The 55,446-nt window shown below is 63.4% G+C and carries 49 protein-coding genes, 1 tRNA gene and 1 pseudogene; 46 read left to right on the top strand and 5 right to left on the bottom strand.

Translation table 11 applies throughout. From position 1 onward, the window contains the following. The 6 genes and pseudogenes from QZ307_RS02340 to QZ307_RS02315 all read left to right on the top strand — a co-directional run. Nucleotides 1-323 (top strand): annotated as a pseudogene (locus tag QZ307_RS02340) (methionine--tRNA ligase); the annotation flags it as partial. An 8-nt stretch (nt 324-331) separates the two neighbouring features. Continuing rightward, nucleotides 332-1,318: a TatD family hydrolase gene (locus QZ307_RS02335; RefSeq protein WP_295995247.1), complete on the top strand. Its 987-nt coding sequence runs from the start codon at nt 332-334 to the stop codon at nt 1,316-1,318. Then, nucleotides 1,311-2,390 carry a flavodoxin family protein gene (locus tag QZ307_RS02330; protein ID WP_295995244.1) on the top strand — a complete coding sequence of 360 codons (1,080 nt, stop codon included), beginning with the start codon at nt 1,311-1,313 and terminating at the stop codon, nt 2,388-2,390. The genes QZ307_RS02335 and QZ307_RS02330 overlap by 8 nt, the downstream gene beginning before the upstream one ends. Beyond that, nucleotides 2,374-3,375: a 16S rRNA (adenine(1518)-N(6)/adenine(1519)-N(6))-dimethyltransferase RsmA gene (gene rsmA / locus QZ307_RS02325; protein ID WP_295995241.1), complete on the top strand. Its 1,002-nt coding sequence runs from the start codon at nt 2,374-2,376 to the stop codon at nt 3,373-3,375. Before QZ307_RS02330 ends, rsmA begins: the two co-directional genes overlap by 17 nt. 1 nt (nt 3,376) lies before the next feature. Further along, nucleotides 3,377-4,930 (top strand): cellulase family glycosylhydrolase, encoded by a 1,554-nt coding sequence (locus QZ307_RS02320; protein ID WP_295995238.1) that lies wholly within the window; start codon nt 3,377-3,379, stop codon nt 4,928-4,930. Nucleotides 4,931-5,047: 117 nt separating this feature from the next. Beyond that, on the top strand, nt 5,048-6,247 hold the full coding sequence (locus QZ307_RS02315; protein ID WP_295995235.1) for an NADP-dependent isocitrate dehydrogenase: 1,200 nt from the start codon (nt 5,048-5,050) through the stop codon (nt 6,245-6,247). 271 nt (nt 6,248-6,518) lie between these two features. Here QZ307_RS02315 and QZ307_RS02310 read toward each other — a convergent pair whose 3' ends face one another. Next, the gene (locus QZ307_RS02310; RefSeq protein WP_295995233.1) at nt 6,519-7,508 is read right to left on the bottom strand and encodes a C-terminal binding protein; all 990 of its coding nucleotides are present in this window, start codon (nt 7,506-7,508) and stop codon (nt 6,519-6,521) included. A gap of 287 nt (nt 7,509-7,795) precedes the next feature. Here QZ307_RS02310 and QZ307_RS02305 point away from each other — a divergent pair, with 287 nt between their 5' ends. Then, a complete protein-coding gene (locus QZ307_RS02305; RefSeq protein WP_295995231.1) occupies nt 7,796-8,122 on the top strand; it encodes a Veg family protein in 327 nt (108 codons plus the stop codon). Nucleotides 8,123-8,190: 68 nt separating this feature from the next. Beyond that, nucleotides 8,191-8,266, top strand: a tRNA-Ala gene (locus QZ307_RS02300). Nucleotides 8,267-8,336: 70 nt separating this feature from the next. Here QZ307_RS02300 and QZ307_RS02295 read toward each other — a convergent pair. Continuing rightward, entirely contained in the window at nt 8,337-9,725 is a 1,389-nt protein-coding gene (locus QZ307_RS02295; protein WP_295995228.1) for a PLP-dependent aminotransferase family protein, read from the bottom strand. 285 nt (nt 9,726-10,010) lie between these two features. Between QZ307_RS02295 and QZ307_RS02290 the strand changes: the two genes are divergently transcribed. From QZ307_RS02290 to QZ307_RS02225, 14 genes are all read left to right on the top strand, one after another. Continuing rightward, nucleotides 10,011-10,667 carry a 4Fe-4S dicluster domain-containing protein gene (locus QZ307_RS02290; protein WP_295995225.1) on the top strand — a complete coding sequence of 219 codons (657 nt, stop codon included), beginning with the start codon at nt 10,011-10,013 and terminating at the stop codon, nt 10,665-10,667. 61 nt (nt 10,668-10,728) lie between these two features. Further along, complete coding sequence (locus QZ307_RS02285) at nt 10,729-13,272, top strand: molybdopterin-dependent oxidoreductase (RefSeq protein WP_295995222.1); 2,544 nt, start codon at nt 10,729-10,731, stop codon at nt 13,270-13,272. Between the two features lie 10 nt (nt 13,273-13,282). Beyond that, nucleotides 13,283-13,615, top strand: coding sequence for a nitrate reductase cytochrome c-type subunit (locus QZ307_RS02280; protein ID WP_295995219.1), 333 nt, complete (start codon nt 13,283-13,285; stop codon nt 13,613-13,615). A 109-nt stretch (nt 13,616-13,724) separates the two neighbouring features. Continuing rightward, nucleotides 13,725-13,997 carry a chaperone NapD gene (locus tag QZ307_RS02275; RefSeq protein ID WP_295995217.1) on the top strand — a complete coding sequence of 91 codons (273 nt, stop codon included), beginning with the start codon at nt 13,725-13,727 and terminating at the stop codon, nt 13,995-13,997. Nucleotides 13,998-14,246: 249 nt separating this feature from the next. Then, nucleotides 14,247-15,089, top strand: a complete 843-nt coding sequence (locus QZ307_RS02270; protein WP_295995215.1) for a NapH/MauN family ferredoxin-type protein — start codon at nt 14,247-14,249, stop codon at nt 15,087-15,089. 563 nt (nt 15,090-15,652) lie between these two features. Continuing rightward, nucleotides 15,653-16,921: an ammonia-forming cytochrome c nitrite reductase subunit c552 gene (locus tag QZ307_RS02265; RefSeq protein ID WP_295995211.1), complete on the top strand. Its 1,269-nt coding sequence runs from the start codon at nt 15,653-15,655 to the stop codon at nt 16,919-16,921. Nucleotides 16,922-17,168: 247 nt separating this feature from the next. Next, complete coding sequence (locus QZ307_RS02260; protein WP_295995208.1) at nt 17,169-18,182, top strand: CapA family protein; 1,014 nt, start codon at nt 17,169-17,171, stop codon at nt 18,180-18,182. Nucleotides 18,183-18,636: 454 nt separating this feature from the next. Next, nucleotides 18,637-19,302 carry a cytochrome c maturation protein CcmE gene (locus tag QZ307_RS02255; RefSeq protein ID WP_295995205.1) on the top strand — a complete coding sequence of 222 codons (666 nt, stop codon included), beginning with the start codon at nt 18,637-18,639 and terminating at the stop codon, nt 19,300-19,302. 15 nt (nt 19,303-19,317) lie between these two features. Next, nucleotides 19,318-21,609 carry a cytochrome c biogenesis protein CcsA gene (ccsA, locus tag QZ307_RS02250; RefSeq protein WP_295995201.1) on the top strand — a complete coding sequence of 764 codons (2,292 nt, stop codon included), beginning with the start codon at nt 19,318-19,320 and terminating at the stop codon, nt 21,607-21,609. Then, complete coding sequence (locus tag QZ307_RS02245) at nt 21,606-22,319, top strand: ABC transporter ATP-binding protein (RefSeq protein WP_295995197.1); 714 nt, start codon at nt 21,606-21,608, stop codon at nt 22,317-22,319. The genes ccsA and QZ307_RS02245 overlap by 4 nt, the downstream gene beginning before the upstream one ends. Next, a complete protein-coding gene (locus QZ307_RS02240) occupies nt 22,320-23,027 on the top strand; it encodes a heme exporter protein CcmB (RefSeq protein WP_295995196.1) in 708 nt (235 codons plus the stop codon). 85 nt (nt 23,028-23,112) lie between these two features. Then, complete coding sequence (locus QZ307_RS02235; RefSeq protein ID WP_295995195.1) at nt 23,113-23,877, top strand: cytochrome c biogenesis protein; 765 nt, start codon at nt 23,113-23,115, stop codon at nt 23,875-23,877. Nucleotides 23,878-23,936: 59 nt separating this feature from the next. Next, entirely contained in the window at nt 23,937-24,128 is a 192-nt protein-coding gene (locus QZ307_RS02230; protein ID WP_295995193.1) for a hypothetical protein, read from the top strand. A gap of 274 nt (nt 24,129-24,402) precedes the next feature. Next, nucleotides 24,403-24,819: a DUF454 family protein gene (locus tag QZ307_RS02225; RefSeq protein WP_295995190.1), complete on the top strand. Its 417-nt coding sequence runs from the start codon at nt 24,403-24,405 to the stop codon at nt 24,817-24,819. A gap of 275 nt (nt 24,820-25,094) precedes the next feature. Here QZ307_RS02225 and QZ307_RS02220 read toward each other — a convergent pair whose 3' ends face one another. Beyond that, nucleotides 25,095-26,234 (bottom strand): DUF5692 family protein, encoded by a 1,140-nt coding sequence (locus QZ307_RS02220; RefSeq protein ID WP_275207186.1) that lies wholly within the window; start codon nt 26,232-26,234, stop codon nt 25,095-25,097. A 333-nt stretch (nt 26,235-26,567) separates the two neighbouring features. Here QZ307_RS02220 and QZ307_RS02215 point away from each other — a divergent pair, with 333 nt between their 5' ends. The 4 genes from QZ307_RS02215 to QZ307_RS02200 are packed head-to-tail and all read left to right on the top strand — an operon-like array spanning nt 26,568 to nt 30,399. Continuing rightward, entirely contained in the window at nt 26,568-27,257 is a 690-nt protein-coding gene (locus QZ307_RS02215; RefSeq protein WP_295995184.1) for a cytochrome c3 family protein, read from the top strand. 13 nt (nt 27,258-27,270) lie between these two features. Next, entirely contained in the window at nt 27,271-27,786 is a 516-nt protein-coding gene (locus tag QZ307_RS02210) for an FMN-binding protein (protein WP_295995181.1), read from the top strand. A 4-nt stretch (nt 27,787-27,790) separates the two neighbouring features. Then, entirely contained in the window at nt 27,791-29,641 is a 1,851-nt protein-coding gene (locus QZ307_RS02205) for an FAD-dependent oxidoreductase (RefSeq protein WP_295995178.1), read from the top strand. Next, complete coding sequence (locus QZ307_RS02200) at nt 29,638-30,399, top strand: hypothetical protein (protein ID WP_295995172.1); 762 nt, start codon at nt 29,638-29,640, stop codon at nt 30,397-30,399. Before QZ307_RS02205 ends, QZ307_RS02200 begins: the two co-directional genes overlap by 4 nt. On the opposite strand, the gene QZ307_RS02195 is transcribed toward QZ307_RS02200, so the two are convergent. Further along, nucleotides 30,396-31,355, bottom strand: a complete 960-nt coding sequence (locus QZ307_RS02195) for a MarR family transcriptional regulator (RefSeq protein WP_295995169.1) — start codon at nt 31,353-31,355, stop codon at nt 30,396-30,398. The two genes, QZ307_RS02200 and QZ307_RS02195, sit on opposite strands and share 4 nt — an antisense overlap. A gap of 130 nt (nt 31,356-31,485) precedes the next feature. Next, nucleotides 31,486-32,559: an FAD:protein FMN transferase gene (locus QZ307_RS02190; RefSeq protein WP_295995166.1), complete on the bottom strand. Its 1,074-nt coding sequence runs from the start codon at nt 32,557-32,559 to the stop codon at nt 31,486-31,488. Between the two features lie 67 nt (nt 32,560-32,626). Here QZ307_RS02190 and QZ307_RS02185 point away from each other — a divergent pair, with 67 nt between their 5' ends. The 20 genes from QZ307_RS02185 (at nt 32,627) to QZ307_RS02090 (ending at nt 55,198) form a co-directional block, all read left to right on the top strand. Further along, the gene (locus tag QZ307_RS02185; protein ID WP_295995163.1) at nt 32,627-33,439 is read left to right on the top strand and encodes a UTP--glucose-1-phosphate uridylyltransferase; all 813 of its coding nucleotides are present in this window, start codon (nt 32,627-32,629) and stop codon (nt 33,437-33,439) included. 353 nt (nt 33,440-33,792) lie between these two features. After that, a complete protein-coding gene (locus QZ307_RS02180) occupies nt 33,793-35,109 on the top strand; it encodes a replication-associated recombination protein A (protein ID WP_295995159.1) in 1,317 nt (438 codons plus the stop codon). A gap of 202 nt (nt 35,110-35,311) precedes the next feature. After that, entirely contained in the window at nt 35,312-36,181 is an 870-nt protein-coding gene (locus tag QZ307_RS02175; RefSeq protein ID WP_295995157.1) for a DUF948 domain-containing protein, read from the top strand. A 42-nt stretch (nt 36,182-36,223) separates the two neighbouring features. Further along, the gene (locus QZ307_RS02170; RefSeq protein WP_295995154.1) at nt 36,224-37,618 is read left to right on the top strand and encodes an AI-2E family transporter; all 1,395 of its coding nucleotides are present in this window, start codon (nt 36,224-36,226) and stop codon (nt 37,616-37,618) included. Nucleotides 37,619-37,740: 122 nt separating this feature from the next. Continuing rightward, nucleotides 37,741-40,377, top strand: coding sequence for an alanine--tRNA ligase (gene alaS, locus QZ307_RS02165; RefSeq protein ID WP_295995152.1), 2,637 nt, complete (start codon nt 37,741-37,743; stop codon nt 40,375-40,377). 204 nt (nt 40,378-40,581) lie between these two features. Then, on the top strand, nt 40,582-42,198 hold the full coding sequence (locus QZ307_RS02160; protein WP_295995150.1) for a 5-bromo-4-chloroindolyl phosphate hydrolysis family protein: 1,617 nt from the start codon (nt 40,582-40,584) through the stop codon (nt 42,196-42,198). 49 nt (nt 42,199-42,247) lie between these two features. Continuing rightward, a complete protein-coding gene (locus QZ307_RS02155) occupies nt 42,248-43,396 on the top strand; it encodes a toxic anion resistance protein (RefSeq protein WP_295995147.1) in 1,149 nt (382 codons plus the stop codon). Nucleotides 43,397-43,399: 3 nt separating this feature from the next. After that, nucleotides 43,400-43,816: a Holliday junction resolvase RuvX gene (ruvX, locus tag QZ307_RS02150; RefSeq protein WP_295995143.1), complete on the top strand. Its 417-nt coding sequence runs from the start codon at nt 43,400-43,402 to the stop codon at nt 43,814-43,816. A gap of 70 nt (nt 43,817-43,886) precedes the next feature. Then, nucleotides 43,887-45,065 (top strand): endolytic transglycosylase MltG, encoded by a 1,179-nt coding sequence (mltG, locus tag QZ307_RS02145; protein ID WP_295995142.1) that lies wholly within the window; start codon nt 43,887-43,889, stop codon nt 45,063-45,065. A gap of 18 nt (nt 45,066-45,083) precedes the next feature. Beyond that, nucleotides 45,084-45,686: an HAD hydrolase-like protein gene (locus QZ307_RS02140; RefSeq protein WP_295995139.1), complete on the top strand. Its 603-nt coding sequence runs from the start codon at nt 45,084-45,086 to the stop codon at nt 45,684-45,686. A gap of 30 nt (nt 45,687-45,716) precedes the next feature. Then, on the top strand, nt 45,717-46,643 hold the full coding sequence (locus QZ307_RS02135) for a shikimate dehydrogenase (RefSeq protein WP_295995136.1): 927 nt from the start codon (nt 45,717-45,719) through the stop codon (nt 46,641-46,643). A gap of 197 nt (nt 46,644-46,840) precedes the next feature. Next, nucleotides 46,841-48,007 (top strand): chorismate synthase, encoded by a 1,167-nt coding sequence (aroC, locus tag QZ307_RS02130; protein WP_295995133.1) that lies wholly within the window; start codon nt 46,841-46,843, stop codon nt 48,005-48,007. Between the two features lie 74 nt (nt 48,008-48,081). Next, a complete protein-coding gene (locus QZ307_RS02125) occupies nt 48,082-48,618 on the top strand; it encodes a shikimate kinase (protein WP_275207234.1) in 537 nt (178 codons plus the stop codon). Beyond that, nucleotides 48,600-49,715 carry a 3-dehydroquinate synthase gene (gene aroB, locus QZ307_RS02120; RefSeq protein WP_295995123.1) on the top strand — a complete coding sequence of 372 codons (1,116 nt, stop codon included), beginning with the start codon at nt 48,600-48,602 and terminating at the stop codon, nt 49,713-49,715. Before QZ307_RS02125 ends, aroB begins: the two co-directional genes overlap by 19 nt. A 227-nt stretch (nt 49,716-49,942) precedes the next feature. Continuing rightward, a complete protein-coding gene (aroQ, locus tag QZ307_RS02115; protein ID WP_275207237.1) occupies nt 49,943-50,371 on the top strand; it encodes a type II 3-dehydroquinate dehydratase in 429 nt (142 codons plus the stop codon). Nucleotides 50,372-50,462: 91 nt separating this feature from the next. Next, nucleotides 50,463-51,611 (top strand): Xaa-Pro peptidase family protein, encoded by a 1,149-nt coding sequence (locus QZ307_RS02110; RefSeq protein ID WP_366778704.1) that lies wholly within the window; start codon nt 50,463-50,465, stop codon nt 51,609-51,611. Nucleotides 51,612-51,614: 3 nt separating this feature from the next. Beyond that, nucleotides 51,615-52,322, top strand: a complete 708-nt coding sequence (locus QZ307_RS02105; protein ID WP_295995114.1) for a response regulator transcription factor — start codon at nt 51,615-51,617, stop codon at nt 52,320-52,322. A gap of 146 nt (nt 52,323-52,468) precedes the next feature. Next, on the top strand, nt 52,469-53,521 hold the full coding sequence (locus QZ307_RS02100; protein WP_295995111.1) for an ABC transporter ATP-binding protein: 1,053 nt from the start codon (nt 52,469-52,471) through the stop codon (nt 53,519-53,521). Then, a complete protein-coding gene (locus tag QZ307_RS02095) occupies nt 53,514-54,305 on the top strand; it encodes a hypothetical protein (RefSeq protein ID WP_295995109.1) in 792 nt (263 codons plus the stop codon). The genes QZ307_RS02100 and QZ307_RS02095 overlap by 8 nt, the downstream gene beginning before the upstream one ends. A gap of 2 nt (nt 54,306-54,307) precedes the next feature. Continuing rightward, complete coding sequence (locus QZ307_RS02090; RefSeq protein WP_295995106.1) at nt 54,308-55,198, top strand: HAMP domain-containing sensor histidine kinase; 891 nt, start codon at nt 54,308-54,310, stop codon at nt 55,196-55,198. The last annotated feature ends 248 nt before the right edge of the window (nt 55,199-55,446 follow it).

The raw sequence follows: 55,446 nt of genomic DNA, 5'->3' as shown, positions 1-55,446 counted from the left end.
TGCAGAAGCTGGCCAGCCGCGTGAACCTGTATGTGGAGGAGAGCGCGCCGTGGGCGCTGGCGAAAGATCCGGAGAAGGCCGACGAGCTGGCCGCGGTGCTGTACAACTGCCTGGAGGCCATCCGCATCATCGCGCTGTATATGGCGCCGTTCATGCCGAACACCTCGGCCGATGTGTTCGGACGCTTGGGGCTGGGTTCCATCGCGGAGGTAACCGATATCGAGGCCGCCACTACCTGGGGCCAGCTGCCCGCCGGCAATGCTGTGGAAATTGGCGAGCCCCTGTTCCCGCGCCTGGACGTCGACAATCTTCCGGAACTTTAGGGAGTGACATGCTAGAAGAAGAACCGATTTTCGAGGACGCGCTGTTCCGCCAGCGGCGCAAGCACGGGGTGTGGCGCGAGATTGAGGCGCCGGTTATGGAAGGCCCCATTGCCGACACCCATGCCCATGTGCAGATGTTGCGCGACCCGGCTTTGGCCCTGGCCCGTGCCGGCGCCCATAACGTCGGATTTGTGGAGTGCATCGTCGATCCCTCGGAAGACGGCTTCGGCCCCTTCCAGGCGCTGCCCGGGTGGCTTATGGAGGCCACGGGTGCGCTACGCCGCATTACCGGCCACTGCGAGTGCGGCGTGCACGAGGTGGTAGTGGCCGTGCCGCGGGTGCGCATTGCCTGCGGCGTGCACCCCCACAACGCCAAGCTCTACACGCCGGAGCTGGAGGCTGCTCTGCGCGCGCATTTGGCTGATCGTCGCGTGAGCGCCCTGGGCGAGATCGGCCTGGACTACCATTACGATCTGTCGCCGCGCGAAGTGCAGCAGGAAGTCTTCCGCGCTCAAATTCGCCTGGCGAAGGAGACGGGCCTTCCCATTTGCCTGCATATGCGCGAGGCCCACGACGACGGCTTTGCCATTCTCAAGGAGGAGGGCTTCCCCGAGGCGGGCACGCTGCTGCACTGCTACAACCTGGATGAGGCCGAGCTGCGCCGCTGGGTGGATGCCGGCTGCTATATTGCCTTCGGCGGCCCGCTTACCTTCAAGAAGGCCGACGAAGTGCGCGAGGCGGCCAAGATCGTGCCCCTCGACCGCCTGCTCACCGAAACCGACGCCCCCTATATGACGCCGGAGCCGTTGCGCGGCATTGCCTGCGAGCCGGCTCATACCGTCTGGACGGCCGACCTTATGGCCACGGTGCGCGGCGCCGAAACGCCCGAGGAGCGTGCGGCGTTCTTCGAGCAGCTGTACGCCAATGCCGTGGGGCTGCTCGATCGCGAGCCGACGGCTTGGCAGCGCAGCCACGAGGACGGCGCCCATGCATAGGGTCATTCTTGCCGGTTCCCCCCGCGCCGCGGGGCGCAGTGCCGCTTTGGCCGACGCACTGTTCAACGCCTGCATCGACGAATGCCCCGGAGACGGTGTGTCCATCGTTTCGGTGGCCAGCACGCCCGTGGAGCCGTGCGTGGGCTGCGATGCCTGTCGCGCGGTTTCCGAGGAACCGTTGTTCACGTTCCAGGAAGGCGATCCGCTGCTTCCGGTAGAAACCGTGGTGGCCAGCGAGGCACCATTCCATCACTGCGTTATCGACGACGACATGGCCGAGGTGCGCAAGCACCTGGATGCCGCCGATGAGCTCATCGTGGTGGCGCCGGTGTATTTTGCCAGCGTGCCGGCTCAGCTGAAAGCCCTGCTCGATCGTCTGCAGCCCTACTTCTGGACGAACCTGCGCACCTATCCCAAGCGCCCCGCCGTGGTGCACGTGGTGGGGGAGGGCGGCGACCCCCATGGCTTCGAGCCCATGATCGGCACCTTGCGCTCCGCGCTTTCCGTGGCTGGCTTCCGCATCGAGACCGTGCTTGATTGGGTGGGCAAGATCGACGCCGCGGGCGAGATTCTGGCCGATGCCGAGGAATACGAACTGGCCTGGGAAGAGGTGGACGACGAAGCCGACGCCTGGCACGCTGCCGAGGGAGGCAGCGCGGCGTGGGACGGCGACGATGCCGCATGCCCTGCGGGAGACGATGACGCCGAAGGCGCCGAAGACGACTGGCCCGATGATCTGGCCGATTCGTGGCCGGGTGAGCCCCCTGCCGACAGCGGTCTCGCCGGTGCTGCTGGAGCGGGTGGTGCCGCGAGCGGTGCCTCGCAAGAGCGCGCGACCCTTTCGCTTGCTGCCGCACCGAAGGGCGCGGGGAAGTCGAACTCTTCGGGGGGCTCCTCGAAGGGCAAGGGCGCTGCAGGAAAGCGTTCCGGCGGCAACGGAGGTGCTGGGAAAAACGGCGCCTCGCAGGGCGGCCGCTCATCATCACGCAAGCCTTCGGGCAAGAGCAACGGCCCGGCCTACGGCCGAAAGAACACGAAGAAGAAGGGCAACGGCCGTGGCGGACGACGCTAGCACCTTGCCGGTTGAGTTTGCCGACGACGGACGCCTGTCGCCTCTGTCCACCCCGAGCGCCACGCGCGCGGTGCTGGAGGCCCACGGTATCGGCACCAAATACACTTTGGGACAGAACTTCCTCGTCAACGATGACGTGCTGAAGAAGATCATCGCTTTGGCCGACGTGCAGCCGACCGACCGCATTCTCGAGGTGGGGCCCGGCATTGGCACCCTCACCATTGCCCTGCTGAAGCATGCCGCGTCCGTGGTGTCCATCGAGCGCGACCCCGACTTGCCCGCGGTGTTGGCCGACACCCTCTGGCCCTGGCGCGAGAAGTTCGCCCTTATCGAGAAGGATGCGCTGGACGTTGCCGAGAGCGATATCGTTTCAGCTGCCATGACCTTTGGCGACGGCGACGACGCGTCGTCTGTCCTGCCGAACAAACTCGTGGCCAACTTGCCCTATGCGGTTGCCGCCACCGTGGTGCTCGACTACTTCCAGCAGTTTCCTGGTTTGCAGTCGGCCACCGTGATGGTGCAAAAGGAGGTAGCCGACCGCATGGCGGCTACGGTGGGCACGAAGAACTACGGCGCCTATACGGTGAAGCTGGGGCTCTATGCGCGGCCGGCCGGGCGTTTCGCCGTGGGTCCGGGCAATTTCTTCCCGCCCCCGCGCGTCGATTCGGCGGTTATTCGGCTCGATCGGGCAGTACCGCTTGACGCCGCCGGGGCACCGGCCTCGCCCGAACTGGTGGCGGCCGCCTGCACCATGGCCGACGCCGCCTTCGCCAACCGGCGCAAGACGCTGGCGAACTCTTGCAAAACCTACTTCGCCGGCCGCAAGGAGCCGGTTGATCTTCCTGCGTTGTTCGAAGCGGCCGCCATCGATCCGAAGCGCCGCGGCGAAACGCTCAATCAACAGGAATTTCTCGCCCTGGGCGCCGCACTTGTGAAGGTGAGCGCGTCATCCTGCGGCGAAATGCGCGAAAAGGGTGGGCGATAAGGTGAGCGCGGGTAAGCACGCGAATGCGGGAAGATCCTCCCGTCTGGGCATTGCCGTTGCGGCCTTGGTTGTGCTGCTTGTGGTGGGGCTGGCCCTCGTCTTCGCTGTGGGGCCGCTCGATGCGCCTCGCGGTGATAACGGACTTGTGGTTGAAAACGCCCCAACGGGGTTGGCGCAGATCGATCGCGACGATGGTCAAGCCGAGGAGCCGACCGAAGAGGAGCCGGCGGACCATGGTCAGGAAGCAGCCGTCGCGGTGCCCGGGCCCTCAACAGCCGGCGCGCTTCATGTGGAGGGCGCACAGCTCATGGATCAGACCAACCGGCCCATTCAGCTGCGCGGCGTGTCGACCCACGGGCTGGCTTGGTACCCCGAGTTTGTGAACGAGCAGCTCTTCCAGGAATTGCGTACCGACTGGGGAGCCAACGTCGTGCGCTTGGCGCTCTATCCCGCGGATGAGGGCGGCTATGCTACGGGCGGTGATCGGGACAAGCTGGAAAAGCGGCTGGTCAAGGGCATCGAGTACGCCACCGCAGCCGATTTGTACGTCATCGTGGACTGGCACACGCTCAGCGACAAGAACCCGTGGTGGAATGCCGAAGACGCCAAGGCGGTGCTGGGCCGCGTGGCAGAGCGCTTTGCCGATCAGGACAACGTGCTCTTCGAGATATGCAACGAGCCCAACGGGGAGACCACGTGGTCGAACGTGAAAACCTACGCCAACGAGATCATTCCCGTCATTCGGGCGGCCAATCCCGATGCCGTTATCATCACCGGCACGCCGAATTGGAGCCAGGACTTAGCCGCGGCAGCGGCCGATCCCCTCGACTTCGACAACGTCATGTACTCGCTGCACTTCTACGCGGCCACCCACCAGCAAGAGCTGCGCGACACGCTCAAGCAAGCTGTCGAGGGGGGACTGCCGGTGTTCGTCACCGAGTTCGGCATTTGCGAGGCGTCCGGCGACGGAAAGATCGACTACGACTCGGCCGATGCCTGGGTGCAGCTGATGGACGAGCTGAATGTGAGCTACGTGTGCTGGAACCTCTCCAACAAAAAGGAGGCTGCAGCACTCATCAAGGCCAGCTCCAAGAAGACGGCGGGCTTTACAGTCGATGACCTCAGCAAAGAGGGCCGTTGGCTTGTGGAGACGCTGCGGGCGCCGGGGTTCGACCAAGAGGCCTTACGCCTTGCCGATGCCCCGAAGAAGGACAACGAGGCCGGGGCGTCTTTTATGCTCGCTTCCGACGATACGCTGCAGTGGACGGCCGCGCTCTCGGAAAGCTGGCAAGAGGGGGGCAAGACGAACTTCCTGTACGAGCTGACGGCCGATAACTACAGCGCCGCGCTCGATGGCTGGTCGCTGACGATCCCCTTCAGCGCCGCTGTGACCGTAACGGACAGTTGGGGCTGCGAAGTGACGGTGCAGGGCAGTGTGGTAACCCTGAGCAACGCCTCCTACAACGGTGCGGTGGCCACCGGAGGCTCCGTGGGCGATGTGGGATTTATCGTGCAGGGGCCGGCCAGTTTAGCCGTTGTGGAGAACCCGTCGTAGCACGTGTTCTGCCGCCCCCCGTTTCGTTTTGGTTAACCCTCTGATTGAGGGGCGCGTGCGGAGCGAGTCGCGGTAACATGGACGCCGACAATCAGCGTTTGCGAGGGAGAGGTGCCCATGAGCAAGATTCAGATGACCACGCCGTTGGTGGAGATGGACGGCGACGAGATGACCCGCATCATCTGGCAGATGATCAAAGACGAGCTCATTTGCCCCTTCGTCGATCTGAAGACCGAGTACTACGACCTGGGGCTGGAAAACCGCAACGCTACCGACGATATGGTCACCATCGAGTCGGCCGAGGCTACCCAGCGTCTGGGCGTGGCCGTGAAGTGCGCCACCATCACGCCGAACGCCGCCCGCATGGACGAGTACGACCTGAAGGAAATGTGGAAGAGCCCCAACGGCACCATCCGCGCCATGCTCGACGGCACGGTGTTCCGCACCCCCATTATCGTGAAGGGCATCGAGCCCTGCGTGCGCAACTGGGTCAAGCCCATCACCATTGCCCGCCATGCCTACGGCGACGTGTACAAGAACACCGAGATGCGCGTGCCCGGCCCCGGCAAGGTGGAGCTGGTGTACACCGGCGAGGACGGCACGGAAATGCGCGAGCTGGTGTTCCAGTTCGAGGGCCCCGGCGTGGCCCAGGGCATGCACAACCTGGATGCCTCCATTGCCAGCTTCGCCACCAGCTGCTTCGAGTACGCCCTCGACCAGAAGCAGGACCTGTGGTTCGCCACGAAGGACACCATCTCCAAGAAGTACGACCACCGCTTCAAGGACATCTTCCAGGAGATCTACGACGACCAGTACGCTGCCCGCTTCGAAGAGGCCGGTATCGAGTACTTCTACACGCTCATCGACGACGCCGTGGCTCGCGTGATGAAGGCCGATGGCGGCTTCATCTGGGCCTGCAAGAACTACGACGGCGACGTCATGAGTGACATGGTGTCGAGCGCCTTTGGCTCCCTGGCCATGATGACCTCGGTGCTGGTGAGCCCCGCCGGTGTCTACGAGTACGAGGCGGCCCACGGTACCGTGCAGCGTCACTACTACAAGCACCTGGAGGGGAAGGAAACCTCCACGAACTCCGTGGCCACCATCTTCGCCTGGACCGGCGCCCTGCGCAAGCGCGGCGAGCTGGACGGTCTGGACGACCTGGTGGATTTCGCGAATCGCCTGGAGCAGGCCACTCTCGACACCATCGAGGCCGGCGAGATGACGGGCGACCTGGCTCGCATCACCACGTTGGAAAACCCCACCACCCTTTCCACCGGCGACTTCATCAAGGCCATTGCCCAGCGTTTGAGCTAGGAAAACATCGAAAATAGGATTCCCCATCGGATGACGCAGCGACCTCTCTTTCCTAGGATGGAGAGGTCGCTTTTTTTGCTTGAAGCGAGCGGCGAGGGCCTTACCGGGCCGCCCGCTCGCGAGGGCGGCGCGCCCATCGTCTGGGCACCCGCTCCGCTGCTCGCTTCGCTCGTGCGCTGCGCTCCTTCATGTCTTTACTGGGGCGGTCTTACGACCGCCCATTTTTATGGTGTTCAGAGAGCCCCGCCGACGGGTGCGCCGCCCTCGCGAGCTACTTTGCCAAAGCAGTGGGAAGGGCTTCGGGGTTTACGCAGGCTTCGGGTTGGCGGCCGAGCACGACATCGATGGCGTTTTGGGTGCAGCGGGTGCGCAGCTCGACGGCCGATTCCTCGGACCAGTAGGCAGCGTGGCTGGTAAGCACGGTGTGAGGCGCCTGGCAGATGGGGGCATCCGGGGAGACGGGCTCGTGCTCGAAGACGTCGATGCCCGCGCCCCAGAGCTTGCCGCTCTGCAGGGCGGCGGCCACGGCATCGGTGTCAATGACGGCGCCGCGGGAGGTGTTCACCACCACGGCATCATCTTTCATGAGCTTGATGTTGTCAGCGTTGAGCAAGTGATGGGTGGCCGGCACCAGGGCTGTGTGGAAGCTGACCACATCGGCGGTGCGCAGCAGGTCCTCGAAGCTGACGTAGGGAAAGTCCTCGGGAGTGAAGCGTCCCGGCGTGCCCTTGTGATCCCAGACCACGACGTTGAACCCGAGGCCCCGGGCTTTGCGAGCCGCCGCGCGGCCGATATTGCCGTAGCCCACGACGCCGAAGGTGCGCCCGTGCACCTGGCCCAGGGGGCGGCGGCGACGGAAGTCCCAGATGCCCTGGCGCATGTCGGTGTCGATCTCGTTGATGCGGCGCAGCACGGCCAAGGTAAGCGCGATGGCGTGGTCGGACACCACTTCGGTGCCGTAGGCCGGCACGTTGCAGACGGCCGTGCCGTTGGCGGTGGCGGCGGCTACGTCGATGTTGTCGACGCCGGTGCCCGTCTTGGAGACCACCTTCAGCTGGGGGAGCGCTTCGAACACTTCAGCGCGGTAAAATCCGTAGGAGGTGATAGCGCCGTCGGCGTTTTGCAAGTGCTTGATCAGCTCGGCGGGCTCGCGGCCGGCCAGTTCGCTATAGCCGACGAAATCGATACCCGCTTCCTCGACCATCTGCTTTTCGAATGAGCAGTCGCCGAAATCGTTGTCAGTCATGACGATGGTTGCCAAGGCGAGCACCTCCTGAGGTCGCGTAGGTTGAGCAGAATTGTACCGATAGGTTGCTTGGAGCCCCAGAGTAGCACACAACGTTTCCGGCTTGTTACATCGACTTTTGTGCGGCAAGCGGGTGCGCGGTAGTTAGAGTCAGCATCAAGTTAGAAAGGGAGAAGTTGTGCACGAATCGACCGTTCGCATGGGGTCGTACGCCCCCAGCCGCCAAAGACTTGCGACCCTTGACAGGCGTGGTAAGATGTGCAGTTGTACTTGTACGGAAAACCATGTTAGGAAGATAGTCCATGGATTTGGCTCAGCAAGCTAAGATTGTCGATAGCATTCATGATACCCTCCACGATTTCGTGGGTCAACGATTGAAGGTTCGCGCCAATATGGGTCGCTCGAAGATTGTCGAAAGCGAGGGCGTGCTCACGCAGGTGCATCCGCAGCTGTTCATCATGGAGGTGGATCGCAAGCGTGGTCGCACGGCCCGTCAGTCCTACCAGTACGTCGACGTGCTGACCGGCATGGTCGAGCTGTCTCAGAACGGCGAGCCGCTGTTCGCTCCCTTTGTGGACGAGTCCATGGAGCTCATCGACATCACCGTCGAAGAGCGTGTGGTCTCCTAATTTTTTCGGTTGACATTCGTCGCCGAAACGGGCAAACTATTGCCCTGCGCCAAAAGCGCACCTAACGTGGGGATGTAGCTCAGCTGGGAGAGCATCACGTTCGCAACGTGGGGGCCGAGGGTTCGAATCCCTTCATCTCCACCACGAAATTTAAAGACCTCCTGCAAAGGGGGTCTTTTCGTATTTGGGGTGCCTCGGGGATTCGAGCCCCGGCCTACCCGAACCAGGCCTTCGCCAGGGCGCGGATGCCTGGCTCGATGTCCTCTTCCGCAATGGCCGAGAATCCTACCAGCACCGTGCTGTCGGGGGTATGAGCGGGGTTGGCCCAGTACTTCTGGGTGCCGTACACCTGCACGTCTTCGGCGCGCGCTGCCTCGATAAGCTCACTTTGGGAGCGGCCGTCGCGCACGCGCACCAGCAGGTGCAGCCCCGTGCCGTTCTCGAGAATGTCCACCTCGTTGCCCATGGTCTCGCGTAACACGCGGGTGAGCGTCTCGTACTTGCGGCGGTTCTTCGCCTGGACCCGGCGCACGTGGCGATCCCATGAGCCGTCGGCCATGAAGCGGGCCAGCACCTGCTGGTTGAGCCAGGGCACAGGGGAATAGGAGTTGGCGAAGTGGTTCTTCCAACGCTCGAGCAGGGGTTCGGGCAGCTCCAGATAGTTGATGCGCAGGGCCGGCGAGAGCGATTTGGAGAAGGTGCCCATGTATACGACACGTCCGTGGGTGTCCATGGAGGCCAAGGGAGGCAACGAGCGCTCTCGATAGCGGAAGTCGCGACAGTAATCGTCCTCGAGAATATACGCGTCATTGCGCTCGGCCCAGGCAAGCACGCGTTCCCGTGCCTCGACAGGCAGAACTTGGCAGGTGGGAAACTGGCTAGAGGGGGTGAGGTACAGAAGGCGCGCGCCAGACTGCTCTATGTCGCTGAGAAACGTTTGAACGCCGTCCAGCACGCGGCAGGGCACAATGGGGAAGTGCGAGCGCTCGAATACGGCTCGCACGCCGTCGTAGCCCGGCTCTTCCATGGCCACGATATCGCGCGTGTTGTCGAACAGCGTCAGCAGGTTCTGGATGCTGGTTTGCGTGCCTCCTTGGACAATGATCTGATCGGCGGTGCACTGAATGCCGCGCTGGGTATTCAGGCGCCAGGCGATGGCCTCGCAGAGCTTCTCCTCGCCGAACGGATGGTTGTAGGCGTCGCAGCCCACGTTGTCGATGGACAGCAAGATGTCGTCGGTCAGGGAGCGCCAGGCTGCTGCCGGGAAGGTGCGTGGCTCCAAATTGCCGTGGGTGAAGTTGTAGCGCGGCCGTGCGTCACCTTGACCGGCAGGCTCCTGCGCCATCTGCTTTGCGTCTGGCTGCAAGTAAGAGACGTTCTGCACGATGTAGCCGGAGCCCGGATGGCTCTCGACGTAGCCCTCTTGGGTGAGCAGGTGGTAGGCCGTTTCCACCGTGTTGCGCGCGCATCCCAGGTCGGCCGCCAGGCCGCGAATGGAGGGCAGCTTGCTGCCGGTCGGATAGTCCCCGCTTTCGATGCGCTCATGGATTTGATCGAAGAGCTGCTGATAGAAGGGGAGGGGAGAGCTTTCGTCCAGATGCACGGCCGCTCCTCTCTGCGCCACGGATCTCTTAGCAACTAGCTTAGCAAAGAGCGTGGCTCCGCGCGAAGATAGGGACTGATCTTTTCAACCGTCCCCATGAAATAGAAGAAAACCGTCCCCATACGGGCAACTGTCCCCAAAAAAGAAGCGCGAACTGTCCCTTAAAGGGCAAACCGTCCCCATTGTATGCTGCGCCCTGAGATTCCGGCCTGGAGTCGGATTTGCTGTACCACGCGGAAACGCAAAGCGGGGTGCGGGTCTGTTCATTCAGAGAGGGGGATGGCAGTGTCGATCCTTCGCGCAGTAGCGGGAGTATGCGCCGCGGGCGTGCTGGTGGCCCAGGCAGCTTGGGCGGCCACGCCGTCGCCCGTGCCGTTGCTGCGGCCCCCCGGAGCCGGTGAGCCGTCGCGCTTTGATGCGTGCTGCGTGCGCTGCGGCCGCTGTTTGGAGGCCTGTCCCTACGGCGCTATCCACGCTGCGCCCTTCGAAGCCGCCACGGCGGCGAGCACCCCGTATGTCAATGCTCGTTTGCAGGCGTGCCGCCTGTGCGAGGACTTCCCCTGCGCCGCTGCCTGCCCCACGGGCGCCCTTGAGGCGCCGGCCGAGCGTACGGCGGCGGCCATGGGCGTGGCGGTCATCAACGAGGATACTTGCTTGTCCTACCAGGGCATGCGCTGCGAGGTGTGCTATCGCGCCTGCCCGCTTATCGACGAGGCCATGGTCATCGACTACCGCCCCCGCGAGGGGGACGACATCCACGCGGTATTTGCGCCCCAGGTAGTGAACGATTCCTGCGCCGGGTGCGGCCTGTGCGAGCAGCGCTGCCCCGTCAGTGATCCAGCGCCGGCCATCGTGGTGGTGCCCACGGGCGCGGATGCGGCCGCGTACGTGGCCCAGCGCAACGGCGGCGCATCGGTAACGCTGGCAAAGGGCGTGGCGTAACACGGCTCGGCCGTGCATCTTAGGTAACCGGGCCTGCGGGCCCTTAAGGAGGGAGGACGTAATGGAACTGACCCGACGTCTGTTTGTGAAAACTACGGCGGTGGCGCTGGCCTCGGCCGCGGCGGCCGGCACCCTGGCCAGCTGCTCGAGCCTGCCGTCGACCAGCGGCTCGAAGAAAGAGGCGCTGCCGGCCGACACGGTGAGTACCGTGGGCGTCTGCCGCTTCTGCGGCTGCGGCTGCGGCGTCATCGTGGAGTCGAAGGACGGCCGTGTGGTGTCGGTGACGGGCGACCCGGAGAACGGCTCGTCTCGCGGTTTGAACTGCGTGAAGGGCTACTACCTGGCCAACGCGCTCTACGGTGAGGATCGCCTGACTACCCCGCTTATCCGCGATGACAAGGCCACCAAGGGCACTCCCGAGGGCCTGCGCGAGGCCACTTGGGACGAGGCGCTCGACTTGGTGGCGTCGAAGCTGCGCGACACCTGGAAGGCCGACAAGAGTCGTCTGGCGTTCTGGGGCTCCGGTCAGCAGCCCATCGTCGAGGGCTACTGCCAGGCGAAGTTCTGGAAGGCGGGCCTGCTTTCCAACAACATCGACCCCAATGCCCGTCTGTGCATGGCCAGCGCCGTAGTGGGCTTCATGAACGTGTTCCAGACCGACGAGCCTGCCGGTTGCTACGCCGACATCGACGAGACCGACACCTTCGTCACCTGGGGCGCCAATATGGCCGAGGCCCATCCCATGCTGTACTCGCGCCTGACGGCCCGCAAGCTGGCCGACGAGAACGTGCGCCACTACGACGTGACCACCATGACCACGCGCACTTCGGCCTCGGCCGACAAGGTGCTCACGTTCCGCCCCGGCTCCGACATTGCCATCGCCAACGCCATCGCGAACTACCTCATCCAGAACGACAAGTACGACAAGGAGTTCGTGGCGGCCCACGTGCAGTTCAAGCAGGGTACCGAGAACATCGGCAACGCCACCGACGACGGCTACGATAAGAGCGACATCGGCCAGGCCGTCGACAACGTGGAGCCCATCGACTTCGCCGCCTTCGCCAAGCGCCTGGAGCCCTATACGCTGCAGTACGCCTCCGAAATTTCCGGCGTGCCCGCCGAGGACATCCAAGAGCTGGCCGAGGTGTTCGCCGACAAGGGCCGCAAGGTGCTGTCGCTGTGGACCATGGGCGTGAACCAGCACAACCGCGGCACGTGGATGAACCACTGCATCTACAACATCCACCTGCTTACCGGGCGTTACGCCTTGCCCGGCGACGGCGCCTTCAGCCTGACCGGTCAGCCCACGGCCTGCGGCACCGCCCGCGAAGTGGGCACCTTCAGCCACCGTCTGCCCGCCGACTTGGTGGTGAAGAACCCCGACCATCGCCGCTACACCGAGGCGGTATGGAACCTGCCCGAGGGCTATCTGGACGCCATCGAGGCCCCCGGCTTCCACACGGTGAAGATATTCCGCGAGCTTTCCAAGGGCAACATCGACTTTCTGTGGAGCGCCCACAACAACTGGGCCGTGTCCATGCCGAACCTTACCCGTTTTTTGGGCAAGGGCGAGCTGAAGGGCATCAACGACGCCTTCATCTGCGTGTCCGAGGTGTATCCCACGCTGTCCACCCAGTACGCCGACGTGGTGCTGCCCGCGGCCATGTGGGTGGAGCGCGAGGGCGCCTTCGGCAACGGCGAGCGTCGCACGGCCGTGTTCGAGAAGGCCATCGACCCGCCGGGCGAGGCCAAGTGGGACCTGTGGGCCATGATGGAGATTGCCAAGCGCACCCTGGAAGGCGAGCAGATCGACGGGCAGGACGCCTTTGAGCACCTGTTCGGCCAGTGGTACGACGCGGCAGCCTCCGATTTCAAGGCCGACCAGCGCGAGACTTGCAAGAGCATCTGGGAAGAGTACCGTACTTTCTCGAACCCCAGCCTGAACGAGCGCGCTGCTGCCATCAACGAGAGCGCCAAACTGAAGATGGAGGCCAAGCAGTTGGCCCCCTACGAGGAGTACATCCACAATCATGGCCTGACCTGGCCGGTGCGCGAGGTGAACGGCGAGTGGAAGCCCACCCTGTGGCGCTTCTGCGACGGCCCTCAGGAGGACGGTTTCGACCAGTACGGCGTCGAGCAGTACGGCGACCACGACATGCCCGGCGGTGTGAGCTTCTACAAGTCCGCCGACAAGAAGCCCTCGGTGGTGTTCCGTCCCTACGAGCCGCCGGCGGAAGAGCCCTCCGAGGAGTACCCGTTCTGGTTCAGCACCGGCCGCTTGCTGGAGCATTGGCACACCGGCTCTATGACGCGCCGTATCCCCGAGCTGAACCGCGCGTTGCCCGAGGCGCTGCTGGACATGAACCCCGAGGATTGCGCTGAACTGGGCGTGGCCGACGGCGATCGCGTGCGCCTTACCTCGCGGTTCGGCACCTGCGACATCACGGTATCCACAGCCGGCCGTACCCGTCCGCCCCGCGGCATGGTGTTCGCCCCCTTCTTCGCCGAAGAGACGCTCATCAACTTGGTGGTGCAGGACACCTACTGTCCGCTGTCCAAGGAGCCGGACTTCAAAAAGACCTGCGTTTCCATCGAGAAGATCTAGGAGGGCTGCCATGAAGAAGACGAATTGCGTGACCGCGGTGGCCGTAGCCTGCGTGCTAGGCCTGGGCGCCTTGGCCGGTTGCAGCCAGCCTACGGCCGAGGCCGAGGTGGTGTACGGGCCCGGCGAGCCGCCGCTCATGACGGCCAGCCACGAGGGTCGCTTCGAGAGTCTGGGGGCCAACGGCTGTTACGGCTGCCACGGCTCCAGCGACAGCGCCGAGGTGTTCCTGCCCCAGGCCACGCCGCTGCCCGACGATCATTACGTGAACGGCGACAAGCAAACCCGCGAAATCGACGGACCTCGCACCGAGTGTCTGACCTGCCATCCTGTGGCAGGGGAGTAGGCACCTGCGACGGTTTCCTACCGTGCGCCTCGCCTGTCCGCTTCCGAGCGGGCGATGAGACGCCTGAGACGGCCCGCCTCCTGCATCCCTCCCACAGGAGCGGGCCGTCATGTTTGAGAAAGAGAAGACCATGGAAGACGAAAAAGTAGTCATTTCCTCGCTGGTGGTAGAGGCCGTCCCTGACGCTGTTGAAGCCGTAGTCGAGGCCCTGGGTGCCCTTGAGGGCGTTGAAGTGCACGAGATCAACGACTACAAGATTGTCGTGACCGTCGAGGCACCCTCCACGGGCGCCTCTCACAAGATGGCCAGCCGCTTCGTGGAAATCCCCGGCGTGCTGAACGTGAACCTCATCTACGTGAACTTCGAAGACGAGACGCTATAAGTTCCGTTCGCCCTAACGGGACGAACGGACCCGTCGACGCTGCGGTTCCGACAGGCACCTGCGATTCCGCCCAGCTTCGCTGTTCGGAATGCGCCCTCTCGGGCGCAGAGGCAGTGCGCAACAATTCGCTGGATTGTTGCGTGTTTTGGGCACGGCGTTGGCCAAAGCCAACTTGGCCCAAAGGCGGGGCAATTGCAGGCACCTGTCGGAACCTCGCTGACTTGGATTCATAATGCGAGGAGAGAAAAAGTGAAGGTCACCATCATCCGACGGGTTGTGCAGCTGGCCATGTTGGTGCTGTTTTGCCTGCCGCCGCTTTTAGCGGGGTGGGGCGTGTTCGGCCTCTTCGCTGGTGGCGATGAACAGATGCCCACCCCGGCCGACGGGGTGTTCTTCGGCAGCCTCTCGTCTTCGAGCGTCGGCGGTGTCACGCTGTTCGACCCGCTGGCTGCCCTGGAGGTATTCGCGGCCAGCCATAGCCTGGAGCTTGCGGCCCTAGCAGGCGCGCTTCTGGTGCTGGTGGTGTACGGGCTTATCAGCGGCCGGGCGTTCTGCGGCTGGGTGTGCCCGGTGAACCTGCTGGGCGAGGGGGCCGACTGGCTGCGCCGCAAATTGGGCCTAACGGTGCCCGAGCGCACGGTGCCGCGCCGTACGAAAATGGTGGTGGCCGTGGGCGTGGTAGTGCTGTCGGCCCTGGTGGGCTTCCCCGTGTTCGAGGCGGTTTCGCCTATTGGGGTGGTGAACAAGGGCCTCGTGTTCGGCGGTATTGCCGGTGCGGGCACGCTGGTGGCCGTGCTGGCAGCCGAGCTGTTCTTCAGTCGACGCATCTGGTGCCGCTCGCTGTGCCCGCTGGGCGGGGTGTACCAGGCCATCGGCCGTGCGGGCCAGGTGAACGTGGCCATCGACCACGAGACCTGTATCCACTGCGATCGGTGCAAGGAAGTCTGCCTGGCCGATCCGGTCATCCTGGAGCCCGCGGTGGACGGCGATGAGCCCCTGGTGCGCGCCGGCGACTGCATGGTCTGCGGCGCCTGCGTGGACGCCTGCCCCACCAAGGCCCTGAGCTTCCAGCTCGGCCGCCGACCGCGTTAAATGGGTTTGCCCTCCGCCAGCCTACAGCTGCTTGCAGCAGGAGGCGCCCCCAAGGTTCCAGAATCACGCCGTTTGGTTCCCCTCTGCATGTCAAAATGCGCCACTTTGGTTTCCCGGCCTGCATAAAACCCCAGGTCGCATTTTTGGCCAAAGAGAAAGAGGGGAACCAAACTGACGGATTTGGGAACCTGGCGTGTCGCCGCTTTGGTGGATTGGGGAACCTGGCATGTCGCCGCTTTGGTGGATTTGGGAACCTGGCGTGTCGCCGCCTCGGTAGCTTTGGGAACCTGGCGTGTCACCGTCCTGATGGATTTGGGAACCGAGCGTGTCGCCGCCTCTGTTGTCGGGCCGCCGAGCGCCCAAAGGGGCACTTGGTCATTTTCTGCGGCACTGTCCCTATGCTTTTCTCGCTGAGTGTCCCTTTGCTCTTGTCTGCCTCCATAGTATCTTCATATAAGCGTTATTCCTGGTGAAAGTGCGAAAACATCTCAGAATAGTGAGGGATCGCGGTTGCACCGGGAATGAAAAAAGTTCGCAGTGCGAAGCGATCAAGGAGGGACATCATGAGAAAGTCAAAGCTGAAGTCAGCGGTGGCGGCCTTGGGCACCATAGCCCTGGTGGCTGGTTTGGCTGCATGCGCGCCAGGCGGAAGCCCCGCGCCGGCTACCTCGTCGTCGGGTGGCGCCACGGCGGTTGAAGCCCCGGCAGAGATACCCGAGGCCGATCAGTTCGGCGTGGTGCTGGCGGAATCGTGGAAGGACATCTACCCCAATCAATATGAGACCTATCTGGCCAACGAGTCCAACAGCCCCGAGGGCAAGATGGACTATCTGACCGAGTATCCCGAGCTGGTCACCATGTACGCGGGCTACGGCTTTGCCAAGGGCTACGACGAGGCGGCCAGTCACGCCTACACGCTGCAGTCGGTGGCCGAGACCCCGCGCGTTAACGAGAACACCCTGGCCAACTGCATTACCTGCAAGACGCCCCAGTACACGGCCATGGTGAACTCCGAGGGCGATTCGGCCTACCAGAAGCCCTTCGCCGAGGTGCTGATGGAGATGACCGAGCCCATCAGCTGCTACAACTGCCACGAGAACGACCCGTCCAAGGTGGTGGTCACCCAGAAGCACTTCGTCAACGCCCTGGGAGCCGACGCCGACAAGGTGCCCGTCGAGGCCGAGACCTGTGGCCAGTGCCACAACGAGTACTACTTCGCTCCCGAAACCAAGGCCACGTCCAACCCCTACGATGGCCTTGAGGGTATGACGGCGGAGAACATACTGGCCTACTACGACGCCATGGACTTCAAGGACTGGGAGCACACCGAAACGGGTGCCCCTATGTTGAAGGCCCAACATCCTGAGTTCGAGACCGTCTACGGCGGCGCTCAGTCCTCCATGGCGAAGCAGGGCTACAGCTGTGCCGACTGCCATATGGCGCCGGCCCAGGCCGAGGATGGCACCGAGTTCAGCTCGCACAACTTGATCAATCCCACGGAAAGCCCCGAGATCATGGAGAAGTGCCAGGGATGCCACGCCGATCTGCCCGGTCAGATTGTCGAGTGGCAGAAAGCCACCACTGATCGCGAGCACGAGCTGGCAGCGAAGATTGACGCCTATATTAAAGAGCTGGCGAAGCAGCGCGAGACCTTGGATGCCGACAAGTTGGTCGAGGCCCAGCAGATCCATCGCCACGCTCAGTTCTACTGGGATTTCGTGATGGTGGAGAACTCCGAGGGCGCCCACAACCACAGCCTGGCTCAGGACAACCTCGACAAATGTGAGGATGAGCTCAAGGCCGGTTACACGCTCCTCGGCATGACCTGGTAGCCGCAGCGCCTCACTAAGGTGCCTCACCGAAACGCAGGCCTCCTCTTCTAGCCCCGTAGCTAAGGCGCGCCCCGCACTCCCGGGCGCGCCTTGTACTGCGGAGCAGCGAAACGTCCAACCAATGAGACGGCCAGCCGTCTCGGGCGTGCTATGATGGGCCGGTGGGAAGATGACGAAGGAGGTTCTGATGCGCAGGGGTTCTCAGGGAATGGCGCGCTTTGGTCTGGGCCGGATCGAAGGGGCGTTTTTGGCGCTGGCTGCGGTCCTAGTGCTTTCGATCGGCATTTCGTCGACGGCTTATGCGGCGGAGGCGAAGGCCGATCAGCCACAAAAGCCCGTGTCCATCACCATCAGTGCGGCGGGCGATTGTACGCTGGGCGTCGATTCTCGCTACAACAGCGTGTTCAACCAGTATTACAAGCGCCATGGCGATGCCTATTTTCTCAAGAAGGTGAAATCGGTCTTTGCCAAGGACGACCTGACCATTGTGAACTTCGAGGGCACCCTCACCTCGGGAGGCAAGCGCGCGAGCAAGGCCTTCACCTTCCGCGGTCCCGCCAAGTACGTGAACATCTTGAAGAAGGGCTCCGTGGAAGTGGTGAACCTGGCCAACAACCACTCTTTGGATTTCGGCAAGGGCGCCTTGAATAACACGAAGAAGGTGCTGAAGAAAAACGGCATTCCCTTCAGTTATAAATCCACCATCGCCTACAAGAAGGTGAAGGGCGTGAAGGTGGCATTTTTGGGCTTCGACGAAGTGGATGGCGTGAAGAAGAAGGACGTCAAAAACGGTATCAAGAAGGCAAAGAAAGCCAAGGCGGACATTATCATCGTCAGCTTCCATTGGGGCATCGAGCGCGACTACTACCCCAATGCCACCCAGAAGAAGCTGGGCCGCTACGCCATCGACTGCGGCGCCTCGCTGGTGCTGGGCCACCATCCTCATGTGCTGCAGGGTATCGAGAAGTACCAGGGCCGCTACATCGTGTACAGCCTGGGTAACTTCTGCTTCGGCGGCAACACGAACCCCGCCGATAAGGACACTATGATTTTCCAGCAGACGTTCACCGTGAAAAACGGCAAATTGACCAGCAAGAACAACGCGAAGATCATTCCATGTTCGCTGTCGGGCAAAAGCTCCACCAACGATTTCCAGCCGCGGGTGCTGAAAGGCTCGGCAAAGAAGTCCCTCATCGCGAAGATGAATCGCCTCAGCCGCGGCATGCACGTCAAGGTAACCTCTACGGGCAAGATCAAATAGCGAAGGTCGCGCTGAGACGGCCAACCGTTTGGTCTGTCTCATAAGGTAGGGGAGAAGGTCGGGCGATTGGTTGTCTTGGATGAGGCAAGTCAGGCGGTTGGCCGTCTCAATCTGGTCCAATGAGGCAAGTTGGGCGGTTGGTCGTCTTGGATGAGGCGAGTCAGACGGTTGGCTGTCTCACTGTCCGTTGTCCTATCTGTGGCATTCTGGTTCTCCGCAAAAGTTGATGATCCGCAGAACTACCCTGAAAGGGTGATGTGGCTTCGCGCTTTCTTTCGTAAGATATGAGGCAGTTCGACCCCATGATCGCAGACTGCGGCGTTCTGAGGGATTTTGCGCAAAAGTGCTGGTTTTGACGATTTGTCTTCCAGGGCGCTTGCATCATGGGCGATACTTTGAAGGATGTGTTCAAGCCGTAGGGGAGGCGGCTCAATCGCGAGCGAGAAGGAGTTTCATGAACGCGAAGATGAAGAAGCGCATGATTGCGGTTTCGGGCGTCATCATTATCGTGCTGATTTTGGTGCTCGCCTTCGTGGGCGGCAACACCGCCGCGCAAACCCTGTCTGTGGCTGAAGCTGCCGAGAATCCCCAGGCTGGACAGAAGGTCCAGGTGTCGGGCAACGTGGTGCAGGATTCGTTCTCCACAGCCGGCGACACCCTGACGTTCAAGATCTACGACCCCGAGGGCGATCCGGCCACCCAGCTTGAGGTGGTTTACGACGGAGCCGCCTCGTCCACGTTCGGCAACGACGTGACGGCCATTTGCACGGGAAAGATCGATGACGCCGGCGTGTTGCAATGCTCCGAGCTGGTTACCAAGTGCCCCTCCAAGTACGAGAACGCCGACAGTGCCCTGACGGTCGAGCAGCTGCTGGGCTATGGCGCCGACGTGTACGGCAAGATGGTCAAGGTGGCCGGCACCGTGAAGGACGGCACCTTGAAGCCGGCGGGCGAGGGCGATCGCTTCGTGATCGTCGACGAGAGCGGCGCGGGCGAAATCCCCGTGGCCTTTGACGGCGCGCTCTCTGACGAGGTGACCGACGGTGCCACCGTGGTGCTCACGGGCTCCCTGAACGACGACGGCAGCTTTGCCGCTACGGACGTGGCCCTCGAGGGCTAAGCGAAAGGACCTTCCATGTCGATGATTGGACTTCTGGGCCTTTTAGTGGCCTTTGCTTGCTGCGCCGTTTCCCTGGTGTGCCTGGGCGCTGCCCATATCACCTACAAGCGCCGCTCATTTGAAACTTCCGAGACCTGGGCCTGGGGCGCCCGTCTGGCCACGGTGCTGGGCGCGGTAGCGCTGACGGTGTGCTGCGCCGTACTGGTATGGTGCTTCTTCTCAGGCGACTACACCATCCAGTACGTGCTCGACAACCGCTCGTCCTCCACGGGCGACCTGGCGTGGCTCTACAAGCTGGCGGGCCTGTGGGCCGGTCGCGAGGGCTCGCTGCTGTTCTGGGCGTGGCTCATCGCCGTATTCAACTCGGTGCTGGTGTTTGCCACGCGCAAGGACACCCGTCCGCTGGACAACGCCGCCCTGGCCGTGGCCCAGGTGGTGCTGCTGGCCTTCGTGGGCGTGCTGCTGTTCTCGGAGAGCAATATGCCCTTCACGGTGACGGACAGCCGCTACTTCTCCGACGACGGCTCGCTGAACGCCATGGCCTCAATGGTGGGCATGAACACGCTGCTGGAGCACTGGGCCATGGCCATCCATCCGCCCACGTTGTTTATCGGTTACGCGGGCCTGACCATTCCCTTCGCCTACGCGCTGGCTGCCCTTATTGTCAATGACGACTCGCCGCTGTGGGTCAACCGCTCCACAAGCTTCCTTATGTTCTCGTGGGTGCTGCTGGGCGCCGGCATCGGTCTGGGCGCTGTTTGGGCCTACGTGGTGCTGGGCTGGGGCGGCTATTGGGGCTGGGACCCGGTGGAGAACGCCAGCCTGCTGCCGTGGCTCATCGGCGTGGCGCTTATTCATTCCTTCACGGTGTACCGTCAGCGCGGGGCCTTCAAGCGCTGGAGCGTGTTCTGCGCCTGTCTGACCTTCTCGTTCGTGGTGCTGGGCACCTTCATCACCCGTTCGGGCCTGGTGCAGTCGGTGCATGCCTTCGAGGGCGACCCGGTGTCGCTCGTGCTGTTTGCGGCGCTGATCATTGTGTCGCTTTTGGCGGGTATCGTGGGCTTGCTGGTGCGCCGTGGTAGCTTTGGCGTTGAGAACGCGGCCGATGACGACATCGACTCCCTGATGTCCAAAGAGGCGGCCTATTACGTGAACAATCTGGTCATGGTGGTGTTCGCTGTGCTGCTGGCCTACATGACCATTTCCTCGGCGCTACCCAGCTGGCTGCCCTTCGGCGGTCAGGCCCTGTCGGCTGGCACCTATAACGCCATCGCGCGCCCCTTGGGTATTCTGTATCTGGCCGTGCTGGCCATCTGCCCGCTTCTGGGTTGGCGCCGCACCGAGAAGAAGGCGTTCTGGCGTCTGGCCCGCATCCCCGCTCTGTGCGCAGGGCTGCTGTTCATCGTTCTCATGATCTACTTCGTCACCTATCTGCTGTCCAGCTATCAGGCGCAGATCGATGCCGGCGGCGCCACGGCCGAGGGTCTGCTGGAGCAGGGCGCGCCGCTGTACTACAACGGTTTGGCCGTGGTGGGCTTCCTGGTGGCCAGCCTGCTGTTCTTCAACGCGGCGTTTATGGCGGCGCGGGCGCTGCGCAAGGTGCGCGCCGCGGGCGGTCTGCGCAAGCGCTTCCCGCTGTTCGGCGGCTCGGTGTGCCATGCGGCCATGGGCATCATCCTGGTGGGCCTCATCGGTTCCTCCATGTACGTGACCGAAGTCACCGGCTACATCCCCTATGACGAAGAGGCCGACACGGCCGCGGAAACCTTCACCATCCAGGACTTTGAGCTGCAGTACACGGGCAACTCCATCGATGACCTGGGCAACGGCAATGTGCGCTACACCGTGTCCTTCGACGCCTACAAAGATGGCCAGTTCGTGGGCCAGGTGCACCCGTCGGTCCAGGTGACGGGCACCACGCAGCAGCAGAAGCTGGAGGCCTCCGTCATCGGGTTCCCCTTGGAGGACCTGTTCGTGGTGTACCGCGGCGTGAACGACGAGGGCGATTTCTCCATGGACGTGCGCGTCAACCCGCTGATCAGCTTCGTGTGGGTGGGCTTCGGCCTGCTCATGGTGGGTTCGGTCGTCTCGCTGTTCTCCAAGCGGGCCAGTCGGAAGGAGTCCGATCCGGCCGATGAGCCCGTGGCTCTTCAGGCCGCTGAGGCCCAGGATGCGGACGTGGTTGTTGCCGAGGCTGAAACTGTCGAAGTGACGACAGAGCCTGCGGCGACTGGGGAGGTCGCGGTGGCGGAAGCGGCCGTCGCGGAGTCCGTGCCGGTTGCTGCTGAGGACAAGGACGCCCAGTGACGGCGGCCCTGACAGTCGATCATCTGACGAAGTCGTTCGGCGGCCGCAAGGCCGTCGACGACGTGTCGTTCGCGCTGCCCGAGGGAGCCTTTCTCTCGGTGTTCGGCCCGAACGGCGCGGGCAAGACCACGCTTCTGCGTATGCTGGCCACGCTGTCGCGTCCCACGGAGGGTACCATCGAGGTGCGCGGCATCAGTCTGAAGGAAGAGCCGGATCGGGCGCGCGAGTCCATCGGGCTCATCTCTCACAACCCCATGCTCTACCCCGACCTTACGGCCGAGGAGAACCTGCTGCTCTACGCCAAGCTCTACGGGGTGGAAAACCCTCAGAAGCGGGTGATCGAGTTGCTGGACGCCGTGGGGCTCAAGCACCGCCGCTTGGACCGCGTGCGCACGTTTTCGCGAGGCATGACCCAGCGCACCTCCATTGCTCGTGCCCTGATCAACGACCCCTCGCTCGTCCTGCTCGATGAGCCGTATTCGGGGCTCGACCCCCACGCCATCGAGATTTTCGACGAGCTCATCGAAAGCGTGCGCGAAAACCGCACCTTCGTCATGGTCAGCCATGATCTGGACAAGGGACTTGCCCTGGCCAGCCATGTCCTGGTGCTGGCGAAGGGCCGCGTGGTGGCCTTCGCCGAGAAGGGCGATTTGGCTGACGACGAGTTCCGGACGCTGTATCGCTCGACCGTGGGATTGGGGGTGGCGTAAATGGCCTGCAAGCCTCCCTCCACGTGGGCGCAGTACAAGACACTGCTGGCGAAAGACCTGAAGGCGGAGTTCCGCACCAAGGACATGATCGTGTCCATGGGCATCTACGCCTTCCTGGTTATCGTGGTCTTCGGCGTGGCGCTCTCCTTCGCCCGCCCCGGGGCGGAGTTTCTCGAGGTGTCCGGCGGTCTTCTGTGGGCGCTCGTGGTATTCACCTCGCTTCTAGGGCTCAATCGCTCGTTCTCCCATGAAACCGAGAACGGTTGCCTGGAGGGTCTGCTGCTGGCGCCGCTCGACCGAGGTGTCATCTTCTTGTCCAAGGCCACGTCCAACTTGATCTTCTTGGCCCTGGTGGAAGTGATCGCTGTGCCGCTGTACTGGGTGTTCTTCTCCAGCTTCGCGTCGCCAGCGGAAACCGGCTGGCTTTTGGTGGTGCCGCTTCTGCTGGGCAGCATCGGCATTGCCGGCATCGGCACGTTGCTGTCCACCATGACGGCCTCTACCCGCGGCAAGGACGTCATGCTGGCGCTTCTGTTTGTGCCCATTATCTTCCCGCTTTTGTACGCCTGCGTGTCCGCCACTACCTGCGCCTTGGTGGGCGGCGAGGTGTTCGCCGAGGGCTTCTTTACGTCCTTGGCTTTGGGAGCGGGCTATGACGTGATCATGATTCTTGCGTCGTGGGTGCTCTACGACTTTGTGGTGAACTAGCGCGACGCGCGTCGGCCGTGGGGACGGGCAACGCGCGTTGCGAGGCAAGCGGCCCCGAGGGGCGCGCTGGAGGAAAGGAGGCCTTGTGGCCGACAAGAAGAAACTGAAGTTGCCGGAGGTGGGGCAGTGGCCCGATAAGCTGATGGCGCCGGCCCTGATTGCCGGAGCGGTGCTGACTACTCTCGGCTTCCTTATGGCGTTTTTCATCGTGCCCCCTGTGGGCGGTGCGGCGGTGGACGGTGTCGAGCTTATCGGCGACTCCATGGTGTCCCAGAAGATGCTGCTGTCGCAGAAGATCTTCTACTTCCATATGCCCGTGGCCATCACCTCGTTTCTGGGCATGGCCTTCGGCTGCTACTACGCGGTGCGCTTCCTCATGACGAAGAACCAGCGCTTCGACACCTGCTCGCGCATCTGTCTGGAAATTTCGCTGCTGTTCATCATCATGACCATGATTACCGGCGAGATGTGGACGCGCTTCGAGTGGGGCGTGTGGTGGAGCTGGGAGCCCCGTCTGACCACCTACCTCATTTTGATGCTCATTGTCATCGCCTACTTCGTGCTGCGCAGCTCGGTGGACGAGCCGGAGCGCAAGGCTACCTTTGCCGCTGTTATCGCCATTATCGCTACGGTGGACGTGCCCATCTGCTTCATGATCACGCGCCTTATTCCCTCGTCCATCCACCCGGTGGTGCTGCGCGAGGGCGGCATGAGCCCCGAAATGGGCATGTGCGTGGGCCTGTGCGCCCTAGGGATGCTGCTGGTGGGCTTTGCCCTGTACCGCGCCCGTTTCAATCAGGTGCGCCTGACCCAGCGCGTGGAAGCGCTCAAGGAATCCCTCGAAGACTAGCGATGCGAACGATGGCCCGCTTCTCGACCGAGAAGCAGCCGCGATAGAAAGGTCGAACCATGAACCCCATTCTTGCCGATATCTATTCCACTATTCTGCCCTCGGCACCGTATATCATTGCCGCCTATGCCCTTCTGTGGGTGGCGCTGCTGGTGTACGTGCTCATGATCTTCCGTGGCACGAAGAAGGCTGAGGCCCAGCTCATGCTGCTGGAAGAAGCCGTGGCCGATCAAAAGGCCAAGACCCAGTAGTTGCCGCGGGTCTTCGGAGGGAACGCCCTCCCTGGCTCGCTGCAGCGCCGCCCCTCTGGTACGGAAGGTGCCAAGTGGGAAAGCATCTGGCTTACCAAGCGGATGATTATCCGGTTGAGTGCGCATGGAATAGCCCGTTCAGGTGATGAGCCTGGACGGGCTTCTCTTATATGCTGGATGCAGTAAGTGTTTCGCTGAGCTTCTGAGGTGGCATGATGGCGGCAACGGACGCGCCGGGGAAACGCCCAGGGCAAAAGTTGAAGAGGGGAGTGCCATGAATCCAATCCTGCGCGGACTGCTGCTGGGAGTGGCGTGGCTGGCCTGCGGGCTGGGCATTGTGGGCGTGTTCGTGCCCGTGCTGCCCACGACGCCGTTGCTGTTGCTGGCCACGTTTCTTTTCGCGAAGTGCTCGCCCCGCGCCCACGCCTGGATAACGGGAACCAAGGTCTATCGCGCCTACGTAGTGCCCTTCAAAGAGGCCGGCGGCATGCCGGTAGGAGCCAAAGTGCGAATGTTGGCCATTTCTTATGCCGTGCTGGTGGTATCGGCCCTGTTGGTGCAGAAGCCCCTGGTGTGGGGCATTCTTGCTGCTGTGGCTTTGTTCCTGCTGTGGTTGGCCATGTTCCATATTCCCACTATCGAAAAAGCCGCCGTCGCTCCCTTGGGCGACGAGCTGGAACTAGAAGCCTAGAAGCCTAGAAGCCTAGAAGCCTAGAAGCCTAGAAGCCTAGAAGCCCCTGCCAACGTTCTGCGGCAAAGCTTTTTTTTGGGGGGGCACGTCGCAGACTCGAGTGGTGCAGGTGCTACGCCGCAGGAATTCATCCACTACAAAGCCTTTGAGGGCTGCGTGCGCCGCGGGACCAGGAGAAGGCGGGGACGGCGGCGTAGAAGTTCATTCACCAACAAAGAAGGGAGCCCCGGCGGGCTCCCTTCGTGCGTTTCGTGGACGGCGAAGACGGGGTGCGGTTATTTCCGTTGCGTCGTTTCCACTTCGACGGTGGTGTCGCCCGCGTCCTTGGCCACGTAGACGAAGCCCACTTCGCCGTTCACGGGCAGCTCGTTGTAGGCCACCATCTCGGCGATCTCGGCGGCCGTAGCGCTCTTCGGCTCGGTCTCAAGCAGGTAGGCGGTGTCGGCGCGGCGCTCCATGGCCTCGGTGAAGTCCTTGGTGCCCACGAAGACTTCCTGCTTGTAGGGGTTCACGCCCAGCTTCTTGGAGCGGTAGGCAATGTAGGCCAGGGCGGCGATGTTGGCGAACAGGGCGATGAGGGACACGGCCAGGTTCACGTTGGGGTTATTCACGGAGTTCGCCGCGAAGATGGAGTCGTTGGCGAACATGGGAACCATCTGGCAGAACATGCACCACATGGCCAGGGTAAAGGCGCGGTTCTGGATCCAGCCGCCCTTGTTCCAGATAAGACCAGCGATGGTAGGCGCCAGCAGCAGCGCGATGCCGCAGTACCAGGAATGGGTGGGCAGGCAGTTGTAGGTGTAGCAGAAATTCCACAGGTCGTAGGCAATGATGAACACCCAGGTCATGTCAGGCCACAGCATGTCCTGGCGCTTCTTGGAGATGTAGATGCCGAACCAGCCGGTCATGCACAGGATGTTCAGGATGCCGGCGATGCCGTTGAACACGTTGTGCCAGCCGCCGTACAGGGTGACGCCCTCGGAGGATACCCAGGTGGTGCCGAAGGCACGGAAGGCACTCTCGAAGTCGGACACCACGGCGATCATGATGTTGATGGCCACGATGACGAAGGGGAAGGCCTTGAACCAATGGGAGCGGCCGATCTTGCCCCAGGAGTACTTTAGCGCCATGAAGCCGATGCAGCCGGCCAGGGCTGCGTACACCTTGGCGTAGTGGAACCAGCTGTTCATGTCGGTGTGCGTGGGGTTGTTGAGGGCCCATTCCTGTCCCATACCAGCCCCGATGGCAATGGCGATGCAGTATACCGTCATGACGGCCGACACGCCGAAGAACATGATCATGCCGCCGGCTTTGGTGCGGCGGGCGAACTCATTGAGCAGAATGAGCGCCACCAGCACCAGGGCCAAGCCAAGCCACTGGTACAGCGCGTTGGGTCCGTACACGTCGAATAACATGGGTATCCCTCCTTAATCGATACCACTGATGGGCGAGCGCAGCGGGGGTGGATCAGGAAAGGACGCGGTGCCGTGCTGGCCCACCCCCACTGGCTTTGCAAGGCCGTTCCTTGCTCGTTGGCAAAAACCATACTCCCATCGTCATCTTCAGTCAATATTCACAAATTACCAAACCGATAACAATTGACATATATAAATTATTCGTCAATAAATCCTTGTTATACGGGAAAAATCTTGCTAGTATGCCTGCCATAAATTTCATAAATGAAAGTAAATAAAAACTTTCACGAAGAAATTACTGAAAATCGGAATGGAACGATTGGAGGGGTCATGATGGGGGATGAGAAAAGGCCGGCATCCGAGAAGGAGCCCCAAGGGGCTCTTGCCGACGAAGGTAATGTCGAAAGCGGCAGCGCCGGCCCCGGGGTACCGGGGCGCGACGGTGCGCCGCCGGCGCCGCAGCGACCGCGCAAAAAGTGGCCGATGGTGGTGGGCGTGATAGCCGTCGTGTTGGTGGTGGCCGGCGCGGGCTTTCTCGTGTGGCACGAGAGCCCTTCGTTCTGCAATGCCATCTGCCATGAACCGATGGATCCCTATGTGGAGGGCTACTATCAAGACGAGGCCCTCATGGCCCATGTCCATCAGGTGGCCGACACTACGTGCCTCGACTGCCATGAGCCCAAGATCGACGAGCAGATCACCGAGGGGCTTGCTTGGGTTCGTGGCGACTATTCTGTGGGAGAAGACGGCATGCTGACCACGGTGGGCGTGCGCTCGGATGCGCAGATGTGCGCTACGCCCGACTGCCATGACTTCGAAGGGGTCGTCGCGGCCACCCAGGACTGGGGCGGCGAGGAGGGTGTGAACCCCCATGAGTCCCACCAGGGCTATCAACTGGATTGCAGTAGCTGTCACAGCGCGCACGGTCAATCCATGATGTACTGCAACACTTGTCACGACTACCAGGTTCCCGAAGGCTGGGCGGCTCCCGTGCAGAGTGCCGAGCCAGCAGATAAGGCCTAGGGGAGGGGGAGCAATGCATGCGAGTAAGTTAACGATGGTTGCCTGCAGTGCGGCGGCGTTGACGCTGGGCCTGTCTGGCTGCGGAGCGTCTTTCGAGGGCTCGGGCTCCAAGGACGCTGCCAGCGCCGAGCAGCTGGCGCTGCACGCGGACGATCCGTGGGCTGTGGAAACAGCAGCCGATCCGGCAGCTAAAGCCGAGGGATCGCTGCACGATGGTGTGTACGTCGGCGTGGGCAAGGGCATGGAAGGCCTCATCACGGTGACGCTGCTGGTGGATGACGGCCGCATTTCGTGCTTGGAGACCACCCAAGAGGGCGAGAGCCAGAGCCGTGGTGGCTACGAGGCCATTCGCGATGGCAAGTACGCCCAGATGATCGAGGCGGCCCAGGGGTCGGACATCGATACCATTTCGGGGGCCACCATTACCACGGCCGGCGTGAAGCAGGCAGTCGATGATGCCCTGGCCCAAGCCGAGCAGGGCGTGGCCGCGGAAGCTACCGCGGCCGATGCAACCGGAGAGGAGGCGTAGAGCCATGACGACAGAGCATAAGACGATCTCCTCCGGTTTGTCGCGCCGCGACTTTCTGACGGGGTCGGCGGTTGCCGCCGGGGCGGCGGCTGTAGCCGGGCTGTTCGGTGCCGAGTCCGCGTTTGGGGCCGACGAGCGCTACGGCAATTGGACGCGCGAGGGAGATAACGCGCCGACAGTGCCCGAAAGCGCGGCTACCAACGCCAGTGCCGCGGACGGCACTTACCGCGACCACAACCCCGAGGCCTTCCCGGCCAACGACGCGTCGCCTATTCCGCCGCGCGCGGTGCCGGCTTCGTGGGACTACGAATGCGACATCTGCGTGGTGGGTGCCGGCGGCGGCGGTCTGAACGCGGCGGCCCGCGCGGCCGAGCTGGGCGCGAACACCATCTGCGTCGAAGCCCTGGGGCTTCCCGGCGGCAATGCCCAGGAAGCGGGCATGTGCGGCATTCTGGGAGGTATGTCCATGCAGGAGGGCAAGAAGTTCGCCTTCCCCAGCTATCCCTTCGACGCCCAGGCTCTGACCGACTGGGCTATGGACGAGTACCATTACGCGGCCGACCCGAAGCTTATCTACAAGATTGCCTCGGAGGGCGGCCCGAGCTTGGACTGGATGGCCGACTGCGGCGTGCAGTGGCGTTTGGGCGAGGTACCGGTGTACGTGGCTCCTAAGAACTCCACGCTGGACCATCATGTGCTGAAGATGAAGGATGCCACGGATGCCATGTTCGCCTATGGCCAGCGCAAGGGCGTGGACTACAAGTTCCAGAGTCCCGCCGTGGCCCTGGTGCAGGATGACGACGGCCGCGTGGTGGGCGTGGTCATCAACGAGGGCTTCACCGACGAGCGCTACATTCACGCCAAGAACGCCGTCATTTTGACGGCGGGCGGCTTCTGCAACAACAAGGCCCTGCTTGATAAGTACATTCCCACGGCAGCCATGGGCTGCGCCTCCAGCTACTTGACGGCCAGCGAGACCGGCGAGTGCTTCCGCATGGGCCTGGGGGCCGGAGCCGATGTGTCCGGCTTCAATTCCTCCGCCTCCTTCGATGGCGGCGTGGACTGGCAGGCTGAGGGCGGCACCTGGGCGCGCTTCCTCTACGACGGCATGACTCAGCTGTCCCGCCAGCCGTGGTTGACCATCGACCGCTGCGGCAACCGTCTGCGCTACATGGATTCCCGCGTGGGTGAGGACGGCGCCAATGCCATCTACGCTTTGGGCGACTTGGCCACCATCCAGATGACCCCGCCAGGCCATCGCTCCTACATTATCTTCGACGCCAACTACGAGGATCATCTGGCCGGGTTTGCCCAAGAGCACTGCCGTAAGCTCATCACGCCGGACTTGGAGCAGATTGAGAAGGTGCCCGAGCACTATCGCGACTGGCATCACGGCGTGCAGGACGCCATCGACGCCGACGTACTGAAGCGCCGCGATACCTTGGAAGAGCTGGAGGCCGATCTGGGCCTGGCCGAAGGCGTGCTCACCGAGGCTGTGGCCCGATGGAACGAGGCCTGCGAGCGCGGCGAGGACGACTTCATGTATCCCATGCCGCCTGAGTGGCTCCATGCCATCACCGAGCCGCCGTTCTACGGCTGCCGCATCGGCGGCAACCTGTACGGCACCAAGGCCGGCCTGCTCATCAACGATCAGATGCAGGTCGTAGGCACGAACGGCCGCGTTATTCCCGGTCTGTACGCCGGCTGGCATACGGCCGGCGGCGCCTGCGGTGAGAACAGCTACATTGGCGATCCTATTCTGGGCTCGCTCATGGGCGACGTGGGGCTGGCGTTCTGCGGCGGCTACCTGTGCGGTACCAGTGCGGTGGAAAACGAGATGGGAGGTGCCCGATGAAGGCAATGAAAGGTATGGCGCGGCCGTTTCTGACGCTGTTCGCCATGGCGCTGGTCATAGCGCTTCTGGGTCGTATCGGCCTGACGGTGGCCGGGGCCACGGGCATCCTGGCCTTCGACTACATCTCGGCGTCGGGAGTGGCTATTCTCGATGTGATCTGCTCGATCCTCACGGGCTCGGCCTTCGTGGCGTTTCTGTTTGCCGCAGGGCTGGCGCTGGTGGTGTCCACGGCGGGTCCGGTGCTCTATGGCGCGCTGTACGCCCAGGGTCGCGAAGGCACGGGGCGTGCGGGCACGGCGTTTCTTTGGGGCTGGGCCACGGCGCTTGTGGCGCTGGTGTGCCTGGTCATCGTGGTGCTCGGCATTCTGTCGGCGGTGCAGGTGGGTTCCATGAGCTCGAAGCTGCCGGGGCTGCCGGTCATCGTGCTGGGCGTGGTGGGTTTCGCGGCGTTTCTGGGCACGCTTCTGGGCGCTGCCTCGCTGGTGGTGTGCGCCTGCGTGGCTCGCGCCCGCGCTGGGCGCAGCCTGACGGCCTCGCTGGTGGCGGCCGTGGCTTTGTGCGGTGCCGTGGTCATGGTGCTGACCGTGGGCACCTTCGGGGCCCTGAACACCGCGGCCATCGACTTGCCCGTGCTGGGTGCTTGGTTTGCGGCTGATCTGGCGGTGAACCTGGTGATGCTGTTCGGCGCGCAGGCTTACCTGGGGAAACTGGGGAAGGGCACGGTACCGGTGGCTTGCGAAACTGCGCCGGCGGTTTAATTCAACTTGTCCGCGGTGGCGGGCGCCGGGATAAGGGCGGCCAGGTCTGCTTGTTCTTTGGCCTGCTTGCGGGCGTTGAGGTCGGCTACGACGACGTGGCCGACCTTTTCTATGGCCTGGCGCTGGTCAGGCGTGAGGTTTGCCCAGAGTTTGTTTTGGGCCAGCTCGTTCACGGTGGTGCCGATGACCTGGGCCTCGTAGACGCCCTCGTCGGTAAGGGCCACATAGACGGCCTTCTTGTCGTGGGGCGACTTCAGGCGCTGGGCCCAACCGCGCTGCACTAAGCGCTCCGTAGCGCGCGCGGCGTTGACGGGCGACATCATAAGGGCTTCGGCCAAGGCGCCCACGCGCTCGGGGCGATCGGTTTCGGCCAGGCGTTGCACGATACGGCACTCGTTGAACGAGGCACCGGTGGCCTCCTTCAGTACGCGCTCGGTTTCCTGGCGGATAAGCTCAACCGACACCAGGGCCCGCGAGGCGGGAAACTTCTGGGCCCGGGCCGTATCCAGGGGCGGCTCTATTTCGGCGCCAGCTGCCACAGCGGCCTCGAGGATGGTGCGATAGGTGGGATTCTCGGTGGGGAAGTTCGCGTACAAGCTTTCCACAAGGGAAACGTTCGCGGCAGCTACATGGTTTCTGCCGGCTTCGGTGACTTGGACATAGCGGGTACGACCATCGGTGTCGCCTGTCGTTCGGGTGGCGAGCCCTTCACGCTCGAGAGTGTCAACGGCCTGAGTGATGACGTTCGCTTTCATATTCAGCACCGCCCCCAGATCGCTCTGGCGCAAAGGCTTGGTGGCTTGGAGAAGCTTTGTCAGCACCCGGTACTGGGTGGCGTTGAGACGACTTGCCGCTGCAAGGCCGCGCCGCAAGGCCTCGTGGGCCATCTCGAAGGCCACGAAGTACGTGGAGTCAAGCGAAAAGGGCGTAGTGTTGTCTGTTGCGGCGGCGGTCATGGCTCCTCGAGAGACGCAGAGAATAGTTCATTGAAGTAACGATAATTGTAACGCTTCTTGCGTATTGGCCCTCTGCGCGACAATGGTTTTTCTCGCGAAGTACCGAGAAATTTCGGAAGGCCTTAAGTGGTTAGACCCGCGCCGGGGTGATGGTGCCCTCGGCGTCGACGAAGAAGGCCTGGGCGATTTCGGGGTGGCGCTCTACCAGGGCGCGGCCTCGTTCGGTGCCCAGGGCAAGAAGGGTGGTGGAGAAACCCTCGGCATCGATGGATTTTTCGCATACGACGGTGACGCCGGCGACGTCGGTATCCACGGGCTGGCCCGTGAGGGGCGAGAGGATATGGTGGTAGAAACGTCCTTCGCTGTCGGTGAAGCAGCGCTCGTAGACGCCGCTGGTGACGGCGGAGCCGCGGACGAGCGGTACCGCACCCAGAAGCTCGGCAGGGTTGCGGGGGTCGCGCACGCCCACGCGCCAGGACGACCCATCGGGCTTCGTGCCCGATACGAGTACGTTGCCGCCCAGGTTCACGATGATGCCTGCGAGCCCGTGACGCTGCAGGCCCTCCATAAGCGCGTCGGCAATCCAACCCTTTGCAATGCCTCCGACATCCACCGCTGCCTGGGGGTCGGCCAGTTGGGCCCAGAAGGTTGGCGGCGGCAAAGGTTCGCCGCCTGCTTGCCGCTCGGCCGCATTGGCGTCGCACCCGAGCCGTTCGCTGTCGGGCGCCGCTACCGCGGCGTCTTCCTTCCACAGCTTCAGGTTTTGCCAATGAACGTGCTTGGCAGCGTAGGCAAGCATGGAGGGGTCGGCCTTGCGCCCGCGATGGAAATCCCACAGGCGCACGAGTGGTCCTACGGTAATGTCGAAGGTGCCCTCGCTGGCAGCGCAGTAGCCGACGGCTTTCTGCAGCAAGTCGAAGGTGCGCTCGTCGATGGCCACGGGGCGGCCGCCGGCGTTGTTGATGCGGGAGATATCGGAGTGGGGGAGGGTGCGGCTGAACAGGCGCTCATAGGTGCGACAGGCGCTGCGGGCCTCCTCGAAGGCCGCTTGGGCCTCGGCTGCGTTTCCATAGGCCTGGAGCTCGATCACCGTATTGAATGCCAGGAAGTGCGCCGTAGCCGGTTTACCCTCGGCAGGCGCCGTGAATTCGAAGAACGACTCCGAGGGAATGGGATCGATATTTTGCGCGTTGCCGTTTTCCATAGGTGCCAGTATAGGCCATATCCTGTAATATCGGGGCGTATGCGAATTACGGAGAGAAAGGCGCTCGATGAAGGCACTGATTCCCGCTGCGGGCCTGGGTACCCGCTTCCTGCCGGCCACGAAGGCTCAGCCGAAGGAGATGCTGCTGGTGGTGGATCGCCCCGCTATTCAGTACGTGGTCGAGGAGGGCTTGGCCTCGGGCGCCGATGAGGTGATCATCATCAACAGCCGCGAGAAGCAGGCCATTGAAGATCATTTTACGCCGAACCCCGAGCTGGTGGCGCTTTTACGCGAGCGCGGTAAGGACGCCTATGCCGATGCCGTCGAGTACGTGGGCAACCTGAATGTGGGCTACGTGTATCAGGAGGAGGCGCTGGGCCTGGGCCATGCCGTCCGCTGCGCCGCCGAGCAAACGGCCGACGAGCCCTTCTATGTGCTGCTGGGCGATGTGCTGGTGCCGGGCAACGACATGCTGCCGGCTATGAAGGAGGTGTCCGATGCCCATAATGGTGCCAGTGTCATTGCCGTGATGCCGGTGCCCGACGATCAGGTAAGCCGTTTCGGCGTCATTGCCGGTGCCCCGGTGGCCGACAACGTGTGGAAGGTGGACTCGCTGGTGGAGAAGCCGGCCCTTGAGGACGCGCCGTCCAATTTGGCCGTGTTCGGGCGCTACCTGCTCTCGCCGCGCGTGATGGAGCTTCTGGCCGATGTCGAGCCCGGTGTGGGCGGCGAGATCCAGCTGACCGACGCGCTCGACGCGGTGCTTCAGGAAGAGGAGATGTACGCGTTGGTGGTGAACCCCGACGACGGGTTCGACACAGGCACGGTGGAAAGCTGGCTGGAGACGAACAACATTCTGTTCGAGCGCCAGAACGCCTAGAGAGGACGGTGGGCGCGCGGTGGCTTGGCTCGGCGCACGCTCGGTGGGGGCCGACGAAGACTTTGGGGCGCAAAACCCCAGAAAAGGTGACGAAAAACTTAACGATGAGTAATCAAATCCACAAGTTCACCACGGCTCCGTCATAGGGAATTCAAGGGTGCTTGTTATACTGACGTCAGCAAGTGAGACAACCCCTCCGATCACTTGCCTGCTTTGTCTCTTTTAAAGCAGAAAGCGACTCCTGAGAGAGTCGCAATCCCCCTCCTTCTGGCCCAGCCGGCCCCCTCCGGCTGGGCCGCTTCTTTTTTGCAGCGAGATGTTGCTATTCGAACAAATGTGCTACCATGTTCGCTATGGATACTTTGTTTACTGCAATGGAGAATGATCAGAAGCTCACGGTGGCGCCTTTGGCGGTGCGTATGCGGCCGCGTACGCTCGACGAGGTGGTGGGCCAAGCCGAGGCCGTGGGCGAGGGAAGCTGGATGCGTGCGGCTATCGAGAACGACGCGCTTAGCTCGGTTATCTTGTTCGGGCCAGCAGGCACGGGCAAAACGTCGCTGGCCCATGTCATTGCCGAGTCCACAAAAGCCACTTTTGTGGAGGTGTCTGCTATTGGGGGCACCGTGTCCGACTTGCGCCGTGAAATTGACGCGGCCGAAAAGCGGCTTGTCATGGGTGGGCTGCGTACCATCTTGTTCGTGGACGAGATCCACCGTTTCAATCGCTCCCAGCAAGATGCGCTGCTCCATGCGGTGGAGGACCGTCTGGTGGTGCTGGTGGGCGCTACTACGGAAAACCCCTTCTTCGAGGTGAACTCGGCTCTTATTTCGCGGTCGCGCGTGGTGGAGCTGCATTCGCTTTCCGACGAGGAAATTGCCCAGCTGGTGCGCCGTGCCGTGGCCGATGAGCGCGGTCTGGCGAGGCAGTACGTAGTAGAGGATGCAGCCCTTGACGCCATCGTCACCTTAGCTGGGGGCGATGGTCGCGGGGCGCTTACCACCCTGGAGCTGGCGGCGGCTTTGGTGGCCCCGGGAACGGCCGAGGCGCCGGCGGCCATTACCGAGGCTATGGTGCGCACCGCCACGCCGCATCGCGCGCTGCCCTACGACAAGAACAAGGACATGCACTACGACATCATCTCCGCGTTCATCAAGTCCATGCGCGGCAGCGATCCCGATGCGGCCGTGTATTGGCTTGCCCGCATGATTGACGGGGGAGAGGACCCGAAGTTCATCGCCCGACGCATGTACATTGCCGCCTCGGAGGATATCGGCAACGCCGACCCCCAGGCGCTTCTGGTGGCCGAAGCGGCCTTCCGCGCCGCCGAGGTTATCGGGTACCCGGAGTGTCGCATCAACCTGGCCCAGGCAGCCATCTACTTGGCCCTGGCCCCCAAGTCGAATGCTGCCGAGGCGGCCATCGACGCTGCCCTGCGCGAGGTGCGCAACGGGCCAGCCCGCAAGGTGCCCGATTATTTGCGCGACCGGCACCGTCCCGGTTCCGAGAACTACGGCACCTATCGCTATCCCCACAACTATCCCGGCGGTTGGGTTGATCAGCAGTATCTGCCCGACGGCCTGGAGCGCGGTTGCTTCTACCAGCCCAGCGAACGAGGCTGGGAGGCTTATCGCACCGACGCCGCCGCCCGCGACCGCCGGCCTCAGGGCTAGCGTTTGGGCACGGTGCGCGCTTCGGTGGGGGCAGAGCGAGCCGCGCGAAAACCAAGGTGCGCTCTCCTTGCTTGACACCTTGTCTACGGCCGTTTACGAAACGGCTACCTTGTGGTGGCGCTCTGTGGAATCCCTGGGTGACTTATTAGAATGAGCAAGGTAATAGTATAGTCAAGTCTTCGTAAATATAAGGAGGCTCATCATGGATTTCGCCGCTGTGGTCAATGTGGCATTGCCTATTGTGTATGTGCTGGTTGGCGCTGTGCTTGTATGGTTTGTGGTCGAGTTGGCCCTCACCATTCGCTCGACGCGCTCCACCATCGATGACGCGCACAAAGAGCTCGTCCCCACCCTGCAAAACGTCGAAAAGATCACGGCTCAGGTTGATCCGCTGGTAGGCAACGTGAACACGCTGCTCACCGAAGAGGTGCAGCCCCTGGTGGCCAAGGTGAATGAGTCCATGACCGGCGTGAAGCCGGCCGTTGATCGTGTCGACCCCCTGCTCGAGCGCCTGTCGCTTACCGTTGATGCGGCCAACCTCGAGCTGATGCGCGTCGATCAAATCCTCGAGGATGTCACCCAGATCACCGATTCGGTGTCGAAGGTGGCCGGCTCGGTGGATACCGTCACGAGTGCCCCCATCGATCTCGTCAACACGCTGACGGGGCGCCTGCGCAATCGATTCAAGCCCCGCTACGCTTCGGACGAGTCCGTAACCCTGGGCGCGGCAGCCGATGCTGCCGCCCACGAGGGCGAGCCGGCTCCGCGTCAGGCCACCGTGGCCGATGCGGTCAGCGCCGTAGGGAGCGCCGCCAGCGCGCTCGTATCCGAGCAGAAGGCCCGCATGGCCGAGCGCAAGGCCGAGGGCAAGGCGCGCCAGGCCAAGGCCCAGAGCTTCGAGGACCAGCTGGACGGCACGGCTGCCACCATCACGAACGCGGCGGTAACGGCCACCGATGGCGATACCGACGAGTCCGCGGTCGACCCCGCCATTTCACCGAACGCGGCGGCTGCCCAGGCGAAGCCGGCTCCCGTAAAGCCGACGGGCGACAGCCCTTACACCGTTCAGTAATCGCGGCGCCGTGTACGCAAAAAGCATGAACCAGGTGATTTCATGAGCCTCGAGACCGCATCCCATCAAGCATCTACGGCTGAACCCGCCCATCGCGCCCTTCCCTGGGGCCTGAAGGAGGCCAAGGCGCGCGTGCGCTTCCTCGATCTTTGGTCGGTTATTGCCGGCATTCTGTTGCTGGGCGTGGTCGTCTACCTCATGAACATCCTATCGGTGCCGGTGGCCATCCTCATTTGGACCATCATCATCGTGTTCTGCCTGCGCGGTATTGTGAACGGCCTGGAAAAGCACCATGTGAATCGCGCCGTGGGCACCACTATTGCCTATATTGTCATGGCCCTGGTCATTGCCCTGGTGGGGTTCCTGCTCTTCTCCCCAATGTTCGGCTTGAATGCTCAGTTCAATGACTTGCTGTCGAACATGCCCCATTACGTGGATGCCGTCATTGCTTGGGGCAACGACATGTACACCCGCTATGCGCCGGTATTCGAGGACGACACGGTGAAAAGCGTCATCGCTGAGGTGCAGAAGTCGGCGGCGGCCTGGGCCTCTTCCATCGCCCAGGGCAGTGCCAACGGCATCATGGCCTTCAGCACCACGCTGGCTAACGGCCTTATGGCCTTCGGATTCGGCCTGGTCATTGCCTTCTGGATTCTCATGGAGCTGCCGGCCATCGGGCGCGAGACCCGTCGTCTCATCGGCCCGAAGCACCAGGAGGACGCCGAGTTCTTCCATGCCACCTTCACCCGCGTCATGGGCGGCTACATCAAGGGCACGCTGCTCCAGTGCGCTGTTATCGGCGTGGGCTGCGGCATCGTCTTTCAGGTAGCCGGCGTTCCCAACGCCGCGGTGCTGGGCCTTATCACTGGCGTGCTGAACATCATTCCCATCATCGGCCCCTGGCTCGGCGGTGCGCTGGCTGCCATTGCGGCTATCTTTGTCAGCCCGTTGGTGGCCCTCATCGCGCTGCTGGCCACCATTGTCATCCAGCAGCTGGTGTACACCTTCGTGTCGCCGAAGATCATGCAGAACTCCGTGGACATCCATCCGGCTCTCATGCTCATGGCCTTGATGGTGGGCTCGGCTCTGGGCGGTGCCATGAGCGGCCTTATGGGATCGCTTGTGGGCATGCTCGCCTCCATCCCCCTGGTGGCCGTGGCCAAGTCCGTGTTCGTATACTACTTCGAGAAGCGGACGGGGCGTCACTTGGTGGCCGAGGACGGCGTGTTCTTCAAGGGCGTCCCCTCGGACAACGAGGTGGTCAACCCCGCTGCCGACGCCACGAGCCCCGGCTCCACGGGCTCCATGAAGGCTGTCCGCCTCGAGGACACGGCCTTTTTCCAGCGGCTTCCCCATATGCGGCCGCAGCATCACGGCAAGGTGACGCCGCGGCCGCCGGAGTCCCCGCACGGCAAGGGCGGAAAGAACCAGCGCTAACCTTTCAGGGGCGGTTGCCAAGCCGCCCCTGCGTATTTCGAGGGCAGGACGCTGTGTTTCCCGTATTTGTACTATAATTTCCGACGAATATTCTACGACCGATAAAGGACGGGCAGGCACCTATGCGCTATATGACCACTGCTGAGATCCGCGAGAAGTACCTCGCTTACTTCGAGGAGAAGGGCTGCAAGCGCATGCCCTCGTCCTCGCTCATCCCCGATGACCCCTCCCTTCTGCTGACCAGCGCCGGCATGGTGCAGTTCAAGCCCTACTTCCTGCATCAGAAGGAACTGGAGGCTCCCTACATCGGCACCACCACGGTGCAGAAGTGCGTGCGTACCAACGACATCGACATCATTGGCACCACGGGCCGTCACCTCAGCTTCTTCGAGATGCTGGGCAACTTCTCCTTCGGCGCCTACTTCAAGGAGCAGATGTGCGCCTGGGCCTACGACTTCTCCGTCAACGTGCTGGAGCTGCCGCCGGAGCGTTTGTACTTCACGGTGTTCGAGGACGACGACGAGACCATTGAGATTTGGAAGAACCTGGGCGTGCCCGACGACCACATCTCGCGCCTGGGCGAGGACGACAACTTCTGGCGTGCCGGCCCCACCGGCCCCTGCGGTCCCTGCTCGGAGATCTACTTCGACCAGGGTCCCGAGTTCGGCTGCGGCAGCCCCGACTGCGCGCCGGGCTGCGACTGCGATCGCTTCCTGGAGTACTGGAACTGCGTGTTCACCCAGTACGACGGCCAGGAGGACGGCACCTTGGCCGAGCTGCCCACGAAGAACATCGACACGGGCATGGGCCTGGAGCGTATGGCCGCCATCATGCAGGGCGTGCAGTCCAACTACGAGACCGACGTGCTGCGCAGCCTGGTAGCGGTGGGCGAGCGTCTGGCCGGCGTCACCTATGGCGAGAATGCGGAGATCGATCTGTCACTGCGCATCATCGCCGACCACTCCCGCGCCGTCACGTTCATGATTGCCGACGGCATCCTGCCCTCCAACGAGGGCCGCGGCTACGTGCTGCGCCGCCTGCTGCGCCGCGCCATCATGAAGGCCCATCTCATCGGCATCGAGGGTCACTTCCTCAACGAGTACGTGGACGAGATCGTGCGTCTTATGGGCGATGTGTATCCGGAGATCGTGGAGAACCGCGAGCTGGAGCGCAAGCTCATCATGGCCGAGGAGGAGCGCTTCGGCGCCACCCTGCGCCAGGGGCAGGCCTATCTGGAAGATGCCCTGGGCAAGCTGGAGGGCACGACGCTCGCCGGCGAGGAAGCCTTCACGCTGCATGACACCTACGGTTTCCCCGTGGAAGTGACCCAGGAGATCGCCGAGGGCCGCGGCATTGCCGTGGACATGGAGGGCTTCGAGGCCGCCATGGAGGCCCAGCGCGAGCGCGCCCGTGCCGCCGGCGCCAAGGACGCCGAGGCCGCGTGGTCTACCTACGGCGGCATCTACGCCGACCTGCTGAAGGAGTTCGGACCTACGGAGTTCACGGGCTATGCCGCCACGGCCGCCGAGACGAAGGTCATCGCCATCCTGCGCGAGGGCGAGCGCGTCGAGCGCCTGGAGGCTGGCCAGACCGGCGAGCTGCTGCTGGCCGCCACCCCCTTCTACGCCGAAATGGGCGGCGAGGTAGGCGATACCGGCGTCATCGAGAACGGCGACGACCACGTCTACGTGCTTGACACTACGGCTCCCGAGAAGGGCCTGTTCGTCCATGCGGTGCGCTCCGATGAGGGCACCGTTGCCGTGGGCGATACCGTCGTGGCCAAGGTGGACGCCAACCGCCGCGCCGCCATCGAACGCAACCACACGGGCACCCATATCCTGCATGCCGCTCTGCGCAAGGTGCTGGGCGACCACGTGAAACAGGCCGGCTCCTACGTGGGTCCCGACCGCCTGCGCTTCGACTTTACCCACTTCGAGGCTATGACGCCGGAGCAAATTGCCGAGGTGGAGCGCGAGGCCAACATGCACATCATGAGCGCTACGCCCACTACTATCTATGAGACCTCGCTGGAAGAGGCACGCGCCGCGGGCGTGACGGGGCTCTTCGGCGAGAAGTACGGCGACGTAGTGCGCGTGGTGGAGGCTGGCGACTTCTCCCGTGAGCTGTGCGGCGGCTGCCACGTGAAGAACACGGCCGAGATCGGCCTCATGAAGATCACCACGGAGACGTCGGTAGGCGCCAACGTGCGCCGCATCGAGGCCGTTACCAGCTACGGCGCCCTGGCCTATCTGGACAAGGTGGAGGCCGAGCTGAAGGAAACGGCGGCCATTCTGCGCGTGCCCATGTTCGACGTGTCCGAGCGCACAGCGGCCAATGCCAAGACCATGAAGGACATGCAGCAGAAGGCCAAGCGCGCAAAGACCATGGTCAGCGACGACATGTTCACCGAGCTGTTGTCCCAGGTGCAGGACGCCCCGGCCGGCTACCCGGTTATCATCGCCCGCACCGAGGTGCGCGACGGCGGCCAGATGCGCAACATGTGGGACGTTATTCGCAGCCGCATGAGCGAGCCCGGCGCCTTGGTGGTGGCCGGTGTGAACGACGGCAAGCCCGTGCTCATGGCGGCCGGTACTGACGAGGCCGTGGCCAAGGGCTTCGACGCCGGCGCCCTTATCAAGGCCATGGGCCCGGCCATCCAGGGCGGTGGCGGCGGCAAGCCCACCATGGCCCAGGCCGGCGGCAAGAACGCCGAGGGCATCGACGACGCCCTGGAAATCGCCCGCAACATGATCCTGTAACGGCGCGCGGGCGCGACAGGCAACCAAGCCAGCGGGCGGGGGAGACCTCGCCCGCTTTTCATTTGTGCAGCAGCTTGCTGCACAATTTCCGTGGGTGCGCATTGCGTGGAAGCACGGGGAGCTTTGGAGGGGCGTCGAGGCTGCGTGGTAAGATGGCGGAAGTTTAACGGTGCAGCCTATGGCTGTCGGTGGTTAGGAGCGCGCATGAATTCCCCGTACCCTTCTTCGTCTGGCCCTCAGCGGCCTGTCGACGGGTGGGGAAGACCGCAGTCGGCGGCGCAGCCGCAGACGCCCGGGCCGGAGAGCGTATACGAGACGCCGGACGAGTTCGCGTCGGTGGATGCAGCGCGTAACGGGGCGGCCTCGCGCACTGCATCCGAGGGTTCTTCCTGGAGCGGCGCCAGCTGGAATGCCGGGCCGCGTACGAGTTCCGAAAGCCCGGTTCCCGGCATGTCGGCGCAGGACTTCCAGAAAATGTGTCAGTCAGTGGACAAGGCGTTCTCGCAGTTTGCCCAGTTGGTGAACAAGGCTGCCGATGGGGCGGCCCAGGCCCTGGGTCAGTCGCCCGAGAAGAACCTTAAGGCCTACCAGGAATTGGAGGCGAAGCGCAAGGCTCAGAAGAAAGCACAGAAGAAGGCTCGGAAGGAGGCGCGTAAGGCGGCGCAGGCTTCGGCGGCCTATCGGTCGCAAGGGGGCGCGTCAGGCGCTCCCACCGCCTATCGACCGCAGTCGGGCGCGCCGGGTGCGGCGCCAGCAGTCGGTTCGCCAGCGGCCTCTCCGGCCTATCAGGCGGCTTACGCACCCGTGGGGCAGCCGCTCGCTCAGGCCAAGAAACGCTTCCGCTCGTCCTGGGGCCTCACCGCTTCCGGCGCACTTATGACCGCCGCCGGTGGCGCGGGCACGGTTGTTTTCGGCGGGGCCGCCATCACCGGACTCATCATGGGAGCGGTGGCCGCGCCTGCAGGCGTTGCCACGGCGGTAATCTTCGGGCTGTTGACGGCCGGGGCGGTAACGGTGCTCGGCCTCGGCATCAGCTGCTTGCGCAAGGCATCGCGCCTCAAGGCTCTTAAGCGCATTATGGGCAATCGCGAGGTGTGCAACATCGACGAACTGGCCCAACGCCTGCAGCTTTCGCCCAAGGCGACGCTTGCGACGGTGCGCCGCCTCATCAAGAACGGTTATCTGCCCGAGGGGCGTCTGGACGACAACAACCAAACGCTTATGGTCACCGACAACGCCTATCACCAGTACTTGCAGTTCCAGCAGGCGCAGCGTCAGACGTTGGCCGACCAGCAGGCCGCCGCGGAGGCACGCGCTGCCGAAGAAGCGGCCCAGGCGGCAGCTCAGGCCGTCCAGCAGGCACGCACTGACCGCCTGACTCCCGTCGAGCGCGCCTTCATCGATCGCGGCCAGAGCGCGCTGCAGCAGATGGCCGCGCTCAACGCCCGCATTGACGACGCTGCAGTCAGCCAGAAGGTGACGGCCCTCGAAGAAGTGACGGCGCGCATTCTGGCTCGCGCCGAAGAGGAGCCGAAGGTCATCGCCGGGCTCGACCGCCTGAACGACTACTACCTGCCCACGACGCTCAAGCTGCTTGAGGCCTATGACGCCCTGGAGGAGCAGCCGGTCCAAGGCGAGAACATCGCCTCGTCGCGCCGTGAGATTGAGCATACCCTCGACGTGCTCAACAGCGCCTTCGAGAAGTTGCTCGACGACACCTTCCAAGAGCTCAACATGGACGTGTCCGCCGATATCTCGGTGCTTCACGCCCTGCTGGCCCAGGAGGGGCTGACTGACGGCCCCTTTGACGCGAAACCCTAGGCGGCTCACGTAATCGCTTTCCCCACCCCTCTTCCCGAAAGGATTCCCCATGAACGACGAACTGAAAAACCTCGACAACATCCCTACGCCGAAGCTCACCCTGGAGCCGGTGGAAGAGGTGACTGAGGCCGCCATCATTGAAACCGAAGCTCCCGAGCCGGCCGCCCCGTCGCTGGCCGACTCGCTCTCGGCCGAAGAGCTGGCCCAGGTGGAGGCCTTCGCCCAGCAGATCGACATCGCGAACTCCCAGCAGGTGCTCACCTTCGGCTCGGGCGCCCAGAAGAAGATGGCGTCGTTTTCCGAGACGGCCCTGGAGAAGGTGCGCACCCAGGATTTGGGCGAGGCCGGCGACCTTATTGCGAACGTGGTCACTGAGCTGAAGAGCTTTGATACCGACGATGAGGAGAAGGGTTTCTTCGGCCTGTTCAAGCGCCAGGCCAACAAGATTGTGGCCCTGAAGGCCCGCTATGATGCCGCCGAGGCCAACGTGGACAAAATTGCCAAGGCCCTGGAGGGTCATCAGGTGACGCTCATGAAGGACGCGGCCATGCTCGATCAGCTCTACGAGCTGAACCTCACCTACTTCAAGGAGCTGACCATGTACCTGTTGGCCGGCCGCCAGCGCCTGGCCCAGGTGCGCGAGGGCGATCTGGCCGAGCTGTCGGCGAAGGCCCAGGCCTCTGGGTCCACCGAGGACGCCGAGGCGGTGCAGAAGCTGGCTGCCGCTTGCAACCGCTTCGAGAAGAAGCTCTCCGACCTCGACCTCTCGCGCACGGTGGCCATGCAGATGGCGCCGCAGATTCGCCTGGTGCAGAACAACGAGATGCTCATGATCGAGAAAATCCAGACCACGCTCGTGAACACCATTCCGCTGTGGAAGAGCCAGATGGTGCTGGCCTTAGGGCTCGCTAACAACGAGGCGGCTCTGCGCGCCCAAAGTGCCGTCACCGATATGACCAACGAGCTTTTGCGCAAGAACGCCGAGAAGTTGAAGCAGTCCACGGTGGACGTGGCGCGCGAGTCCGAGCGCGGCATTGTGGACATCGAAACCCTGCGCGTCACCAACGAGAACCTCATCCAGACCTTCGACGAGGTCATGAAAATCCAGGCCGAGGGCCGCGCCAAGCGCGCCGAGGCCGAGACGGAGATGCGCCGCATGGAGGCCGAGCTGCGCGCCAAGATGCTGGAGGTGCGCTAGGCCATGCGGGTTATGGCGCTCGATATCGGAGAGGTGCGCGTGGGCGTGGCCGTCAGCGACCCGGGCGAGCGGGTGGCGAGCCCCGTGTGCGTGCTGCCGGCGGCCGAGGTGCTGGCGAACGCCAAGTCGTTCAAGCGCGTGCTGGAAGACTGGGAGCCGGAGCTTTTGGTATGCGGCCTGCCCCGCACGCTGGCGGGGGAGGAAGGCCCCCAGGCGGCGCGCATTCGCCAGAATGCCGCGACCATCAGCGCCGCGTGCGATCTGCCGCACGTTTTCGCCGATGAGCGCTTAAGTTCCGCCGAGGCCAAACGCATTTTGCGTGAAAAGGGCCATGACGAAAGGTCGATGCGCGGCAAGGTTGATATGATAGCCGCAAGTCTGTTTCTGCAGTCGTGGCTCGATGAGCGCGCCCGCTCGTAAGGGCGCCTTGGCGTGAGGGGCCGCGGCTTGCCCGCCGGCGGTGCCGGTGCTTTGCGAGAAAGGCCCTCTCTTGGCTCTTCATAACAAGAACGTCACCTACTCTTCGCGCCCCACGCGAGCGGCTCGCGCGGCTCACGCTCGAGGCGATAAGGAGTTCCGCACCTACGACACTAGCGCCATCGTGCCGAAGCGCGATATCAAGCCCTTTATTTTCCTGGGGGTCGTGGCTCTTGTCATTGTGGCGGCCGTGGTGTTCTTCGTGGTGCGCGGCTGCACGGCTGAGCAGCCGCAGCTTTTGGAGGCGGGTCAGACGGTGCACGTGACCATCGAGGAGGGCGAGAGCGCCCAGGCCATCGGCGACGCCCTGGTCGAGAACCATCTGATCGCCTGGGCTCAGGACTTCACCAACGAGGTAACCCGTCTCGAGGCGGCTTCGTCGCTTATTCCCGGTACCTATACGTTCCAGGGCGGCCAGTCCGTCGAGGAAATTGTGCGCCTCATTATGGCCGGCCCCGCTGCCACGGGCGATAGCCTCACCTTGCCCGAGGGCCTTACGCGGGCCGAGACGGCCAAGGCGGTGGCCGAGGCCACGGGCGGCCGCATTACCGAGGATGCCTTCAACGAGGCTTCAGCCGATGCCAGCGTCTATGCCAAGGAGTACCCGTTCCTGGAAACCGCGGGCACGAACTCCCTCGAGGGCTTCCTGTTCCCCAAAACCTATACGATCACCGCGGCCGATGATGCGGCAGCGGTGGTGCGCATGATGCTCTCTCAGTTTGGCGAGGAAACGAAGGGCCTGTCCTTCGAGTATCCGGAAAGCAAGGGGCTCAACTTGTACCAAGCCGTCACCTTGGCCTCCATTGTGGAGAAGGAATCCAACGATGACGACGAGGTGCGCGCTCACGTGGCCGGCGTGTTCTACAACCGTCTGGCTTCCGACCGACCGTTCCTGGAATCGGACGCCACCACGGCCTACGAGGTGGGACGCGAGCCTACCGCTGATGAAGTGCACGCCGACACGCCTTACAGCACCTATACCCACGAGGGTCTGCCGCCCACGCCCATCTGCTCGCCGAGCCTCAACTCTCTGCAGGCGGTGTGCGATCCGATGAAGACGAAGGACATGTTCTTCTACTTCCATGTGGCCGACGACGGCACGGTGGAAAGCTTCTTCAGCAAAACCCTGGAAGAGCACGAGCAGGCCATTGCCGAGCATTCCGACGGGGGTCAGGAATCTGACGCCGCCTAGGCGCGTTCCGGTGATGCTATGGCCCTGTGGAGTCCCGAGCGCTATTTCTCGCGCATAACCGATATCGACATCGATCGTGATTTGCTGGCGCCGGGGTATACCCATGTGCTGCTCGATATCGACAACACCATCCGTGCCCGCGACACCCATGCGGTGCCCCGCGATGTAGGAATGTGGCTGGGACGCGCCCGTACGGCCGGTGTCCAGTTCTGCCTGGTGTCTAACAACTGGCATGCCGATGCCCACGACTTTGCCGCTCAGATGGAGTTGCCTCTGGTGGCCAAGGCCATGAAGCCGCTGCCGCCGGCCTTCTTCGCCGGCATGCGCAAGCTGGGGGCACGGCGCAGCGACACCGTGGTCATCGGCGACCAGCTGACCACCGACGTGCTGGGCGCCCACTGTGCCGGCCTTCCCGCCTATATGCTGCAGCCTTTGGTGAAGCAGGACCTGAAGCACACGAAGGCGCTGCGGGTGCTGGAATCCGCCATTCTGGGCGATCGCAAGCCGGAGCCGGCGGTGAATGTCACGGCGGACGCTGGCGTGCCCGGCCCTGAGGTGATTCCCGGACGGGCGGCGGGCGCGGTGGTAAGGGCGCAACCCGCACCGGCCCAGGAAGAGTAACTGCCCAGCGCGCTGATCAAGGAGAACGCTATGACCAAGAACCTGTATATCCTCGGGCATCCTATCGCCCATTCGAAATCGCCGGTCATGTACAACGCGGTGTTCGAGTCGGTGGGGCTGCCGTGGCACTACGGGTTCATGGATCTTCCCGAGGTTGCCCAGGCCGAGGCCTTCCTGAAGGAGCGGGATTTCCTGTCCATCAACATCACGACGCCCTACAAGCCCCAGGCCTTCGCCGCTGCCGATGTGCAGGCGGCCTCGGCGCAGTTGGCCCATGGGGCCAACGTGCTGGTGAACAAGGACGGCACGCTTATTGCCTACAACACTGACGGCCAGGGCTGCGTGGCCTACCTGGAACGCGAAGGTGTTACCTTCCGCGGCAAGAAGGTGGTGGTGTGCGGCACCGGCCCCACGTCGCTGTCCATTCTCCATGCCGTGGCCCAGGCGGGGCCGGCCGAGGTGCTGCTGGTGGGGCGCGCGGTGCCGCGGGCCCATGATGTGCTGCGCACCTACGTGGACGAGCTGGGGGCTTTGGTGGGACGCACGGTGGATATGCCGGCGTTCCAAGAGCATCACTTGAGTTTCGCCGACGTGTACCGCCAGGTGGAGTTCAAGTACGGCAGCTATGACACCTCGCGTCAGGCCATTGCGGCGGCCGATATTATCCTGGACGCCACGCCTTTGGGCATGAACGAGGGCGATGGCGCTCCCTTTGACACGGCGTTGCTGTCGGCGCGCCAGACGGTGTTCGACGTGGTCTACGGCCACGGTGAGACGGCCTTGGTGGCCGCAGCCCGGGCGGCGGGATGCCGTACTTTCGACGGGGCCGGCATGCTGGTGGGCCAGGCCGTGGTAACCGTGCATATCCTGCGCGATATTACCGAGGAGCCCAAGCTGGACCTTTCCGATGACGCCCTGTTCGATCTTATGGCGAAGGCGGCGGGATTCAGCCTCTAGAGTCGCGGTTGCTGTCGCGGACCGGAGCGGCCTCGGGTGAGGCTTCGAGGCGGCGTGTTGCGTGGAAGCAAGCTTTCGAGCCAACCTGACGGCGCCATCGGGGGCGACACGATGTCACCTTGGGCGAACACGCCCCGGAATTGAAATGCGGCTGCGCTACAATAGGCCTGTTCTATCCACGACAGAAAGCAACCAGCATGGAATACATCACTGCGGGGGAGAGCCACGGCCCCGAGCTCACGGCCATTGTGACCGGGGTGCCGGCCGGCCTTCCCATTTCCGAGGAGCAGATCAACACCGATCTGAAGCGTCGCCAGTCCGGTTACGGCCGCGGCGGCCGCCAGGCCATTGAGACGGACACGGTGCGCGTGACCAGTGGCGTGCGTTTCGGGCGCACCCTGGGCACCCCCATTGCGCTGACCGTGCGCAACCGCGATTGGGAGAACTGGACCGATCGCATGGCCGCCTTCGGCTGCGTCCCGTCCGATTTGGTGCGCGAGGTGACGCCCCGCCCCGGTCATGCCGACTTGGTGGGTGTCCTGAAGACGAACACCGACGACTGCCGCAACATCCTCGAGCGCGCCAGCGCCCGGGAGACCGCGGCCCGCGTGGCCGCTGCCGGCATTGCACGGGAGTTTCTGGCCGAGTTGGGTGTGGATGTATTCTCCTATGTGACGTCGGTGGGCGATGTGCGCCTGGCCGATGAAGATCTGGCCCAGGTGGTGCAGCATGCGCCCCTGGATATCGAGCTTTCCGAGATGCGCTGCCCCGACGAGCGCACCACCGAGGCCATGAAGCGCGCCGTGGATCGCGCCAAGGCCGACGGCGAAAGCCTGGGCGGCACCTTCCGCGTGGTGGCCACGGGCCTCGTGCCCGGCTTGGGCTCCTACGCCACGGGCCCCGATCGCCTGACCTCGCGCATCGGCGCGGCACTGTTCTCCATTCCCGCCATCAAGGGCGTGGAGTTCGGCCTGGGTTTCGAGGCGGCCCGTCGCGTGGGCTCCCAGGTGCACGACCCCATTGCCTTGGAAAACGGCGAGTTTGTGCGTACCTCCAACAACGCCGGCGGCCTGGAGGGCGGCATGACCAACGGCATGCCCCTGGTGGTGACGGCGGCCATGAAGCCCATCCCCACGCTGATGCAGCCGCTCGGCACGGTGAACTTGGACACGCTGGAGGTCGAGGAGGCCTCCAAGGAGCGCAGCGACACCTGTGCGGTGCCCGCGGCGGCCGTGGTGGCCGAGGGCGAGGTGGCCTTCGCCTTGGCTAATGCCTACCTGGAGGCCTTCGGCTCCACCTGCATGGCCGATGTGAAAGCGGCCATCAAGGCGTATCAGAAGCGTTTGAAGACCATGGGGCGATAGCTATGGCTCAGGGAAAAGACGCACAGCGAAACGGAAGACGCCCCCGCCGCCCGGCTCCGCATGCGGACGAGCCCATGGTGCTGACGCGCCCGGTGTTCTTCGTGGGCTTCATGGGGGCGGGCAAAACATCGGTGGCCCGTCGTTTGGCCCGCACCTGCCGCATTGCCTCGGTGGACATGGACACCTATCTGGAGCGTCGGGAAGGGCGCAAGATCACCGAGATCTTCGCCACCGATGGCGAGCCGGGTTTTCGCGCCATTGAGACGGACGTGCTGCGCGAGCTGGCGGCCAAGGAGGACCCGCTTCTGGTGTCCTGCGGCGGCGGCGTGGTGGTCACGCCGGAGAACCACGAGATCTTTGCCGAGGGCGGCCTGGTGGTCTTCCTCGATGTGACGGCTGACGAGGCCTCCGACCGCATTCGCGATAAATCGACGCGCCCGCTGTTCCAGGATTTGGACAGCGCCCGGGCCCGCTGCGAGGAGCGCCGCCCCCTCTATGAGGCGGTGGCCGATGTGACGGTGTCCACGGCCGGCAAGTCGGTGCCCGCCATTGCCCGCGAAGTGCAACGCATTCTGGAAAAGGAGGGCGTGCTGTGCCCGCAACAAAAGTAGTGGTGAATATTCCTGGCGAGACGCCGTACGACGTGCGCATCGGCGCGGGCGTTCTGGAGGGGCTCGGCTCGTGGGCGAAGAAGCTGCCCGCCGTGGCCCACGCGCCGCATCTGCTTATCATCACCGACGCCAACGTGGCACCGCTCTACTTGGAGGCGGCGCGCACGTCGCTCAAGGCCGCGGGGTTCCGGGTAAGCGACATTGTGGTGCCTGCGGGCGAAGAGGCGAAATCTGTGGCCGTGGCCGGCGAGATCTGGGATGCCATGGCGCAGCTGGGGCTGACCCGCGATGCGGCGGTAGTGGCCCTGGGCGGCGGCGTGGTGGGCGACCTGTCCGGTTTCGTGGCCTCCACCTACATGCGCGGCATCACCTTCGTGCAGGTGCCTACCACGCTTTTGGCCATGGTGGACTCCTCCGTGGGCGGCAAGACTGGCGTGAACCTGGACGCGGGCAAGAACCTGGTGGGCACGTTCAAGCAGCCCGCCTATGTGGCGGCTTCTACCGACACTCTGGCCACGCTGGACGAGCGTGAGTGGGCCTGCGGCTGCGCGGAAATTGCCAAGTCCTCGGTAATCGATTCCGACGAGTTCTTTTTCTGGCTGCTGGAGCAGGCCGACGCCCTGGCGGCCCGCGATGACGCCGGGGTAAGCGAGGCCATCGCACGCTCGGTGGTGTTCAAGGCGGGCGTAGTGGCGGCCGATAAGACGGAGAGCCGCGGCGTGCGCGAGTGCCTGAACTACGGCCACACCTTGGGTCATGCCATCGAGACCTTGGCTGGCTACGGGGTGTACTCTCATGGAGCCGCCGTGGCCGAGGGCATGCGTTTTGCGGCCCAGCTGGGCGTGGACGTGGTGGGCACGTCGCCCGAGCTGGTGCAAACCCAGGGCGAGCTGCTGGACCGTCTGGGCCTGCCGTCGCTGCCGTGGTCAGCGCCGGCCGAGGACATTCTGGCGGCCATGAAACGCGACAAGAAGACGCGCAGTGGCGAGGTGCGCTTCGTGCTACCGCGGGATATTGGGTCGTGGGAGTTGGTGGCCGTGGAGGACGCGGTCATCTTGGAGCACTTGCGTGCTTGGGAGGCTTCGAAGGTCCGCTAGGGACTCCTCGGACGATCGGCGGGAAGGGGCGCTCGCAGCCCGCTTCGCGCTGATCCCCTTCCGAACGCGGCAAAAGAAACAGAGGAGATGATGCCCATAAGTCGGTACTATCCCAGAACTGGTGCTGGCGAAGTGGAATCTGTTTCTTAACGGCCGCGTTCTCCAGGGGGCGCTCAGGAGGTCTGCGAGCACCCCTTCCCGACCGATCTATGAAAGGGTGAATCGGTTTGAAGAAAATACTGCTGATGAATGGGCCTAACCTTAATATGCTTGGTGTGCGCGATCCGGCTATTTATGGGTCGGATACGCTGGCTGCCATTGAGGAAATGGTTCGGGCCTATGGGGCCGAGCGTGGGTGCGAGGTCGATTGCTTTCAGTCGAATCATGAAGGGGCCTTGGTTGACAAGCTGCATGAGGCCCATGGGGTGTACGATGGCATTGTGTACAACCCGGGAGCGCATACGCACTACTCCTATGCGCTTCATGACGCAGTCGAGTGCATTGACGTGCCGGTGGTGGAGATCCATATTTCGGATATCTCGAAGCGCGAGGAGTTCCGCCGTCATTCGGTGATTGCGCCGGCCTGCGTGGGCCAGGTGAAGGGCCTGGGCAAGGAGGGCTATCTGCGTGCCCTCGATATGCTGCTGGAGGAGTAGGGGAGAGGCCGCGGGCGCTGCTCGAGGGTGGTTGAAGCTGCCGCTCTTGGGGGCCTGCGCGGTTTGCGAAACGAGAATCGGAGTCGATGCTATGACGGTGTACAACGAGCTTTACAATCCGGTGGCCTGCGAATGGCATGTGGGGCAGCTGCTGCGCGCTTTGGCTCAGCTGCGCGACGGGCGGCCGAGTCCCATGGTGGTGCGTGACACGTCCAACATCCACTGGATTACGGCCTTTGATGACGTTTTCGACGACGAGGCGGCCCATGCGCTGTACATCAGCGGCGACCGCGCGGTGCTTCACACCGATTCGCGGTACGCTACCGCCTGTGAAGAGGCGGCCCGTCGTTCGCCCATTCGCATCGATACGGCCCGCGAGAGCCACGCGGCTTTTGTGGCGCGCCAGTGGAACGGCTCGTGGCTGCACGGCATGCCTGAGGCGGAGCTGCAGGTAGAGGACACCATGACCTTGGCCGAGTACCGCGCGCTCCAGAAGGCCTTCCCCGCCGATTTCCCTATTGGCGAAACTGACGGATTGGTGCTCAAGTTGCGCGCGGTGAAGGATCCCTACGAGGTGGCTCGCATGCGCGGGGCCCAGTCTATTACCGATGCGGCGTTTTCCCATATCATCCAATATATGAAGCCGGGTATGACCGAGCGACAGGTGCAACTGGAGCTGGAAGAGTTCATGCTGCGCCACGGGGCCCAGGGCCTGGCGTTCCCTTCCATTGTGGCCACGGGCGCCAACGGGGCGAGCCCCCATGCCATCCCCGGCGCCACCATGCTCGAGGCGGGGCAGTGCGTCGTCCTTGATTTCGGAGCAAAGTCCTACGGGTACTGCTCGGACATGACGCGTACGGTGTTCCTGGGCGAGCCCGAAGGCGAAATGCGCGCCGCTTGGGACACGTTGCGGGCGGCCAACGAGGCGGTGGAGGCCATGCTGGCGCCCGGCGTGACGGGCAAGGAAGCGCACGAACTGGCGGAATCGGTGCTGACTGAGGGCGGTTTCGCGGGACGCATGGGCCACGGCCTGGGTCATGGCGTCGGTCTCGATATCCACGAGGAGCCCGTGCTGGCGCCGCGCAACGAGCAGCCGCTGGTAGCAGGCAACGTGGTCACCGTAGAGCCGGGCATCTACCTGCCGGGCAAGTTCGGCATGCGCTTGGAAGACTTCGGCGTCATCACCGACGACGGCTTCGACGTATTCACGCAAAGCACCCACGAGATGGTAGTTATCTAGCCTGTGTTAGAGAATCTGCGCATACTGGTGGTGGAAGATGACGAGGCCATCAACAAGGTGGTGTGCTCCTACTTGGGCAAACGGGGCGCCGTTTGCACGGCGGCGTTCTCCGGTACCGAGGGGCTGCTGCGCTTGGAGGGCGGAAGCTTCGACTTGCTGATCAGCGATCTTATGTTGCCAGGGGCCGATGGCGAGGACGTGGTGGCTCGGGCTACCACCGTCGGGCTGCCCGTGATCGTGCTTTCCGCTCGCGCTACAGTGGCCGACCGGGTTGATCTGCTGCAGCTGGGCGCCGACGACTATTTGGTAAAGCCGTTCGACTTGGAAGAGCTGGGCGCTCGCGTGGAAGCGGTGCTGCGACGGGCGGGGAGGCGTGCCGGTTTTGATGGCGTGACGTCGTCAGGGGATGACACTCTGCGCTACGGGTCGTGGGTGCTCGATTCGAGAGCCCGGACATTTGTGGCCAGTGGTGTGCCGGTGCATCTGACGCCGACGGAATTCGCGATGGTGGAAGCGCTGATGGCCGCGCCGGCGCGCGTGCATACCAAGCGCAGCCTTTCGGCCGCGGCAGCCGGGAGCGAAGGGGCCCTGGAGGACAAGGCCGTGGCCACCCATATCGGCAACATTCGCGCGAAGCTGCGCGAGGCGCAGGCCCCGGACCTCATTGAAACCGTGTGGGGCGTAGGCTTCAAGCTGCGTGATTTGGGCTAGCTGGAATGAGTCAGACGGTTGGCTGTCTCATTCCAGGCGGTCGCCCGAAGGCAATCTTGGAAAAATCTTGGCACTTCCTCGGATCTTTCTGCATGGCCTCCCGTTATGCTGGAACCATCGGTTGATACCAGACGGAAGGAGATCCCGTGGCAGCTTTGACGTGCGAAAACCTCTCGCGCTCCTTTTGGGGTAAGCGTGTTGTCGATGGGGTCTCGCTGACCTTGGCTCCGGGTGATATCTACGGCTTGGTTGGTCGCAACGGAGCGGGCAAGTCGACGCTGCTGAAGATGCTGGCGGGATATTTGGCTCCCTCGTCGGGTGCGGTGGAGATTTACGGCGAGGCGCTGGGCCCCTGCCAGACGAGCGCCCACCTTGGCTGCCTCATTGAGCAGCCGGCGGTGAATCCCTCTCTTTCCGCTTTCCAGAACGTGATGGTGCGGGCGCTGGCCCAGGGGCTCCCAGATGCGAAGGACGCGGCAGTCGGGGTGTTGCGAGCGGTAGGGCTCGACCCTGCGGAGCGCGATCGAGCGGGCCATTTCTCCCTGGGCATGAAGCAGCGACTGGGTTTGGCCTTGACCCTGATAGGCGAGCCGGAAGTGCTGCTGCTCGACGAGCCCTTCAACGGTCTTGACCCCGAAGGGGTGCGCCTCGTGCGCGAGCTGCTGGTGAATCTGGCTGAAACGCGACAGGTGGCGGTGCTTATCAGCTCGCACGTGCTGGATCAGCTGGATCGTATGGCTACCCGCTACGGCGTCATCCGCGAGGGAAAGCTCGTGTGCGAGATGACCGCCGACCAGGTGGCTGCCGAGTGCGCGGACTATCTGTGCGTGGAAACTCCCGATGCGCCTCGGGCCTTGGCCGTGCTTCAGCAACGCTGGCCCGAGGCGGCCTTCGCGGTCATGCCCGATGACGCCATCCGCATCGGGGCCGTCGGAGAGGTAGAAACACCGGGCTCCGTCGTCGACACAGGGGTGCCTACGGCTGAAGAGGTCGGTCGCGTTCTCCTGGCGGCGGACGTGCCTGTAAGTGGCCTGTACATCCGTAGTCGCGACATCGAGGAGTACTTCGTAACTCTCATGGGCGGCACCGCTCCGGTACGCGGAAAGGGTGCGTCCGGCGATCTTGCTACTCCGATGCGGAGTGCGGATGATCCTTCGGCGAAGTCGGCCGCTGAGGAAGGAGGTGATCTCCATGCTTAACATTCTGCGTGCCCAGTTGTATCGGCTTGTGCGCAGCGTGACATTCTGGGGATTCTTCGGCCTGACTGCGTTCGTTGTCTATGTAGTTGGCCGTTCGGTAGCCGAAAACGCATTGATGGGGTCGCAGATTACCGGGATGCCCCTCTTGCCATCTTTTGGTGATCGGCAGGTTGCGGTCAATGCGGAACTGGTGATGAGCGCCTATCATGCGCCGCTCTACCTGTGCCTTTTCGCCTCCTGGACCGTGGCGGTGCTTTACGCTGATGACAGTCACGAGGGCGGTATGCGACTTTTGATGGTTGGGAAAAGTGCTCGCCGAGACTATGTGCTGGCCATGGTGGTGCTCTCGACCGTGGTAGCGTTGTCCCTGGTTCTTGTAGCGTTCGCCGCTACGTGGGCTGCGCTCCTTCCTTTTGCCCCGATGAGCGTGGGGTTTGGCGAGGGGAGATTTGTGCGCTGGGCATTGATGGTGGTGCTGGCAGCGGTATTCTGCTCGATGGCCACGCTGGCGGTGCTCTTGGTGACAGATCGGAAAATCGTGGCAGTGCTTTTCGTGGTTTTGCTGTGCAGCCTCGCTTTCGAGCATGCGCTGAATGTCGTTGCCTTTTGGCTGGGCGCAGAGGGAACGATGGCAGGAATCATCTCGTGGCTGCCTCTTCAGGTTTTGGAGCGCGTGGGAGCGAGCGGCATGCCGCCTTTAGCGCTCGATATGCTGAGTCCCGTGGTGGGAGTGGTTGCAGCAGTGGCGCTGTGTTGGCTGGCAATTCGGCGGAAGAGGGTTTAGCGATGATCTGGCTGGTTGCGTTGTGCCTGCTCCTTGTCGTAGCGCTGGTGGCGGTGGGGTGGCTGAACGAGCGGCAGCTACGGGTCATGGAGCTTATACTGGCGGCAAGGGCCCGCGGTCGGGCGGGGAAAGTGCGCCTGGCGTTTCCGACGCCGGCGGCCCGGGCGCTGGCGTCGCAGGTGAACGCGCTGATCGAGGAGTGCGACGAGACGCGGCGCAGCGCCGAAGCCGAGCGTCGGGAGCTGCAGCGGAACCTGGCGTCGTTCTCCCACGATGTGCGCACACCGCTGACGGGGGCTCAGGGTTACTTGCAGCTGTACGCGTTGGCCGACAGCGATACCGAGCGCGACGAGTGTGTGGCAGCCGCGGCCGAGCGGCTGGGTGTCATGCGCGGGCTCGTGGATCAGCTCTTCGAATTCGCCAAAATCGATGAGGGCGAGCAAACGCTGGTGCGCGAAAGTGTTGACCTAGGCGCGATAGTGGCCGAGGCGCTGAGCGCCCGCTACCCGGCCTTTGCCGAGCGCGCCTGGGAGCCGGTGGTATCGCTGCCCGAGGATCCCGTCATAGTGCAGGCCAACGGCGAGGCCCTGGGGCGCGTTGTCGGCAACCTGCTCGACAACTGCCTGCGCCACGGCCGCGGCGCTCCCCGCGTCGAGCTGCGGGTGCCTGGGGCGGCGTCGGACTTCCGGCTTACGGTTTCCAATCCTGCGAACCATCTGGATACCCTCGATGTCTCCCGCGTGTTCGACCGCTTCTATTGTGGCGATGGCGCCCGCCAGGCGGGCGGCAGCGGCCTGGGTCTCGCCATCGCCGCCAACCTCGCCCGTGCTATGGACATGCAGCTCGAAGCATCCGCGGAAGGGGAGTGCTTCGGCGTGACCCTGCGCTCCTGAAAGCATTCAATCGGCTCTGTAGCGCCTTCTTCGGTGTGTGCTGACTGGCCGTTCCCTCGGGGTTAGCGGTCGCTTACTTTCCGCAAGTCGGCGGTTTGCCCGTCCTCACGTAAATCGACAGTGCGTCATTTTTTCCCAGTGCTATAACAGAGGGAAAGAGCAAGCGCGTGAACCGAAAGGACGGTGAGACTGATGACGGCACGACCGGAAAACCGCGGAAACGAGATTCGGGTCAAGGGAAAGTCCAT

Origin of the sequence: uncultured Adlercreutzia sp. (assembly GCA_910585575.1) — a bacterium.
Taxonomy (GTDB): domain Bacteria; phylum Actinomycetota; class Coriobacteriia; order Coriobacteriales; family Eggerthellaceae; genus Adlercreutzia.
This window is presented reverse-complemented; position numbering and strand designations above follow the sequence as displayed.

Coding starts and splice junctions, on each gene's coding strand:
- QZ307_RS02305 (WP_295995231.1), top strand. CDS start 7,796: ATGGATTTGGCTCAGCAAGCTAAGATTGTCGATAGCATTCATGATACC.
- QZ307_RS02140 (WP_295995139.1), top strand. CDS start 45,084: ATGGCCCTGTGGAGTCCCGAGCGCTATTTCTCGCGCATAACCGATATC.
- QZ307_RS02200 (WP_295995172.1), top strand. CDS start 29,638: ATGAAGGCAATGAAAGGTATGGCGCGGCCGTTTCTGACGCTGTTCGCC.
- QZ307_RS02275 (WP_295995217.1), top strand. CDS start 13,725: ATGTTTGAGAAAGAGAAGACCATGGAAGACGAAAAAGTAGTCATTTCC.
- QZ307_RS02155 (WP_295995147.1), top strand. CDS start 42,248: ATGAACGACGAACTGAAAAACCTCGACAACATCCCTACGCCGAAGCTC.
- ruvX (WP_295995143.1), top strand. CDS start 43,400: ATGCGGGTTATGGCGCTCGATATCGGAGAGGTGCGCGTGGGCGTGGCC.
- QZ307_RS02090 (WP_295995106.1), top strand. CDS start 54,308: ATGATCTGGCTGGTTGCGTTGTGCCTGCTCCTTGTCGTAGCGCTGGTG.
- QZ307_RS02265 (WP_295995211.1), top strand. CDS start 15,653: ATGAGAAAGTCAAAGCTGAAGTCAGCGGTGGCGGCCTTGGGCACCATA.
- QZ307_RS02220 (WP_275207186.1), bottom strand. CDS start 26,234: ATGTTATTCGACGTGTACGGACCCAACGCGCTGTACCAGTGGCTTGGC.
- QZ307_RS02335 (WP_295995247.1), top strand. CDS start 332: ATGCTAGAAGAAGAACCGATTTTCGAGGACGCGCTGTTCCGCCAGCGG.
- QZ307_RS02240 (WP_295995196.1), top strand. CDS start 22,320: ATGGCCTGCAAGCCTCCCTCCACGTGGGCGCAGTACAAGACACTGCTG.
- ccsA (WP_295995201.1), top strand. CDS start 19,318: ATGTCGATGATTGGACTTCTGGGCCTTTTAGTGGCCTTTGCTTGCTGC.
- QZ307_RS02225 (WP_295995190.1), top strand. CDS start 24,403: ATGAATCCAATCCTGCGCGGACTGCTGCTGGGAGTGGCGTGGCTGGCC.
- QZ307_RS02205 (WP_295995178.1), top strand. CDS start 27,791: ATGACGACAGAGCATAAGACGATCTCCTCCGGTTTGTCGCGCCGCGAC.
- aroC (WP_295995133.1), top strand. CDS start 46,841: ATGGAATACATCACTGCGGGGGAGAGCCACGGCCCCGAGCTCACGGCC.
- alaS (WP_295995152.1), top strand. CDS start 37,741: ATGCGCTATATGACCACTGCTGAGATCCGCGAGAAGTACCTCGCTTAC.
- QZ307_RS02230 (WP_295995193.1), top strand. CDS start 23,937: ATGAACCCCATTCTTGCCGATATCTATTCCACTATTCTGCCCTCGGCA.
- QZ307_RS02125 (WP_275207234.1), top strand. CDS start 48,082: ATGGTGCTGACGCGCCCGGTGTTCTTCGTGGGCTTCATGGGGGCGGGC.
- QZ307_RS02330 (WP_295995244.1), top strand. CDS start 1,311: ATGCATAGGGTCATTCTTGCCGGTTCCCCCCGCGCCGCGGGGCGCAGT.
- QZ307_RS02195 (WP_295995169.1), bottom strand. CDS start 31,355: ATGACCGCCGCCGCAACAGACAACACTACGCCCTTTTCGCTTGACTCC.
- QZ307_RS02095 (WP_295995109.1), top strand. CDS start 53,514: ATGCTTAACATTCTGCGTGCCCAGTTGTATCGGCTTGTGCGCAGCGTG.
- QZ307_RS02210 (WP_295995181.1), top strand. CDS start 27,271: ATGCATGCGAGTAAGTTAACGATGGTTGCCTGCAGTGCGGCGGCGTTG.
- QZ307_RS02175 (WP_295995157.1), top strand. CDS start 35,312: ATGGATTTCGCCGCTGTGGTCAATGTGGCATTGCCTATTGTGTATGTG.
- QZ307_RS02135 (WP_295995136.1), top strand. CDS start 45,717: ATGACCAAGAACCTGTATATCCTCGGGCATCCTATCGCCCATTCGAAA.
- QZ307_RS02285 (WP_295995222.1), top strand. CDS start 10,729: ATGGAACTGACCCGACGTCTGTTTGTGAAAACTACGGCGGTGGCGCTG.
- QZ307_RS02170 (WP_295995154.1), top strand. CDS start 36,224: ATGAGCCTCGAGACCGCATCCCATCAAGCATCTACGGCTGAACCCGCC.
- QZ307_RS02160 (WP_295995150.1), top strand. CDS start 40,582: ATGAATTCCCCGTACCCTTCTTCGTCTGGCCCTCAGCGGCCTGTCGAC.
- QZ307_RS02280 (WP_295995219.1), top strand. CDS start 13,283: ATGAAGAAGACGAATTGCGTGACCGCGGTGGCCGTAGCCTGCGTGCTA.
- QZ307_RS02110 (WP_366778704.1), top strand. CDS start 50,463: ATGACGGTGTACAACGAGCTTTACAATCCGGTGGCCTGCGAATGGCAT.
- QZ307_RS02185 (WP_295995163.1), top strand. CDS start 32,627: ATGAAGGCACTGATTCCCGCTGCGGGCCTGGGTACCCGCTTCCTGCCG.
- QZ307_RS02215 (WP_295995184.1), top strand. CDS start 26,568: ATGGGGGATGAGAAAAGGCCGGCATCCGAGAAGGAGCCCCAAGGGGCT.
- QZ307_RS02190 (WP_295995166.1), bottom strand. CDS start 32,559: ATGGAAAACGGCAACGCGCAAAATATCGATCCCATTCCCTCGGAGTCG.
- QZ307_RS02315 (WP_295995235.1), top strand. CDS start 5,048: ATGAGCAAGATTCAGATGACCACGCCGTTGGTGGAGATGGACGGCGAC.
- QZ307_RS02180 (WP_295995159.1), top strand. CDS start 33,793: ATGGATACTTTGTTTACTGCAATGGAGAATGATCAGAAGCTCACGGTG.
- QZ307_RS02255 (WP_295995205.1), top strand. CDS start 18,637: ATGAACGCGAAGATGAAGAAGCGCATGATTGCGGTTTCGGGCGTCATC.